Below are 55,502 nucleotides of genomic sequence, written 5' to 3'. Positions count from 1 at the left end.
GCTTTCCGGATGGCAGGCCTGAAGCGTCAGGGGCAGCGCCAGAACGGCATAATCATATGGCGTCAGCCCGTCCGCGTCGGTCACATTGATCTCGGCGCGCAGGCGATCATCGTTCAACAGAGGATCAAGCAAGAAAAGGAAACCGTCCGCCGCGGCCAGGTGCAGCGCGTTTCTCCCACGCTCGTTGGACAATACTGCATCTTGCCCCGCATTTTCCAGCGATGCGTTCAGGGCTTCGATCGCCCGTTGTTCGAGACTGTTCCATTCCTCGACACTGCCGCCCGTGCGTTCGGCCATTACGTACAAATCGTTCCGGAAACCCTTGATGATCTCAATGGGCAAAGCATCGGCCGATTGGGCATGGGCCGAGGGGGTGAAACATATGGAGATGACCGCCGTGGCCACGAGCCGTTTCAACCTGTTTGACGGCGATACCGTGCTCCCTGACATCATCCATTTCCCCATCGGTTTTCAATATAAGAGTGTGATCACCTGGGGTCGTTCTCATCAAGATGGGGCGGGCTTGAAACGGTCATTCGCTGTGCCGCGAATGAAAGTCCGCTGCAGGCGGAAAGGCATCTCTCAGGCTTGAAATCCGAACGGTCGCCTCACTCCCGGTCCGCCGCCTATTCCCGTCCCCTGAGCGTCGCCACTGGCCGCGCGTTCAGCGCCGCCCAGGCGAACCCGATCCCGGCTAGCAGCGTCGCCATCACGCCCCCCGCCACGATGCCAAGTGCCGAGGGCCAGATCACGCCGAACCCGGTTTCCATCACGAAATGCATCACCGCCCAGCCGCCCGCGATCCCCGCCGCCAGCGCCACCAATGCCGCCCCCGCGCCAAGGAATGCCGCGCGCAGGGCGAAGCTTGCCAGGATCTTGCCCCGCGTCGCCCCCAGCGTCTTCAGCACCGCCGCCTCGTAGCGCCGCGCCGGTGCCCCCGCCGCCGCCGCGCCGATCAGCACCAGGAACCCGGTCAGCAGCGTCGCCGCCGCGCCCCATGAGGTCGCCGCCGCGATCCCCGACAGCAGCCCCGACACCCGGTCGATGGCGTCGCGCACCCGGATCGCGGTGATGTTGGGATAGGCCGATGTCAGGTCGTTCAGGATCGCCGGTTCCGCTTCCTCCGAGGCATAGACCGTGGCGATGAACGAATGCGGCGCGCCTGCCAGCGCGGCCTCGTTCATCGCCAGGATGAACCCCATCCCGGCGGTGGAAAAATCCACCTCGCGGAAGCTCGCCAGCGTACCGGTGATGTCGCGGCCCAGGATGTTGATGGTGATCTCGTCACCCAGTTCCAGCCCCATCTCGGCGCCTTCTTCGGCGGCGAAACTGATCAGCGGCGGGCCGTCGTAATCCTCGGGCCACCATTCGCCCGCCGTGACCTTGGTGTTTTCCGGCTTGGCCCCGGCATAGGTCACGCCCCGGTCGCCGCGCAGCACCCAGTGATCGCCCGCCACGTCCCGGGCCGGTTGCCCGTTGATCTTGGTGATCACCCCGCGCAGCATCGGCGCGTGTTCGATCCGGCTGACCTGATCGTCACCGCGCAGGCGGGTCAGGAACCCGTCGATCTGGTCTTTCTGGATATCGACGAAGAAGAACGACGGCGCCTTGCCTGGCAGGTCCTGGGCGATGGCGCCGCGCAGGTTGCCGTCGATCTGGCCCACCGCGGCCAGAACGCTCAACCCCAGCCCCAGCGACAACACCACCGGCGTCGCCTCGTCCCGCGCCGATCCGATGGCCGACAGCGCCCACCGCCACGCCGCGCGTCCCCGCGCCAGCGGGGCCAGCGCGCGGGCCAGCCGCCGCAGACCCAAAGCCGCCAGCGCCAGCGCGAACAGCGCCAGCATCACGCCGCCCGCGGTCCAGACCGTCAGCCGCCAGGTGCCGGAAAACGCCACCGCCACGGCGATCAGCACCCCGGTCAGCCCGGCGGTGATCAGCACATACCGCCACGGCGGCAGCGCCCGCGCCCCCGCCATCGCATCGCGAAACAGCGTCGCCGCGCGCACCTCGCCGGTGCGCGCCAAGGGCCACAGGGTGAAGATCAGCGCGGTCAGGCCCCCGTACACCGCCGCCTCGGCCAGCGGCGCGGGATAGAGCGCGAAATCCGCCGGCACCGGCAATTGCGCCCCGATCACCGGGCCAAGCAGCACCGGAACCCCGCCGCCCAGCAGCAGGCCCAGCCCGATCCCCACCGCCGACAAGGCCCCGATCTGCAGGAAATAGGTCTGGAAAATCAGCCGTTGATCGGCGCCAAGGCTGCGCAATGTGGCGATCACCTGAGTCTTGCCCGCCAGGTAGGCCCGCACCGCCGAGGACACGCCGACGCCGCCCACCGCCAGCCCCGACAGGCCGACAAGGATCAAGAAAGCGCCCAGCCGTTCCACGAAGGTCACGATCCCCGGGGCGCCGTTGCGCGCGTCCCGCCAGCGCAGCCCGCTGTCTTCGAATTGCCGCTTGGCCTCGCCCGCCAGCATCGCCAGATCGGCGCCCTCGGGCAGGTCCAGCCGGTACTTGGTGGAATAAAGCGTCCCCGGCGCCAGCAGGCCGGACTTGGCCAGGTCCTCGGTCCGCACCAGCGATCGCGGCCCCAGCATGAACCCGTCCGCCGCCCCGTCCGGTTCGCCGGTCAGCGCCGCCGACAGCACGAAATCCTGCGTGCCCAGCCGGAACGTGTCGCCCACCCCGATCCCCAGCTGTGCGATCAGCAGCGGGTCCAGCACCGCGCCGGGAAGGCCCTGCCGACCGGCAAGGGCCTCCTGCAAAGGCATCGCCGGGTCGAGCACCACCGCGCCCACCAGCGGATAGGCCCCGTCGACCGCCTTCACCTGCGTCAGCGCGCGGGTGTCACCCGCCACCGCCATCGACCGGAAATCGGCCACCTCGGACACCGCCAGCGCCTGTTCGGCCATCCAGTCCCGTTCGGAATCGCTGGCAAAGCGATAGGTGAATTCCATCTCCGCATCGCCGCCCAGCAGCGCCGCGCCTTCGCGTGCCAGCCCGGCCTCGATGCCGGACCGGACGCTGCCGACCCCGGCGATCGCCGCCACGCCCAGCGACAGGCAGGCGAGGAAGATGCGAAACCCCTTCAGCCCGCCGCGCAATTCGCGCCGGGCCAGCCGCGCCGCGACGCCCAGGCTCATGCCATATCCCCGCCGTCGATCCGCCCGTCGCGCAGCCGCACCACCCGGTCGCAGCGCTGCGCCAGCTCCGGCGCGTGGGTGACCAGCACCAGCGTCGAACCGTGGCGGTCGCGCAACCCGAACAGCATCTCGATGATCGCGGCGCCATTGGCTTCGTCCAGGTTGCCGGTTGGTTCATCCGCCAGCAGGATCTTGGGGCGCGGGGCGCTGGCGCGCGCCAGCGCCACCCGCTGCTGTTCGCCGCCCGACATCTGCGACGGGTAATGATCGGCCCGCGCTTCCAGCCCCACCGTCTTCAATTCCTCCAGCGCGCGGTCGAACGCATCGCGGTGCCCCGCCAGTTCCAGCGGCGTTGCGACGTTTTCCAGCGCGGTCATGGTCGGGATCAGGTGGAAGGACTGGAACACGATTCCCATCGTGTCGCGGCGAAACCGCGCCAGCTGGTCCTCGTCCATCGCGGTCAGGTCCTGGCCAAGCGCCGTGACATGCCCCGACGTGGCTTGTTCCAGCCCGCCCATCAGCATCAGCAGCGAAGATTTGCCGGACCCGGACGGCCCCACCAACCCGACGCTTTCGCCGCTCTGGACATCCAGGGTGATGCCGTGAAGTATCTCGACGCGGCCGGCATTGCCGTCCAGCGCAAGGGTTGCATCTGTAAGGGAAAGTACGGGGTCAGACATGCGGTTCCGCAATTCGTTGAAATCTCTTTTGTCATATGGGGCCGGGTGCTTGCGGGGCAAGGTGCTTGCCGGCTTGATGCTGATTTCGGCGGGGCCCGCGATGGCCGCGCCCGCCACGCTGATCGCCTTCGGCGACAGCCTGACCCAGGGGTACGGGCTAATCGAGCAGGAAGGCTTCGTGCCGCAGCTGCGCGCCTGGCTGGCCGGGCAGGGGGCCGACGTGCGGGTGATCAACGCGGGCGTGTCGGGCGACACAACCGCCGGCGGGCTGGCGCGGCTCGACTGGTCGCTGACCTGGGACGTGCAGGGGATGATCCTGGCGCTCGGCGGCAATGACGCGCTGCGCGGCACCGATCCGGGCGTCACCCGCGCCAATGTCCGCGCCATGTTGCAGGTGGCGCAGGACAAGGGGGTCGAGGTGCTGCTGGTCGGGCTGCGGGCGCCGGGCAATTTCGGCCCCGAGTATCAGGCCGAGTTCAATGCGATCTGGCCCGAACTGTCGGAAGAATTCGGCACGCTTTACGCCGAAAGCTTCTTCGAGGGGTTGGGAGAAACCGACCCGGCCGAGCTGGGCGATCTGTTCCAGCCCGACGGCATCCACCCCAATGGCGAAGGCGTGCGGCTGATCGTCGAAGGTCTGGGCCCGAAGGTGCTGGAACTGATCGAGCGGCTGGACTGATCCCGTTTGGCTTCACCCGCCGGACCGCCCGGTCGCACCGGAGGTGCGCCGTTTATCGTCGGCTCGCCTCTGGCGAGACGGGCGCCACCCGGTCCCCCGAATGCCTCTGCCAATAAAAAAGCCGCCCCAGGGGGCGGCTTCGGTCTCCGCTGATAACGCCAGAGCGTTACAGCAGCGCGAGATCCACGGCGCTTTCGCGGCCGTCACGACCCGATTGCAGCTCGTAGCTGACTTTCTGGTCGTCGGCCAGGCCGGTCAGGCCGGAACGCTCGACCGCCGAGATGTGAACGAATACGTCTTTGCCACCCGCATCGGGGGCGATGAAGCCGTAGCCTTTGGTGGTGTTGAACCACTTTACGGTGCCAGTGGGCATGCCGCAGTCTCCTTTGTTTTGCTGCCCGCGGAAGTGCGGCAGCCCGGCTCGTCAGTACAAGATCGAATAACTGAGCCGGTAAAGGGCCGTGGTCGATAGAGAGTAACGTCGCAGTTGAAAATATGGGGCGACATCTGATTCATGGCAAGAGTGATGTTGAGATTTGCTCTTGTTTCGAGGTTGTTGCCTCTTATATGCGCAGGACAAGATGTGTTTGAGGGAGCCCGTCATGGCGTCGAAGAAAATCACCTGTCTGGACTGCGGCCAGGTCAACCGCGTCCCCGATGACAAGCTGTCCGCCGGTCCCAAATGCGGCACCTGCGGCGCCAAATTGATCCCGGGCAAGGCGGTCGAGGTCGACTTCGCCACCCTGCAAAAGGCCGCGCGCAACGACGATCTGCCGCTGGTGGTGGATTTCTGGGCGCCCTGGTGCGGCCCGTGCCGGATGATGGCGCCGGAATTTTCCAAGGCGGCGGGCACGCTGAACGGTCAGGCCCGCCTGGTCAAGCTGAATACCGAAGATAACCCCAAGGCCGGCGCGGTCTACAACATCCGCGGCATTCCCACCATGGCGGCCTTTGCAGGCGGGCGCGAACGGGCGCGGCAATCCGGCGCGATGCCGGCCCCGGCCATCGTCGATTGGGTCCGCAAGGCGGTCTGACACCTCTGGAATTGATCGGCCCGAACAGCGGCGCTCTGCGCTGCCGGGCCGCGCCCTCCCTCCCCCCTTGGGAGGGCGCTTAGGAGATGCCGCGACCGGCTCGGGTGTCTTCCGGGGCCTCACGATAAAGCACAGCCCTCAAGCCGACTGAGCGCCCCCCCGAGGGAGGGCGCGGCCCTCCGTTCATCGGACCGAAACCCTGCTCACCCGAAGCTGCGCGCCACGTCATACATCACCGGCTCGAAACTCTTGCACAGCTCTGAAATCTCGCGGTTGCGGCGGCGCATTTCGTCGCTGCGCAGCATCGCCTGGAAATCCTCGCGCCGCCGCCATTGCGAATAATTGGCGATCCGGGTCTGCGCGTCGTTCACATGCAGCCCGGCGGCGATGAACCCGGGCTGTTTCGAAATGAAGCTCTCGTAAGCGTCGGTCAGCGCCTCCAGCAGGTCCTGGCAGGTGCCGGGCGTCATTTCGAACGTGGTGATCACCGTCTGGAAGTCATTGTCCTGCGAAATCCTGGGCATGTCGGGTCCTCCCCCTTGGAACCTCCAGCCTAGCACCGGTTGCGGCCAATCCAAAATCCGTTCGACAGTCTGATCGATCCCGGCCGGCCGTTAACTCGGATTTTACGAAAATTTACACAATCTGAGGTCCGGGGGAGTCCCATGGTCCGTGTCCTTGCCTTTGTCTTCAGCTTGTTGCCCGCCGCCGCCCAGGCAGGTGCCTGGCTGCGCGAGCCCGGGCACGGCTTCTTCTCCGCCACGACCTACCTGCTCGAACCCGGCTCGGGCGGGCAGCATTACGCCGGGATTTACCTGGAATACGGGCTGAACAGGCGGCTGACCTTCGGGCTCGATCTGGGGCGCGGCGTGTCGGGGAACACCAAATCCATCGCCTTCCTGCGCTGGCCGCTGGTCGGGACCGGGCGGCACCGGGTCGCGCTCGATCTCGGTATCGGCGAAATCGCCGGCAACCCGACGCTACGGCCCGGCCTGTTTTATGGCACCGGTTTCGACGGGCCGCTTGGATCGGGCTGGCTGTCGCTGGAAACCGCGGCGGAACGCAACCTGCGGGCGGGCTGCATCGACTACAAGGCCGACCTGACCCTCGGCTTGAACCGCCCGCGCCACAAGCTGCTGCTGCAATTGCAATCGGGCAAGGCGGCGGGCGATCCGGCCTTCCTGCGCCTCGTGCCCTCGGTGACCCGCGACATCGGCAAGGGCTGGCAGGTCGAACTGGGGCTGACAAGGGAAGTGATCGGCGGCCACGCCAGCGGGCTGAAGTTGGGCCTGTGGCGGGAGTTTTGACCTCCCGCCCGCTTGCCCCTTTCCGCCTCCCGGCCTAGCTTGCCCCCATGCCCGACCTGATCCGCCCCACCGATGACGAAGCCCGCGCCGTGGCGCGCTCCCTGATCGACAGCGCCCGTTTCGGCGCGCTCGGCGTGGCCGAGGCCGAAACCGGCCTGCCGCTGGTGGCGCGCGTGGCGGTGGGCACCGCGCCCGACGGCCAGCCGCTCAGCCTGGTGTCGGACCTGGCCCATCACACCCGCGCGCTGCAGGCCAACCCGGCCTGTTCGCTGCTGCTGGGGGAACCGGGCCAGAAAGGCGACCCGCTGACCCATCCGCGCCTGACGCTGCAGGCCAGCGCCCGCTTCCTGCGCCACGGGCAGGCCGGACACAAGGAACTGGCCGCGCATTACTTGCGCGACCATCCCAAGGCCAAGCTCTATATCGGGTTCGCCGATTTTTCCTTCGTGCTGTTCGACGTCACCCGCGCCTATCTGAATGGCGGCTTCGGCAAGGCCTTCACGCTGACGCCGGACGACCTGGGCCTGAGCGCCCGATAAGGCGCGGCCGGGCCTGGCTCGGTCCCGTTCAGGCATTATCCATCCGCACCGTCACCGCGACATCGCCGGTCACCGCTTGCGACCAGTTCAGCGTGACATGGTCGCGGCCCGCGCCCTGTTCCACCGCCAGGTAAGGCTGATCGTAAACCGCCACGTTGTTGGCGTTCTTGATCTTCGACCGGCTCACCACCGCCTGCACGTTCTGCGCATAGCCGCCGAAGGGCAGGGGCCCGGCGCAATCCACGCTCCAGCTGCTGGCGGCGCTGTTCTGCGCGTGCTGCAGCACCACCGGGTTGGAAATGTCCTGGCTGATGGCGTTGAACATGTTGCCCTGCACGGTGATGTTGCGCATCCGGCTGTAATCCAGGTCGGCATAGCTGGTGTCGATGTAATCGACCCGGTCCAGCGTGCCCTGGATCGAGCGGAAGATATTGCCGGTGACGTTCAGCCCGCTGATAAAATGCCCCGCCCCGTGCGGCTTGACCACGATGAAGCGGGACCACGGCGCGGCGCCGATCGACTGGAAGATATTGTCGGTGATGCTCAGCGCGCTGAAGGAATATTCGTTGCTGAAACCGGGTTCGTGATCGTGTTCGTTGGCCCATTCGATCGAACAGTTGTCGATGTAATTGCCGTTGATCGTGGCGCGGTTATGCGTACTGGTCAGCACCAGCCCCGCGGTTCTCACGCCCTCGTCCTCATCATCTCCCTGGAACCAGTGATTGCCGGTGATGATCGAACTGGTGCCGCCCAGAACCGCGAAATGCCGGAACTGCGTCACCCGGTTGTTGCGCAGCTTGACGTCGTTGGCATTGGCGCTGATCGCCACCGATGTGCGGTCCTGCGCCCGCATCCCGGTCTCGTTCGACAGGAATTGGCAACGGTCGATCAGCATCCCCTGGCAGCCTTCCCCGATCGAGGACACGCCGCGATCCTTGGGCGAGGTGAAGAAACAGTCGCGCAGGTGGAAAATCAGCCCCGCCGGCGCCAGGACGATGCCGCTGGCGCGGCCGTTGCACTGAAACTCGATATCCGACATGGAAAACTTGGACAGCTTTGCGAAACCGCTGAAATCCAGGATGTATTTGAACCGGGTGAAGGTATAGTTCTGCGTCCCCACCGCGTCGAACAGCGGCGCCGACAGGGTGATGTCCTGCGTCGCCACGTTCTTGTCGCGGACATAGACCTCGCGCCCGACCCCGTTGCCGGTGACCAGCGATCCGATCGGGATATTGGCGACATTGGCGACATTGCTCAGCCGGTAGGGGGAAGACGCCGAATAGCTGGCCGAGGAGGTGAAGCTTTCGCTGTCCCAGTCGGTCGAGGCCTCACAATAGAACTGGCCGTTGCGGATATGGCGGCGTTGGGCGAATTCGCTGCGGTTGGGCACCGCCGCCTGCATGTCGATCGGCCCGGTCACGCTGATCCGCCGCCCGCCGAGGTCCAGCGATTCATGATCGGAATTGTTCAGCAGCGACTGGAACGCCTTGCGGAACGCCTGCATCTCGTCGCCGAAGGCGTCGATGTAGGTGGGCAGGTCGAAGCTCTTGGTCAGCGACAGGATGGCGCTGTCGGGCATCACCAGCGTGCCCTCGAACTGCACCGGGTTGGACAGCGTCACGCTGGAGCCGAGGTAATAGCTCCCCGCCGACACCAGCACCCGGCGGCCCTGCGCGGCATCGTCGGCGGCGGCGAAGGCGGCACTGTCGTCGGTCGCCCCGTCGCCCACCGCGCCGTAATCGCGCACATCGACCCAGTTCATCAGCTTGCGGTGGAACACATGGGTGATGTCCTCGATCACGATATCGTCGATCCGCACCACGCCGCCGTTGGCCCCGGTCAGGTCCAGCCCGAAATGGCCAAAGACCGGCACGTCGCCCCAGACCATGTCGACCCCACCGCGATTGCCCGATCCGACGATGGCGCTGACCTCCACCACCTGGCCGTAGCTGCTCAGCGCCACGCTGGGCCCGGTCTCGGTCAGCCCGGTCACATGGGCTTCGCTGCCATTGCCGGCCCACCCGGCGATCCGCACCGAGGGCAGGTTGCCGCTGATCGCCTTCACCTTGGCGCTGATCCGCAGGTAACAGCCGGGGAACAGCGGCGTCTGCCCCATGTAGCGCAGCTTCTGTGTCGTCGCGGTTTTCTGCAGCTCCAGGCAGCCGGCGAAGTCTGCATCGGCGGGGACATAGGCGGCATTGGCCGCGTTTTGATAGGTATCCGATCCCGGCGTGCCGTCGCCGCTCGACCACACATCCAGCCCGAATTCGAATGCGGTGGGCATGAACACCACGCCCTCGGTAATCGCCTTGTTCATCCTTGATCCTTTCCCCTGGCCCGTCACGCGGAAAGCGGCATAGCAGGGCAGGGGTTAATGGCGGCTGAGACGACCGTGCGGGCCCTCGCCCCGGCTTCCCCCTCTGTTTCCGAGGTCGCCAGTTGCAGCAGGCAGGGCCAGATCATAGTTAAGAAGAAACCCCGACAGGGACCGATCCCAATGACCTATCGCATCCTGCGCACCGACAAATCGCTGCAATCCGCCCTGCGCCGCATCGCGCTGGAACAGATCGACGCGGGGCTTGCGGAAATCGCCGATCCCGGCATGGACCGCAAGGCGCTGGTGCATAACCTGCGCAAGCGCTGCAAGAAGCTGCGCGGGCTGATCTGGCTGGTCCATGACGGCATGGCCGAGGCCAAGGCCGAAGACCACGCGATCCGCGACCTGGCCCGGCTGCTGGCCGGCCATCGCGACGCGGCGGTGCTGTCGGACACCCACGCAAGCCTCGGCGGCGGCGCGGCCCAGGCGTCGCAGGACGCCCTGCCCGAGGGCGTCGAAGACGGATTTCACGCCCTGCGCACCCGCGCGGCGCATTGGAAACTCAGGGGCAAGGACACGGCGATCCTCGCCGCCGGGCTGACCCATGTGGCGGGCCGGATGAACGCGGCCTGCAAACAGGCGCTGAAGGACCCGTCGCCGGCAAACCTGCACGAATGGCGCAAATGGGCCAAGTATCACTGGTATCACGCCCGTCTGATGCAGGCGGCCTGGCCCCACCCGATCCGCGCCCGCCGTGCCGAGGCACAGGCGCTGGCCGAGGCCCTGGGAGATCACCACGACCTGGCGGTCTATCGCGACAGGCTGCACGGGCAGTCGGCCACGGATCGCGACGCGCTCGACGCCCGCGCGGCCAGGCGGCAGAAGAAGCTGGAAAGGCGCGCCTTCGATCTCGGCCGCCGCTTCCTGGCCGACAGTCCCGAAGACCTGGCCAGACGCTGGGTCGCCTGGTGGAAGATCAGCCGCGAAGGCTAGGCCCGGCAGCGCCGTCTGTCCGAATGGAGTGCGCCTTTGGCGCACGCTTTATATCTCAGAAAAACGCTTTCAGCATTTTTCTTCGGGACGCCTCCGGCGGGAGTATTTGGGCCAAGAAGAAACATAAGGGTGCTCTGCCGTTTCATCTTGGTGAAAATACCTCGGGGGTTTGGGGGCTGGCCCCCAACCCGCTTCGCCCAGGGGCGAAGCAAAAACGGCGCGCCCTGAAAGGGCGCACCGCTTGTGTCCGGGACAGAAGATGTCGGTCGCCGGGCCTCAGCCCAACTCGCCCGCCAGCGCCTTGTCGATCAGCGCGATGGTCTCGGTCACGCCGTAAAGCGCGATGAAGCCGCCGAAGCGCGGGCCCTGAGAGGCGCCCAGCAGCACCTCGTAAAGCGCCTTGAACCAGTCGCGCATCGGGTCGAACCGTTCGCGGCCGACCGAGAACACCAGCCCCTGCAGTTCCTCGGCATCCAGCCCGCCGTCCCAGACGGCCAGCTTGTCGCGCAGCTCGCTCAGCGCCTCGCGTTCCAGCTCGCTCGGCGCGCGGAACACCTTTGTGGGTTTGACGAAGTCGTTGTAATAGCGCACCGCGAACCCGGCCGCCTGATCCATGTCGGCATTGGTTTCGGGGCTGGCCTCGGGCGCGTAGCGGCGGATGAAGCCCCACATGGTTTCGGTGTCCTCGGCGCCGGACACCGACGCCAGGTTCAGCAGCATCGAGAACGGCACCACCATGGTCGATGCCGGCGGGTTGCCGTTGTGGATGTGCCAGACCGGGTTGTTGACCTTCTGCGCCGCGTCCTGATCCTCGAAGGCGCGCAGCTGCTGGTGATATTCATCCACCGCCTTGGGGATCACGTCGAAATGCATCCGCTTGGCGGTCTTCGGCTTCTGGTACATGAAATAGGACAGCGACTCGGTCGAGGCATAGGTCAGCCATTCGTCGATGGTCAGCCCGTTGCCTTTCGACTTGGAAATCTTCTCGCCGTTTTCATCCAGGAACAGCTCGTAGGTGAAGTGTTCAGGCTTCTTGCCGCCCAGGATCTCGCAGATCCGGTCATAGATCGGCGTGTTGGTGCTGTGATCCTTACCGTACATTTCGAAATCCACGTCCAGCGCCGCCCAGCGGGCGCCGAAATCGGGCTTCCATTGCAGCTTCACATTGCCGCCGGTCACCGGCAGGGTCCATTCGCGGCCGTCTTCGTCGTCGAAGGTGATGGTGTAATCGGTCGCGTTCACCTCCTTCATCGGCACGTAAAGCACGCGGCCGGTTTCGGGGTGGATCGGCAGGAAGATCGAATAGGTCTGCTGACGCTCTTCGCGCAGGGATTTCAGCATCACCTTCATCACGTCGTCATAGCGTTCGACGGCGCGTTTCAGCACCTCGTCGAACTGGCCCGACTTGTAGAATTCGGTGGCCGAATAGAATTCATATTCGAACCCGAACGTGTCGAGAAACCGGCGCAGCATCGCGTTGTTGTGGTCACCGAAGCTGTCATATTCGCCGAACGGATCGGGCACGGCGGTCAGCGGTTTCTGGATGTTGGCGTGCAGCATGTCCTGATTGGGCACGTTTTCCGGCACCTTGCGCATCCCGTCCATGTCGTCGGAAAAGCAGATCAGCCGGGTCGGGATATCGCTGATCAATTCGAACGCGCGGCGGATCATCGTGGTGCGCGCGACCTCGCCGAAGGTGCCGATATGCGGCAGGCCCGACGGGCCATAGCCGGTCTCGAACAGAACGTGACCCTTCGCGGGCGCCTGTTTCTCGTAACGCTTCACCAGCTTCCGGGCTTCCTCGAAGGGCCAGGCTTTCGATTTCAGGGCGGCGTCACGAAATTCGGACATCGGTTTTCTCCAACAGGTCAGGGTCCGCCCGCGCCCCATGCGCGGCAGACGCCGCTTCCTATTGCGGCTGTGCTGCACAGTCAATATTCTGCCGCTGCAACATGATGTCCCTGGAAGGCGCAGACCATGAAAACCGAACCGATCGCCCATCCGCTCAGCCCGCAGGATTGCCTCGTCGCCTTGATGATCGCGATGTCGGCCTCGGATGAGCAGATGCGCACCGCCGAGCTGATGAAGATCCAGAACCAGGTCAACCACCTGCCGATCTTCGCCTCCTACGATATCGACCGGATGCAGCAGATGGCGCAGACCGTATTCGACCTGTTTTCCGAAGAAGACGGGCTCGATGCGCTGTTCGGCTTGATTCGCGACAACCTGCCCGAGCACCTCTATGAAACCGGCTATGCGCTGGCTTGCGACGTGGCCGCCGCCGATGGGCTGATCCCGGAACCGGAACTGCGCCTGCTGGAGGAAATTCGCTACGAGCTCGATATCGACCGGCTGCACGCCGCCGCGATCGAACGCGGCGCCCGTGCCCGGCACCTGAGCGCCTGATTTTCAGGTGCCAAAGGCCCGGCCCCGCCGGGCCGCGCCCGAGCGCGCGCTCGGGCCCACCGCTCAAATCTAAAAGCTACAGTTATTTATCGCACCCGGCCCGGAACAAGGCCGTCAGGGTGAAGATGGACCGTCGCGCCAGTGGCGCGGCGAAAGCCCGATGAACGGGCCAGCGTCCCCCCGCGGACTGGTGCTGCCCCGGCTCAGACCCCGTACATCGCGCCCCAGCGTTCCAGCAGCTTCTGCTGCAGCCGCTTGGATTTGCGGTTCCAGCTGCGCCCGCCCTCGGGCCGTTCGCGTTCGCTCTTGCTCAGCTTGTTGCGCCGCGGCTGGTCGGCGGTGAGGATGGCAAAGGCCAGCTCGGTCCCGTTCTTGTCGGTGACATACCCGGCCAGGCAGCTGGCGAAATTTAGCGTCCCGGTCTTGGCCACCACGTGCAGCGGATGCGCCTTGTTCGGCTTGCCGTCGTCATGGCGCAGGGTGATCTGTTTCAGCAGCGGTTTCAGCTGTTGCTTCGCCAGCGGCGTGTTCAGCGCCGCCACCATGTCGGCGGCGCTCATCCGCGAGGTGCCGCCAAGCCCGGAATGATCGACGAAATCGGAACTGGCCATGCCCAGCCGCGTCTTGGCCCAGCGGCTCATCGCACCGGCCGAGGCCTGCAGCGTCGCGGGCTTGCCGCCCGCCGCCCCGGTCGCCGCCATGCCGACCATTTCGGCGGTCAGGTTGGTGGAATATTTCAGCATCTCGCGCAGGATGTCGCGCAGCGCCGGGCTGTCATGGCTGACCAGCGTGTTCCCCGCCGGCAGCGTCGCCGCCACGGTTTCGCGCTTCAACACGATGCCATGGGCACGGGCCAGGGTGCGGAACACGTCGCCGGCATATTTTTCCGGCCGCCGCACCGGCAGCCAGCGCGCGCCGCCATTGCCCAGGGCGCCGCTCGCCACGGTCCACAGATCGGTGCCGCCGCGCTGTTCATAGGTATAGACCGGCAGCTGGCGGTTCTTCACCGCCATCTTCGCCACCGCCACTTCGGGGCGGTAGCGGGCGCTGCGCGCATCCATCGTCACGCCCCAGCCGCTGCCTGCCCGGCGCCATTCGAAATGCACCCGGTTGTAATTCAGCGCCACGCCGCAAATCGCCGGGTTGTACCCGGCATGATCGGGCTGATCGCTGTCGATCATCTTGGTATAGGGCAGGGCGCCCGCCCAGACCTTGAAGGTGCCGCTCACCTCGTGCACGCCCGCCGCCTTCAACTGCCGCGCCATGTCGGCCAATCCGTCGGTGTCCAAGCTCGGATCGCCGCCGCCCGCCAGCACCAGATCCCCCTTCAGTACGCCGTTTACCACCGGCCCGGTGGCGATCAGCCGGGTCTGGAACCGGTGCTCCGGCCCCAGCTTTTCCAGCGCATACATGGCGGTGATCGACTTGGTCACGCTTGCAGGCGGCAGGCCCAGGGTTTCGACATGGGTTTCCAGCACCTTGCCGGTTTTGGTGTCGGCCACCGCGAACCCGATCTGCCCGCTCAGCCCCGATCCGCGCAGCAGCGCCTCGACCCCCGGAACCGCCTGCTTGTGCAGCCCCCCGGGCCGCAGCTGCGGCCGCAGCGACACCGCGGGCGGCGCGGCCAATGCGGGCCCCGCCGAAAACGCGGCGAGAAGGGTGAAAAAACTGCGTCGTGAAACCGTCTGAACCATGCGGGAATCCTAACCCGCGACGCGCCTCAGCGGCAAGCGGAACCAACCGCGCGCCGTTGCCGCATCAGTCCCAATCGCCGCGCTCACGGATCATTGTTGAAGACAGCGCAACAAGCGGCACGTTGAGGAAGCACCAGCAGGGCGGCGGGCAATGGCCCAGCAGCTGGCTGTCCGACGCATCCAGCCGGTATTTGCGGAACACCCGCGCCGTTTTCGACGACCGCGCCGATATCCGCCGCCGGGGCCGCGCCAGCACGCCGACCGGCACCCGGGTCATGATTTCCTGCCAGTCCTGCCACTGGTCGAACTGCACCAGGTTGTCGGCCCCCATCAGCCAGACGAAATTCAGGTCGGGCCGCTGCTGCTGCAGCTTGGCGATCGTCTGCGCGGTGTAGCGGGTGCCGGTCTGCGCCTCGAAATCGCTGATCTTCACGCGCGGATGATCCATCACCTGACGTGCCTGTTCCATCCGCCGGGTCAGATCGGCAGGCCCCTTTGCTTTCAACGGGTTGCCGGGGCTGACCAGCCACCAGACCTGATCCAGCCCGAACCGTTTCAGCGCCTCGCGGGTGATATGGGCATGGCCTTCATGGGCCGGATCGAAGGACCCGCCCAGCAGCCCGATCACCTGTCCGGCACGTGCATATGGCAATTCGTAACGCATTGCGTTTCCTTGGCCTTTCGCGGCTTGCGCTGTCAATGGGCAAGGCACCGCTTGACGCCGCAAAAAGGTTGTCTTAGGTAAATCAAAAAGGTTTACAAAGGTAAACGATCATGCCGCAAGACCCCGTCGCCCGCATCCGCCGCTTCAACCGCGCCGTCACCCGTGAAACCGGTGCGCTGGACCAGTCCTTCCTCGGCCGGGGCCGCCCTCTGGGACCGGCGCGGGTGCTGCACGCCATCGGCCCGGACGGCACCGATCTGGAAAAGATCCGCGATTACCTCGACCTGGAAAAGGCGCTGCTCAGCCGCTTCCTGAAGACCCTGCAGGACGACGGGCTGATCGCGCTGGAAAAGGACCCCGCCGATGGCCGCCGCCGCATCGCGGTGCTGACCGAACAGGGCAGGGCGGAACAGGCCGCCTATAACGCGCTGTCCGACGACCGCGCCCGTGCCCTTTTGGACCGCCACCCGCGCCCCGAGGCTTTGCTGGCCGCGATGGACCTGGTCGCCTCGGCCCTTGGCCGCGACCGGGTGGACCTGACCGAGGCCGATCCGCGCAGCACCGACGCCGTTTACTGCCTCTCCGAATATTACGCCGAACTGGGCCGCCGTTTTGAGACCGGCTTCGACGTCAATCTCAGCCGCGATCCCGAAGTCACCGACATGATGCCCCCGCGCGGCACCTTCCTGATCGCCCGCTCCGACGGGTTGCCGCTGGGCTGCGTCGGGCTGAAGGGCACCGATAAGGGCTATGCCGAAATCAAGCGCCTCTGGGTCTCCCCCGCCGCCCGCGGCCTCGGCATGGCACGCCGGTTGATGGACGCCGCCGAAACCGCCGCCCGCGACCTCGGCATCGCGCTGCTGCGGCTCGACACCAACTCGGCCCTGCCCGAGGCGGTCGCGCTCTACCGCAATTCCGGCTGGACCGAGATCGACCGCTTCAACGACGACCCCTACCCGGATCATTTCTTCGAGAAATCAATTTAAAGGTGGAGATTGATTTTCCGGCCGCCTATCTCCAGATAGTAGAATTTATAGGTCGTTCAATCTGGAGCTCCTCTTTGACCCATAAATATCTTCTGCTCGCTGCTTTCACGGCTTTCAGCGCACCGACCGTAGTTCTATCTGATGCAACAGAAGACGCGACCCGGATTGCCGAGGTCACGGTCACGGATGAATTATTTCAGGCTGCTTTCCGGGTGCAGGGCCCCATAATTGCAAATGCTATGGAAAACCAACTGCGCAACATCGGAATTCAAATATCCGATCCTGAGGCTTTCACGAAAATCGTTATCGAGGAAATGTTAGCGGAAATTACGTTGGATATGCAAAAGGCGATGGTCGATTATTATCTTACAAACTTTTCTTCCGATGATCTCACAGGTATCCGCAGCTTCTATGAAAGCTCGCCCGGCAGAGCTCTTCTAAAGAAGACACCCGAACTTATGGAATTCAGTGCCAAGCAAGGCGCAATCGCGGGGCAGAAGGCAGCGAGGGCCGCTGGAGATCGGATCGCAGATCGGATCGAACGCGAAAGGATTCAAATCACCGAACCTTCGATGCTTCAGAAATTGCTGCGGGCACTGCGCAACTAAAGCTGCACCCGGTGCTTCTGGTTTGCGCCCACTCCCGGGACCGGGCGCAAATCTCTATAGAAAAAACACTCACTCAACTTGTTGCGTTACCGACGATGTGCAGAGGATCACGACCCGCTATCGGCGCAGCGCATGTAGCTGTTCACAACCCAGCTCCAAGTTTCCTCAGCGTCGAAATTGGCCACCAGTGGGTTCGGGCCCTTTCCGGTGATCGCCTTGATCCCGTGCTGGATCATGTAGCGTGGCGAATGCTGCGGCGCCTGCAGTTTCGCAAGGTCACGGCACAGCGCGCGATGCGCGGAAGAGCCGGTTTCGGTCATCGGAGTGAAGGCCGTATTCATCCGGCCTTGCCAATCCGGCCCTCCTTCATTGGTAAGGTTGATTACCAAAACCTCTATTGCCTGATGTGCCGTCTTGTCCGTAACGCGGGCTGCATCAAACCGCCCGCGCGCATATAGCAGGGCCAGCAACTTCGCAGCGCGCTTGTCTTGTCCTTTCCGATAGCATGCCATGATACTCAGCGATAAATCGGCGGGTGACAGATCAGCCGCTGCGCTCGTCATCGCGATGCACCCCGCATTTTGTGTTGGAGCGAGATTGCCCTCGGCTTCGATGTTTTTGATGTTGATGTCCGCCAATGCTGGGGCGGCCATAAGGGTTGCGATGACTGCGAAAATCCGGATCTGCATACATGTTTCCTGAAATCAATCGCTCGAACAATCTCAAGCTTTTTCTGTATATTCAAGTAAATCATAGGTGGTGGCTCTGCGGCGTATGCTAGTGGCACTCTCGGGGGCTACCTGTTCCTCTCACCTTCAACGATTGCCCCCACCCCTGCACTCCGCTATCACACCGTCCAACGTGAATTCCCTGCAACGGAGCGATCCTGATGGCCTCTTACCAGTATGTCTACCACATGTCCGGAGTGTCCAAGACCTATCCGGGCGGCAAGAAATGTTTCGATAACATCAACCTGAACTTCCTGCCCGGGGTGAAAATCGGCGTCGTCGGCGTCAACGGCGCCGGTAAATCGACCCTGATGCGCATCATGGCCGGGATGGACAAGGATTACACCGGCGAAGCCTGGGCCGCCGAGGGCGCCAAGGTGGGCTACCTGCCGCAGGAACCCGAACTCGACCCCAATCTCGACGTGCGCGGCAACGTCATGCTGGGCGTGGCCGAAAAGAAGGCCATCCTGGATCGCTACAACGACCTGGCGATGAACTATTCGGACGAGACCGCCGACGAAATGGCCAAGCTGCAGGATGAAATCGACGCGCAGAACCTGTGGGATCTCGACAGCCAGGTCGACATCTCGATGGAGGCGCTGCGCTGCCCGCCCGACGATGCCGACGTGACCTCGCTCTCGGGCGGTGAAAAGCGCCGGGTGGCGCTGTGCAAGCTGCTGCTGGAATCGCCCGACATGCTGCTGCTCGATGAACCGACCAACCACCTCGACGCGGAAACCATCGCCTGGCTGCAGCAGCACCTGATCGATTACAAGGGCACGATTCTGATCGTCACCCACGACCGCTATTTCCTCGACGACATCACCGGCTGGATTCTCGAACTCGACCGCGGCCGCGGCATCCCCTACGAGGGCAACTATTCCAACTGGCTGGAACAGAAGGCCAAGCGGCTGCAGCACGAGGCCAAGGAAGACAAGGCGCGGCAGAAGACGCTGGAACGCGAATTGGACTGGATTCGCCAGGGCGCCAAGGCGCGCCAGTCGAAATCCAAGGCCCGGATCGCGGCCTATAACGACCTGGCAAACCAGTCCGAGCGCGAAAAGATCACCCGCGCCCAGATCGTCATCCCCAACGGCCCGCGCCTCGGCTCGAAGGTGATCGAGGTCAACGGGCTGAAGAAACACATGGGCGACAAGCTCCTGATCGAGGGCCTGTCCTTCGACCTGCCCCCCGGCGGCATCGTCGGCGTCATCGGCCCCAACGGCGCCGGTAAGACCACGCTGTTCCGCATGCTGACCGGCCAGGAACAGCCCGACGAGGGTACGGTGGAATACGGCGACACGGTGAAGCTCAGCTACGTCGACCAATCCCGCGACGACCTGAACGACAACGACACCGTGTGGGAAGCGATCTCCGGCGGCGCGGAACTCATCGAACTGGGCGACGCCCAGGTCAATTCCCGCGCCTATTGCTCGTCGTTCAACTTCAAGGGCGGCGACCAGCAGAAGAAACTGTCGCTGCTGTCGGGCGGTGAACGCAACCGCGTCCACATGGCCCGGCTGCTGAAGGAAGGCGGCAACGTGCTGCTGCTCGACGAACCGACCAACGATTTGGACGTCGAAACCCTCCGCGCGCTGGAAGACGCTCTGGTCGATTTCGCCGGCTGCGCCGTGGTCATCTCGCACGACCGCTTCTTCCTCGACCGGATCTGTACCCACATCCTCGCCTTCGAGGGCGACGCCCATGTCGAATGGTTCGAAGGCAACTTCGAGGAATACGAGGAAGACAAGAAGCGCCGCCTCGGCCCGGACGCGCTGGAGCCGAAACGGCTCAAGTACAAGAAGTTCACGCGGTGAACAGAAGGCGGCCTCCGGGCCGCCTTTTTTTGGGGCCCATTGCCATCCGGCTAGGTAGCGACCGAACCGAGGAGGGGCGTAAAAGGCCCGCCGCTTTGTCCTTTGGTAAACCTCCGGTTTGACGGGGGCGGCTCAGACGCTGCCAAATCGAAGATTTGGCTGGATTTCCCATCCTTGCCGGATTTCCGCCCCACGCGAACCCCTCGCCGAAATCCGTAGGGTGGGGTTTCACCCCACCACCCCACCGCAGGCCGAGCCTCACCCCGGCTCCCCTCAATCCTTCGCGAAATACCCCTTGTCCCAGTTCTTGCTGGTGCATTTGGCGGTCATCGTCATCCGTTCCCGCGCCGGGGCCGATTGCGTGGTCAGGTTCACATCGGTGAAGCGCGGCGATATCTCGATCCGCAGCCGGTTGCGCTCGACCGTCCGCAACGTGGCCACGCCGCCGCGGAACGACGCGTAATGGCCGGTTTTCAGGTCCCGCACCACGAAGGCCCGGTCGGTCACGTTGCAATGGTTGCGCAGGGTGATGCGGGCCTGGATCGGATCGTGTTTGATCCCCAGGACCCCGCCGATGTCATCGCGCAGGCCATACCCGGCCAGGGTGATCACGCAAACCAGGGCAAGCCCGATAAGGGCGGCTTTCATGCTGTTTCGTTCCCTCTGCTCGACCGGCGTTGATACCGGCGCTTAACCCTGCAACGGTGAAAATCCGAAAAATGTGAGAAATGCGCCGCTCTCCGCCCCCCTGGACAGATCCCTGCACAACCGTCCACACTGCTCCCGAGCCACGAGGGAGGCCCCAATGACCCGGCACCGCTTCATCCTGACCGCCATCGCCCTGCTGCTGTCCGCCTGCGCGCCGCGCGCGGTGCCGCCGGGCGCCACGACCACCGTGATCGCCCTGCGCCACGCCGACCGGTTCGGCAACGACCTGTCGGACAAGGGGCAAAAACGCGCCGCGGCGCTGCCCGCCGCGCTTGCCGGATACGACATCGACGCGATCTATGCCCCCGATATCAAGCGCAACCTCGATACCGCCGCGCCGCTGGCCCGCGCCACCGGGCTGCGGGTCCGCACCATCGCCGTCGAAACCGCCGCCGGGCGGATGACCTCGGCCCATCCTGGCGGCACCGTCGTCTGGGTCGGCAACAAGGCGAACCTGAAAACCCTGTGGCAGGATCTCGATGCGCCGGGCGATCCGCCGCTGGAATACGGCGATCTCTTCGTGGTCACGCTGCAAGGCGACGGCAAGCGCGCCCTGCGCCGGCTGCATTTCGGCGACTGACGGCAGGGGCTTGACCGCGCCCCCGGCGCTGCCAAACTGCGCCCCGACCCAAATTTCCGGAGCCGCCCTTGCCCATCCTCAGATTTACCGTCAACTGCCCCAACCTGGACGCCGCCACCGATATCGCCGACGACCTGATCGTGCGCGGGTTGGTCGCCCGCGCCACCATCCACCAACCGGTCGAAACCCATTACCGGGCCGAGGACGGCGTCGATTACAGCGAAGAAATCCCGCTTTCCCTGATCACCCGGCCCGACCTGGAAACCCAGGTCGAAACCGCCATCCTGGCGCTGCATCCCTATGACATGCCGCCGATCCTGCGCCACCTGCTGCAGGCCAATGCCGATTACGAAGCCTGGGTCGCCGAGGAAACCGGCGGCTGAACCGCCCCCCGGCCAGTCCCGGCCGCGCTCAATGCCGGGTGAACAGATCCTTGAGCCAGTTGCCCCGGCTGTAGCAATAGGCGGCCATCGTCATCTTGGGTTCCGCCGGATAGGACGGCATCGACAATTCCGCCCCCGTCGCCGTATAGCGCGGCGCGAATTCGATCCTGACCCGGTTGCGCTCCATCGTGCGCAGCTTGGCCACGCCTTGCCGGAAAATCGCGTAATTGCCGGTGTCCAGGTCGCGCACGACGAAGCTGCGCTCCTGCAGTTTGCAATGATTGTCGAGCCGGATCTCGGCCTGGATCCGTTCCGGCGGAGGGGCCATCAGATCCCCGATTTCATGACGCAGAACAATAGCGGCGGTCAGGCAGGACAGGGCCGCGCCCCAACCGATCAAGGCTCGGTTCATGGTCATCGGAAACCTTTCTTCAAGAACAGGTATACACTTAAAAACACAGAAATTTTTCGCTGTTTCCGGGCGGTTACTGATAGAAACGGCGGGCAGGGGATTAATTTAAGGGATTTTTTGCAAAAGCTTTGCGCTGCGATCCTGACCTGTATCAAAGTCGGGCGAATCCCGCTGTGCCACAGTGGGCCCAGCAAAGGAGGAAACCTGATGTATGAAAATGTCCTGGTCCCGGTATCGTTCGATGAGGGCCGCGATTCGACCGGCGCGCTGCAGATCGCCGAGGCGATCCGCTCGGAAACCGGCAAGATTACCCTGCTGCACGTGATGGAAGAGGTGCCGGGCTATGCCCTGACCTATATCCCGAAGGATTTCCACGACAACGCGCAGAAATCCATCGCCGAGGAACTGGCGAAGATCGCGGGCGACATGAAGAACACCGAAATTCGCGTGGTCGACGGCCATTCGGGCCGGACCATCGTCGATTACGCCGAAGATAACGGCGTCGACTGCATCGTGATCGCCTCGCACCGGCCGGGCATGCAGAACCTGCTGCTGGGCAGCACCGCCACCCAGGTGGTGCGTCACGCCAAATGCGCGGTGCATGTGCTGCGCTGATCCCCGCGCGACTTGATATGCGAAGGGCCTGCCCATGTGGCGGGCCTTTTTTATGGGCAGCCCTTCGGGAACACTCCGGCCCGGCTTCGCATCAAGCCGCAAGGCTTCGCTTCGCCCTATCTCGGAAACGTCCCGTCCGGCTCGGAACAGTCATAGGGCGTCCCGTCGGGTAACCGGCACAATTGGGTGAAGTAATCCGGCGGCACCAGCTGATAGCGGGGCAGGGCCTTGCTGTCCTCCAGCTGCGCTAGGTAACCGCCGCAGATGCTCTGGTAATACTGTTCCACCCGCTCCGGCGACCGGTACCATTGATCGAAGGCGGCGCTCGCCGCCTTGTCGGGCGCGTCGCCTTGCGCCATTTCCCCGGCAAATCGCGCCGCGATGTCCCGCGACGAGGGCCAGTCCTCGATCGCCGCCCAGGGTCCGGGATCGCCATTCTGCCGCAGCCACCACGCCCCCAGCAGCATCACCGCCGAGGCATCGGCCTCCAGCCCCAGAACCGCCCGCGCGGTTTCCTGCATCGACAGATCGGGCGACGGGCAGACCGAAGTGGCAAGCTGATCGAGATGCCGCAATTCATGCAGCAGGATCGCCAGCAGGATATCGTCCTCCAGCCGGGCATTCAGCACGATCCGGCTGCCATCGGCCTCCATATAGCCGTGTTCTTCATGCAGGTGTTCCGACAGGCAGATGTCGGGGCGGCGATCGCTCAGTGCCGCTTGCAGCGATGGCAGAACCTCCAGCACCGGCGCCAGCCGCCCCAGCAGCTGCGCCACCCGGTCCTGCCTCTCGCTGCGCGGTGCAGCGCTTGGGGACAGGCAATCGCCGGGCAGGGCGATCCCCGGCTGCGCCGATACCCCGGCGCAGAGCGCGAAAAGCCAAAGAACAGCAAACCCGAACACACGTGTCATACGGCCAGAATGACGCCAGATCGGCCTTTCGGGCAAGGGTGTGAACGGGGGACCCATGCGGATTTTTCCCCCTCGGGCGTCGAAACCCGCCAAACCGGCCCAAATCCGCCCCTTCCGCCCGCACGGACCCCATTGACCAATTCGCATTTCCACAGCATATCCCGATCCATGACCGACCTTGATCATATCCGCAATTTCTCCATCGTGGCCCATATCGACCACGGCAAATCCACCTTGGCCGACCGGCTGATCCAGTCCACCAATACGGTGGCGGAACGGGACATGAAGGCCCAGATGCTTGACGCGATGGATATCGAACGCGAGCGCGGCATCACCATCAAGGCCAACTCGGTGCGGATCGAGTATGTCGCCAAGGATGGCGAAACCTATGTGCTGAACCTGATCGACACCCCCGGCCATGTGGACTTCGCCTATGAGGTCAGCCGGTCGATGCAGGCGGTCGAGGGATCGCTGCTGGTGGTGGACGCCTCGCAAGGGGTCGAGGCGCAGACGCTCGCCAATGTCTATCAGGCGATCGAGGCGGATCACGAGATCGTGCCGGTTCTGAACAAGATCGACCTGCCCGCCGCCGATCCCGAGCGGGTGAAGGAAAACATTGAGGACGTGATCGGCATCGACGCGCAGGACGCGATCCCGATCTCCGCCAAGAGCGGCCTGGGCATTCCCGACGTTCTGGAGGCCATCGTCCACCGTCTGCCCGCGCCGAAGGGCGAGCGCGACGCGCCGCTGAAGGCGATGCTGGTGGACAGCTGGTACGACCCTTATCTGGGCGTGGTGGTCCTGATCCGCGTCATCGACGGCGTGATCAGGAAGGGCGACCAGATCAAGATGATGCGCACCGGCGCCACCTACAAGATCGACAAGCTGGCCGTGCTGAAGCCGCAGATGGTCGATTTCCCCGAACTGGGGCCGGGCGAGATCGGCGTCTTCACCGCGCAGATCAAGCAGGTGCGCGACACCAAGGTCGGCGACACCATCACCCATGACAAGAAGCCCTGTGCGGCGCCGCTGCCGGGCTTCAAGCCGTCGATCCCAGTGGTGTTCTGCGGGCTGTTCCCGGTGGATGCGAACGATTTCGAGGATCTGCGCGACGCGATCGAAAAGCTGCAGTTGAACGACGCCTCCTTCTCGTCCGAGATGGAAACCTCGGCCGCGCTCGGCTTCGGCTTCCGCTGCGGCTTCCTCGGCCTGTTGCACCTCGAGGTGATCCGCGACCGGCTGGAGCGCGAATACAATCTGGACCTGATCACCACCGCGCCCTCGGTGGTCTATCACCTGCACATGAAGGACGGCTCCATGACGGAGCTGCACAACCCCGCCGACATGCCCGACCTGACCTATGTGGATCACGTCGAGGAACCGCGCATCAAGGCCACGATCATGGTGCCCGACGAATACTTGGGCGACGTGCTCAAGCTCTGCCAGGACCGCCGCGGCATCCAGATGGACCTGACCTATGCCGGCACCCGCGCCATGGTGGTCTATGACCTGCCGCTGAACGAGGTGGTGTTCGACTTCTACGACCGGCTGAAATCGGTGACCAAGGGCTATGCGTCGTTCGATTACCAGATGATCGGCTATCGCCAGGACAACCTGGTGAAGATGCAGATCCTGGTGAACGACGAACCGGTGGATGCGCTGTCGATGATGGTCCACCGTGACCGGGCCGAGCAGCGCGGCCGCGCCATGTGCGAGAAATTGAAGGACCTGATCCCGCGCCACATGTTCAAGATCCCGATCCAGGCCGCCATCGGCGGCAAGGTGATCGCCCGCGAAACCCTGTCGGCGCTGCGCAAGGACGTGACCGCGAAATGCTACGGCGGCGACGCCACGCGGAAGAAGAAGCTCTTGGAAAAGCAGAAGGCGGGCAAGAAGAAGATGCGTCAGTTCGGCAAGGTCGAGATCCCGCAGGAAGCGTTCATTTCCGCGTTGAAAATGGACGATTGAACAAAAGCCCGCCGGATGGCGGGCTTTTTGTTTGTGGGTTCAGGTCAATGCGGCCTAGAAATGCCGTAGGGTGCGTGCTTGCACGCACCACTTGCCCCCACCTCGCCGCGAAAACGGTGCGTGAAATCACGCACCCTACATCTATTTTATGGCGGGAATCCTGAAAAGGCTCAGTAGCGCAAATACCAATACTAATTCGAATATTTTTCTTGTGTAGGTATCCCAAATTACGTCAATGACATGGTTGGTCGATACGGTCTCGCCGGCATAAATTGTGAAGAGTAGGAAAAGTAAGGCGAATGTTGAAATGAGGTAAGTGGAAAATATAGTCCAGAAAAACTTTATTTTCCATATGAATAATAATACCAAAAACGGAAGGCAGGTGAAAAAAATGGCAAAATAGGTAGAATCTAAAAATATTCTGAACATCTCAACTTCAGTGGAGAAAACCCACTTGTAGAAAAATGATCCGATGAATATCGCGATCAGAATAATGAAGTGGGTGCTTACTTTTTCGGGAGACAGTCTAGCCAATGATTCTATTCGCATATTAATATTATCAGTCGAATTTGTAATGCATGCCATGTTCTGGATAGGCGTCTGCTTTTTTACTCTATGGTTGAATTGTATGGGGCGCAAGCAAGCCGTAGGGTGGGGTTTTACCCCACCAAACCCTGACACCGATGGTGCGGTGAAACCGCACCCTACATTGTCAAATCCATGTCGGGTGAAAACCGCCCATCCCGATGCACCGATGAAAACGGCCACTCCTCGGGCCGTGCCACGAACCCGTGTTTCACCGGGTTCATCCAGAAATCCGTAGGGTGCGTGCTTGCACGCACCAAATGCCCCACATCGCCGCAAAAATGGTGCGTGAAATCACGCACCCTACATCATCAAATGCATGTTGGGTGAAAAACGCGGATCGCGATGCGCCGAGGAAAATGGCCACTCCTCGGGTCGTGCGACCAATCCATGTTTCACCGGGTTCATCCAGCAATAGCGCAGATGGGCGTATAAATCGGCCTCATCCCGGATGTGGTGTTCCCAGAATCGCCTTTGCCAAATTCCTCGTTCATTTCGGGTTTGATGACTTCGCCGCGTCTGGGCCTTCGGTAAGGCACGTGAAAAACGGGCTTTAATCAATCGCCACCGAGTTCCGTAGTCGCGATCCCCGACAGGCATCTGCCAAATGCAATGGATATGATCCGGTAACACCACCCAGGCATCTATCCCGAAGGGCCGCTCGGCCCGGGTCACCCGCACCGCCTCGCGCAACGCCCCGATCTCGCGCAGCAGAAGATCGCTGCCGCGCTCCGCAAGTTTCACCGTGAAGAACACGGTCGCGCCGGTGATATTGGGACGAAGATAGGTGGACATGCCACCACCCTAAACCACCTGCAATTAACCACGGCCTAACGCGGTAGGGTGGGGTTTCACCCCACCAATCCCCACAGTGATGATGCACTGAAACCGCCCCCGGCATCGCCTGCACGTTGCGCATTGAAGGGACAAGAACTGCCGCCCTCGAAAAAATTACCCGAGCGGAACCAACAGCATTGCCGCCCAAACCGCCTGCAAAACATAAATCTTTGCCCCGGGATTTTTGGGCCCTCTGCTGCGATACCACCAGTACGAGCCGTATTCGTCCCGAATATCCTTATACTCCGGGCTGCTTTTGAAACGCAGGTAATCAAGCAGCCGCCATATCAGGATTGGCGCCAACAGGCAGATCAGGTTCACGAAAGGCGGAAGAATATAAAACATACGGGATCAGTTGGTGGTGTGGTTGCAGGGCTGCGATCGTACCTGAAGCCAGGTATCTGAAACACCCGATTGTGCCATGTTCAATCCTGACCTGTGCGAGTGAGGGTAAGCCGTGGCTTCCACCCCACCCCTCACTTCCCCACAACTTCCCGCCAGCCATCCTCGTCCACCTCTCGCAGCCGCTTGAGCGCCGCCTCGGCCCGCGCCCGGATCGCGTCGCGGCTGTCGGCCTTGACCGCCTCGACCTGTCCCACCAGCGCGTCGATCTCGCCCAGCTCCGTCCCCGTCGCCGCGCCTAGGGCCTGCAGCGCCTCCAGCACCTTGCCCAGCTGCGCGCCGTAGCTGGCGACCTCCCTGACCACACGCGCCTCGATCTCCGGCACGCCGGCGATCTGAATCTCGGGGTCGATATCCTGCGTCACGTCGCCGGACAGGGGAAAGCGGAAGGTCGGGGACCAGAAGGAAAACGGGCCAAGCATGGAATCAACTCCGGGTTGGGAATGTGTCAGGGAATGCCCCCATCCTCCCCCCGGCCGCCTGCGCCGGTCAAGCCCCGCCAGCCGGGGCGCGGCCGCGCCGCCCAATCTTTCACCACTCCTGTTGCCAATCCCAGGGCAGCGGTATCTCGGTCCCCGGTTCGCGCGCCTTCACCGCCTTCCACTGCGCATAGATCCGGTCCAGCCTCCGGCGTTCCTCGGCCAGGCTTCTGCCTTCCCATTTCTCCAGCATCTCGCATTGGAACATCGGCACCACGGCGCAGCTGGCGTGGCCGTGCTTGGTGATCCAGACCCGCCCGCCGCTTTGCAGCACCCAGTTGGTCAGCCGGGTGGCGTCGCGGCGGAATTCGGTGACGGGGATGATGCGGTAGGGCGACAGCTGGGCCATGGGCGATCCTTTCACGGGTCACTGTCGCGCGGCCCGGTTAACGGCGCCCTGCGGCACCGCGCGCTGACGGGCGGGGGATGCGTAGTGTTTGGCCGTACAAATTGCGCAAATGTGGATGAAAATTTGTCGCACCCCGGGGAAGCGGCATAATTGATGCACATCAAAGTCATCAATTGCCGGGATTGCTAGCTACACGCACACGGCACCGGTTCACGAGGGTCACATGTTACGGCTTGGTTTCATTCTGCATCTGTTCATCGGCTCGACCCTGTCGGGCTCGGCCATGATCGCCGCGCTGGTGATGGGGTTCGACACGTTGCAGCCGATCCTGATCTCGGCGGTTGCCGGATTTATCGCAGCGTTTCCAGTGTCTTACTACGTGACCAAGGCGCTGTACAACGATTGACGGAATACCCGTATTTAGCGGGTATAGGTCGGCGGCGGCCAAGCCGGGAGGGGTCTCTGGCAAGGTCGTCGCCGCCGCATTTTCAGCCCAGGAAGGCGTGCACCGCCGCTTCGAATTCGCGCGGTTTCTCCGCATGCAGCCAATGCCCCGCGCCGGGGATCTTGGCGAACTTGGCATTCGGGAAAAACCCTTTGATTACATCACGATGCTCGCGCTTGACGTAATCGGAAGCGCCCCCAGACAGGAACAGCGTGGCGCCGTCGAATTTCCCCTCAACCTCCGGAAAACTCAGGATTTTATCCATATCGCGTTCCAGCGCATCGAGGTTCAGCCGCCAGCGTTTTCCCGCCACGTCCAGCGATTGGGTGAAAAACGTCGGCAACACCGGGTCGTCCACGATCTCGCGCAGCTGCGCCTCGGCATCCGAACGTTTCTCGACCTTGCTCAGGTCCACCGCCCGCATCGCCTCGATGTATTGAATCTGCGTATGGCCGTAGGCCACTGGCGCGATGTCGGCCACGACCAAGCGATTGACAAGACTGGGATATTTTAGCGCCAGCACCATCGCCGCCTTGCCGCCCATCGAATGGCCCAGCACGTCCATCGGGGCGCCCTGCGCGCGGATCACCTCGGCCAGGTCGTCGGCCATATCCTCATAGCTGTGGCTGTCGCACCACGGGCTGAAGCCGTGATTGCGCTGATCGACCGCCACCACCTGGCGCCGGTCGGACAGCCGTTTCGCGATCACCCCCCAATTGCGCCCCGACCCGTAAAGGCCGTGCACGATCAGAAGCGAAGGCTGGTCGGTTTTTTCACCGTGGACAATCTGGTTCAGCATGGTGTCTCAATAGAACAGGGGCACGGATTAGGCCAGCGCCTTGAGACTGCAGGGAGAAACCGGTGATCGACCAGAGGCAACTCGACCGCAAACAGGCAGAGCTCGAACAGCTGCTGGAGGAGAAATTCGGCGCCTCCTCGGGCGATCTGCAGGCGCGGATGCGCAGGGTCGGGCGGCGGGTGCCGAAACGGGTGCGCGATGCCGCCGGGGTGATCGCCGGGGCGCAGTTGCAGGCGGGCCATCCGAAACTGCGGTTTTTCGTCGATGGAAAAGCGGTGAACCGGGCCCATGCCACCATCCGCAGCCACCTGAAAACCATCGACGTGGCCGACCGGCGCAAGGGCGCGGTTCTGAGCGTGCTGGGCGGGGTGTCTTTCAACCTGCTGCTGGTGCTGGCGCTGCTGCTGGGTGTGCTGATGTGGCGGGGGCTGTTGTAGGGGCTGCTGCCCCGTTTACGAACTCTGCGTATCTCTGCGCGTAGTGACCTTCAGGCGGGAAAGGGCGTTCTCCGCCTTCTCCAGTGAAAAGATTTCCAGGGCGGGGCGCGCCCCCGGGGCATATTCCCCCGCGGCAAGCTTGTTGATCGCGATGAGGGCGGGAATGGCCGGGATGAAAGGCCCATCGCCCGCTTCGGCGAGCAATGTCCAGCGGCGGGTCGCCGGAGACCCGTCAACTTCGCCCCGGATTTCGACCACCATTCCGCCCCGGTCGGTGCCGGCCGCTTCGAACCAGGTCGCGACGCGGTGGAACAGGGGGGTGAAGCGCGCGACCGAGGGCATCAGCCCCCGCGCGCGGAACCAGGACAGCAGCGCCAGGGAGGACTGCATCCAGCCCAGTTCCAGCCCGGCCCGGAATTCAACGGTTCGCGCGCCGAAATGGTCGGGAAACAGCAGCAGGTCCGGAGCGCCGATCAGCGCGGCGCGGCGCGACAGCCCCGGTGTCAGCTCATAGGTTTTCGACCCCGACCAACCGCGCGCCGTTTGCCAGGTCCCGTCACGCCACAATCGAATTGGCGCGCCAACCTGCCCCAGAATGGCCGTGCATCACGGACAGGCCGCGTGGTGCACGGTTCCCGGGAAGGATCGCGGCCTCGATATGATCGATCCCGTCCAGATCCCGCGCCAATGCCTCTACCGCCGCCGAGGACAGCGCGGGAACAGAGGACACGCCGGACAGGGCTGTCACGCCCTTGCTGCGGGAAAGTTCGTCCAATGCAGAGATGCCAGCGGTGAAGGCGCCATCGTCGGACAGGTCCAGGTACTGCAGACCGGCCTCGATCGCCTGCAGCGCAATGCGATACCGATCCTCGCCATAGTCCTGAAACGGACCGGCGGCATCGACGACGATCTGGTGGTCTTTGAAAAGAGGTGTCGGGTCTTGCGCGCGGTCCCATGCGACCGGGGTGCCGCCATGGGCGTCAGTGAATTTCTGCGCCTTGGAAAAAGAACGGCTGGTGACGGAAACGTCCCAGCCGTCCTGCAATAGCATTTGGGCCAGTTTCGACCCGAAAACGCCGGTGCCCCCAAGGATCAGGATCTTGGGGGCACGCGGCTGTTTCATCACCCCGGCCTTACAGCTCGGGATAGAGCGGGAACTTCGCGCAGAGCGCCTCGACCTCGGCCTTCACCTTGGCCTCGACCTCACCGTTGCCCTCTTCGCCATTGGCGGCCAGACCGTCGATCACTTCGACGATCCAGTCGGCGATCTGGCGGAACTCGGCCTCGCCGAAGCCGCGGGTGGTGCCGGCCGGGGTGCCCAGGCGGATGCCGCTGGTCACCATCGGCTTTTCCGGGTCGAACGGGATGCCGTTCTTGTTGCAGGTGATATGCGCGCGGCCCAGGGCCTTTTCGGTGGCGTTGCCCTTCACCCCTTTGGGACGCAGGTCGACCAGCATCACGTGGGTGTCGGTGCCGCCGGTGACCATGTCCAGACCGCCCTTCATCAGCTGATCGGCCAGCGCCACGGCGTTGGCGCGCACCTGCTTCTGATAGGTCTTGAATTCGGGGCGCAGCGCTTCGCCGAAGGCCACCGCCTTGGCAGCGATCACGTGCATCAAGGGGCCGCCCTGGATGCCAGGGAAGATGGCCGAATTGACCTTCTTGGCGATCGCTTCGTCATTGGTCAGGATCATGCCGCCGCGCGGGCCGCGCAGGGTCTTGTGGGTGGTGGTGGTGGCGATGTCCGCATAGGGGAAGGGCGAGGGATGTTCGCCCGCCGCGACCAGACCGGCAAAGTGCGCCATGTCGACCATCAGGTAGGCGCCAACGGAATCGGCAATCTCGCGGAACTTGGCGAAATCGATCTGGCGCGGGATGGCGGAGCCGCCGGCGATGATCAGTTTCGGCTGGTGTTCCTGGGCCAGCGCCGCGACCTCGTCATAATCGATCAGGCTGTCTTGCTTGCGCACGCCGTACTGGACCGCGTTGAACCACTTGCCCGACTGGTTCGGGGCCGCGCCGTGGGTCAGGTGGCCGCCCGAGGCCAGGTTCATGCCCAGGATGGTGTCTCCGGGCTGGATCAGCGCCATGAAGGCGCCCTGGTTGGCCTGGCTGCCGGAATTGGGCTGCACGTTGGCGAAACCGCAGCCGAACAGCTCTTTGGCGCGCTCGATGGCCAGGTTTTCGGCCACGTCGACATATTGGCAGCCGCCGTAATAGCGGCGGCCGGGATAGCCCTCGGCGTATTTGTTGGTCATGACGGAGCCCTGGGCCTCCATCACCGCCGCGGAAACGATGTTTTCGGATGCGATCAGCTCGATCTCGTTGCGCTGGCGGCCCAGCTCGTCGGTGATCGACTTGAACAGCTCGGGATCGCGGGAAGACAGTGCTTCGGTGAAGAAACCGGTATCGGACATCGGGGACTCCGTCATGGGAAGTTGGATTGGCCGCTAGGTAAAGGAAATACGACAAATGGGGAAGGGGCTATTGCGACGCAACGGCGAACAGGTGCGGCAGGGGTGGCGCCTCCCCGCAACTTGTGGTTCGATTGGCGCGAATTGACCCCAATCGGAAACAGGGCCGCCGCATGTCTCTCCGTATCGCCTTCGTCGCCAGCGACAGCCCGACGGCCCAAACCGCCCGCGCCACCCTGGTCGGGCGGTACGGCCAGGTGGCCGAGGAAGAGGCCGACGTGATCGTGGCCCTGGGCGGCGACGGTTTCATGCTGAGCACGCTGCACCGGACCCAGCGGTTGGATATCCCCGTCTACGGCATGAACCGCGGCACCGTCGGGTTCCTGATGAACGAATATTCCGAAACCGACCTGATGGAACGGCTGAAGGCGGCCCAGGAGGAAGTCATCAACCCGCTGTCGATGCGCGCCACCTGCGCCGACGGCACGGTGCACGAGGCGCTGGCGCTCAACGAGGTGTCGGTGCTGCGCAGCGGGCCGCAGGCGGCCAAGCTGAAGATCACCGTGGACGGGCGGCTCAGGATGGACGAACTGGTCTGCGATGGCGCGCTGCTGGCGACGCCTGCGGGGTCGACCGCCTATAACTATTCCGCCCACGGGCCGATCCTGCCGATCGGGTCGGATGTTCTGGCGCTGACCGCGATCGCGCCGTTCCGGCCGCGCCGCTGGCGTGGGGCGCTGTTGCCGAAAACGGCGCAGGTGCGTTTCGACGTGATCGAGGCTGACAAGCGCCCGGTGATGGCCGAGGCCGACAGCAATCTTGTCGCCGATGTGATCAGCGTCGAAATCCGTTCCGAACCGGGGATCGAACACCGCATCCTGTTCGACCCGGGTCACGGGTTGGAAGAACGGCTGATCCGCGAACAATTCGTCTGAGCGGGCTTTCGGCGCGGGCTGCTTGTCCGCCGAGCGGCGCTCGCCTAGCATGGCGGCAATTCGTTGATCCATTTCAAGGCGCTGCCATGATTTTCAAGCCCGTTCTGGTCTTCTTCGCCCTCTTTGGCCTGGCCCTGCATGTCGCGGCCCCCGCCCGGGCGTTCGAGGCCCTGACGGATTACGGCATCCCGGTCACCACTGGCGCTGCCGCCGGATATGTCCCCGACGCAACCTGCGCGGACTGCCACCAGGACAAGGCGGAAAGCTTCAGCGAAATGGGGATGGCGAAAAGCTTCTACCGGCCGTCGCCCGACAAGGTGATCGAGGATTTCGACAACGCTCATTTCTATCACGAACCGTCCAAGAGGCATTACGAGATGCAGCTGCGCGGCGGCGAGTATTGGTTCACCCGCTATCAATTGAACGCCGATGGCGACCGCATCCATGACTTCGAACAGAAGGTCGACTGGATTCTCGGCTCCGGCCATCACAGCCGGGTCTACCTGTACCAGACGCAGGACGGCGCGCTGTTTCAGCTGCCGCTGGCCTGGTACAGCCAGGAGGGCGGCAAATGGGAAATGGCGCCGGGTTTCGAATTCGCCGATCAGATGGGGGTGAACCGGGCAGTGCGCCAGCGCTGCATGGCCTGCCACAACGCCTTCCCCGAGGTGCCCGAGGGCAGCGACCGCCCCGGCATGCCCGAGGTGTTCCCGGCCGACCTGCCCGAAGGGATCGGCTGCCAGCGCTGCCACGGCCCGGGGGCGGATCACGTCGAAAAGGTGCTGTCGGGCGAGGGCGAGTTGGACGACATCCGCGCCGCCATCGTGCATCCCGGCAAGCTGCCCAAGGATAAGCTCTACGGCATCTGCTATGGCTGCCACATGCAGCCCAGCGTGGCGGTGACGCCGGAACTCCGGCTGGGCCGCTCGGTCTATTCCTTCCGCCCGGGGCAGGACCTGTCGGATTACAAGATTTTCCTCGATATCGACGATGCGCTGCGGATGCGCGAGGACCGGTTCGACATCAACCACCACCCGTTCCGCATGGAACAAAGCCGTTGCTTCACCGAAAGCGACGGGCAATTGGGCTGCCTGAGCTGCCACGACCCGCATGTGAAGGTGAAGCCGCAGGACCGCGCCGCGCATTACCGCACCGCCTGCCTGAGCTGCCACGACACCGACGGTCGCGGCCTGCCGGTGATGCAGGGCGGCGCGCCCCATCCCGACATCGCCGCCGATGCCGATTGCACCACCTGCCACATGCCCGCGCGGCGCACCCAGGACGTGATCCACGTGACCATGACCGACCACCGGATCGTGCGCGATCCCGGCCCCCTGCAGGCGCTGACCCGGCCGATCAGCAAGGTCCCGGCCGAGGTGGCCGAGGTCAGCCTGCTGTACCCCGACACCCCGCTCAGTGCTGCCGAAAAGCTGCTGGCCAAGGCACACGGGGTGCTGGCCAACCAGGGCTACAACGCCGATTACGCCGCCGAGGCGATGGCCGGGGTCATGGCCACGGGCGAGGTGGCGCATTATGAACCCTGGCTCGACCTGTCGCGCGCCTATTTCCAGCAGAAGGCGTATGGCAAAGCCGTGGAGGCGGCGGAACAGGGATTGGCGCTGGCCCCCGATATCGCCCAGCTCAGGCTGCAACGGGCGGCGGCGCTGTTCGCCCTGGGGCAGCACGACCGGGCGATTGCCGAAACCGAAACCCTGGTGGCGGATCATCCCGATTATACCCATGCGCGCTATGACCTGGCGCTGTTCTATTTCGGCACCAAGCGGATGGATCAGGCGCGGCAACAGGCGCAGCAGGTGGTCGCGCTGCAGCATACCCATTGGTACGCCTGGCGGTTGCTGGCCCGCATCGCTGCGCATGAGGGCGAGGGGGAAGAGGCGATCACGGCCTATCTGCGCGCGCTCGACATCGAACCGGGGGCGGCGGCGCTGCGCGACGAATTCCGCAGCCACCTGGAAGGCATGGGGCAGGGCGATATGGCGCGGCGTTACAAGCTGGCGGACTAGCGATGAAACGGCCCGGGGTGACCCGGGCCGGATCGTTTCAGGCTGTGCCTCAGGCGCCGGTGTCTTCGCCCTCGTCGGTTTCCTCGCGGACGACTTCGATCTTCACCTTGGTGGCAAAGGCCGCGATGGCGCCGATGATCGCCAGCACCGGCGCGGCCAGGACCACAACGCCGCCGGCAATCGCGCCCACCGTCAGCGGGATATCGACCGCGATATCGCCGTCGGGTTCGAGAATCCGCACCCGGCGTACCTGCGCCTCGGCGGCCAGTTCCTTGATCTTGGCGATCAGGGCGTCGCTGGAAATCTCGATCTCTTCTTTCCAGGTCTTTTTGTCTTGGGATTGTTCGGTGGTGTCTTCGGTCGTTTCTTCGGTCATCTCCGTACCCTCTGTCTGACAGAAACAAGCCCAGACTACCCTAACGGGCGGGGCCTGGGCTTGATTCAAATCAGGTCGGGCGCGGGGAAGCGCTCATGCCGTGGCGTAACCGATGGTCTGCAGCGCGTCCTTGATTTCATCCAGGATCGCCGGGTCGTCGATGGTCGCGGGCATCTTGAAGTCCTTGCCGTCGGCGATCGACACCATGGTGCCGCGCAGGATCTTGCCCGAGCGGGTTTTCGGTAAGCGATCCACCACCACGGCCAGCTTGAACGCCGCCACCGGGCCGATCTTTTCGCGCACCAGTTTCACCACTTCCTTGACCACCTCTTCGTGCGGTCGGTTCGTCCCGGCGTTGAGGCACAGGAACCCAACCGGCAATTGCCCCTTCAGGTCGTCGCTGACCCCGATCACCGCGCATTCGGCGACGTCGGGGTGACCGGCCAGAACTTCCTCCATGCCGCCGGTGGACAGGCGGTGACCGGCGACGTTGATCACGTCATCGGTGCGCGCCATGATGTAGAGGTAGCCGTCTTCGTCCTTCATCCCCGCATCGCCGGTTTCATAATAACCCGGGAAGGTGTTCAGGTAGGATTTACGGAACCGGTCCTCGGCGTTCCACAGGGTCGGCAGGGTGCCCGGCGGCAGCGGCAGCTTGATCGCGATGGCGCCCAGTTCGCCGTCCTTCACCGGATGACCACCCTCGTCGAGGATCTGCACGTCATAGCCCGGCATCGGCACCGACGGCGACCCCAGCTTGATCGGCAATTCCTCGATCCCCACCGGGTTGGCGGCGATGGCCCAGCCGGTTTCGGTCTGCCACCAGTGGTCGATCACCGGCACGCCCAGCTGATCCTGCGCCCAGAGGATGGTGTCGGGATCGGCGCGTTCGCCGGCCAGGTAGACCTGTTTCAGGCAGGACAGGTCGTATTTCCCGACGAATTCGCCCTTCGGGTCCTCGCGCTTCACCGCGCGGAAGGCGGTGGGGGCGGTGAAGAAGCTTTTCACCTTATGTTCGGAAATCACCCGCCAGAAGGTGCCCGCATCGGGGGTGCCGACCGGTTTGCCCTCGAACACGATGGTGGTGTTGCCGTGCACCAGCGGGGCGTAACAGATGTAGCTGTGCCCGACGACCCAGCCGACGTCGGAGGCCGCCCAGAACACATCGCCCGGATCGACGTTATAGAGGTTCTTCATCGTCCAGTTCAGCGCCACCAGGTGACCCGCGGTCGGGCGGACGACGCCCTTAGGCTGGCCGGTGGTGCCGGAGGTGTAGAGGATATAGGCGGGGTGATCGCCCTCTACGGGGACGCATTCCGCCGGTTCGACGCCGAACTGGAAGCCGTGCCAGTTGTAATCGCGGCCCTCTTCCAGATGCGCGACCTCGTTTTCACGCTGGAAGATGACAGTGAAATCGGGCTTGTGATCGGCCAGGTCGATCGCCCCGTCCAGCAGCGGCTTGTAATGCACCACCCGGCCCGGTTCGATCCCGCAGGAGGCGGCGATGATGCATTTGGGTTTCGCGTCGTCGATCCGCACCGCCAGTTCGTTGCTGGCGAAACCGCCGAACACCACCGAATGGATCGCGCCCAGTCGGGAACAGGCCAGCATCGCTTCCAGCGCCTCGGGGATCATCGGCATGTAGATGATGACGCGGTCGCCCTTTTCCACACCCTTGGCGCGCAGCGCACCGGCCAGCATGGCGACGCGGTTGCGCAGCTCGACATAGGTGATCCATTTCTTGGAACCCGTCACCGGGCTGTCATGGATGATGGCGACCTGATCGCCGCGCCCGTTTTCCACATGGCGGTCGACGGCGTTCCAGCAGGTGTTGACCTTGGCGTCCTTGAACCATTCGTAAAGCGGCGCGTCGTCGTCCGACAGCGCCTTTTTCGGCGCCTCGACCCAGTCGATTGCCGTCGCCGCTTCCAGCCAGAAACCTTCGGGATCGTTCTGCCAGCCCTGGTAAATATCTTGATAGGCCATCGCCTGCCTCCTCCTGCATAGCTTGCAACAGGTGTATCGGGTCGGCGAGTTTTCCCGCAAGCGCGTTACCGGTCACAGCGACGGAATCGCGCGGAAATTTGCAGAATTCGCGAAATACGGCGGGGAATGTTTTGCAAATCCGCCGGAAATTATCCGGAAATGTTGGAAAATTCGCGGGCTTTGCAAATTCGGCGCGGCCGGACGGGTCAGTCGGCGGTTTTCGGGTGGCGCGGCAGATCATCCTGGATGGACAGCCAGCTCAGCCGCTCGGAATGAAATTCGTGGAATTCCGGCGCGACCTGTTCGGGGTCTTCCAGCGTGGCGATGTGAAGGTGGATGTTGTCGGCGTCCCCGGTGTGGCGATAGGCCATAGGCGTGCCGCAATCGCCGCAGAACAGCCGCTCGACACCTTCCGACGAATGGTAGATGCGCGGCGGCTGGCCAAGCCAGCGGACAGACCCGTGCGACACGCCGAAAAACGCCGTGACGGGCGATCCGCAAATCCGGCGGCAGTCGGAGCAATGGCAATAAGAGCTCCAGGCGACCGGCCCGTCGCTGACCCAGCGGACCGCGCCGCAATGACAATGACCCTTCAGCATTCGAGCCTCCCTGTTCCGCCCTGCGAGGGGGCGGGCAGGATCAACCGTAATGCGCCACCGGCGTGCCGGCAATCGCCGCCATATTCAACAATCCCCGCGCGGTGATCGAGGGCAGGACGATATGGGCGCGGTTGCCCATGCCCATCAGGATCGGCCCGACCTCCAGCCCGTCGGCCCGCATCTTCAGGATGTTGCGCACGCCCGAAGCCGCATCGGCATGGGCGAAGACCAGCACATTCGCCGCCTCGCGCAGCCGCGAGTTGGGGAAGATGCGGTGGCACAGTTCCGGGTCCAGCGCGGTCTCGATGTTCATTTCGCCCTCATAGGTGAAATCGCACGGCTTGCTGTCGAGGATCGCCAGCGCCTCGCGCAGCCGCTTGCCCGATCCTTCGCGGTGATTGCCGAATTGCGATTGCGAACACAAAGCGATCCGCGGTTCCAGCCCGAAGCGGCGCACGTGGCGCGCGGCGCCTTCGGTGATCCGGGCGATGTTTTCCGGGCTGGGCAGTTCATGCACCCCGGTATCGGCGATGAACAGCGGCCCGTCTTCGAGGATCATCAGCGACAGCGCGCCATGCGGCGACAGCGTGTCGCTGCCCAGGATCTGGGTGATGTAATTCAGGTGCCAGCGGTATTCGCCGAAGGTGCCGCAGATCAGGCTGTCGGCATCGCCGCGATGCACCGCCACCGCGCCGATGGCGGTGGTGTTGGTACGCATGATCGCCTTGGCGATGTCCGGGGTGACGCCGCGGCGCTGCATGATTTCGTGATAGGACTGCCAGTAATCGCGGTAGCGGGAATCGCTTTCGGGATTGATCACCTCGAAATCGCGGTCGGGGCGCACGGTCAGCCCGGCGCGTTCGCAGCGGGCCGCGATCACGTCCGGGCGGCCGATCAGGATCGGGGTTTCGGTGGTTTCCTCCAGCACCGCCTGCGCGGTGCGCAACACGCGTTCGTCCTCGCCCTCGGCAAAGATGATGCGGCGCGACGCGGCGCGGGCGGCCTCGAACACCGGTTTCATCAGCAGGGCGGATTTGAACACCGACTGGTGCAGCTTGTGCTTATAGGCGTCCAGGTCCTCGATCGGCCGTGTCGCGACGCCGCTGTCCATCGCCGCCTTGGCGACCGATGCTGACACCACGCCCACAAGCCGCGGGTCGAAGGGTTTCGGGATCAGGTAATCGGCGCCGAAGGTCAGCTGTTCGCCCTTGTAGGCCGCCGCCGCCTCGGCGCTGGTGGTGGTGCGGGCCAGTTCCGCGATGCCCGCGACGCAGGCCAGCGACATGTCGTCGTTGATCTCGGTTGCGCCGACATCCAGCGCGCCGCGGAAGATGAAGGGGAAGCACAGCACGTTGTTGACCTGGTTGGGGAAATCCGACCGTCCCGTTGCGATGATCGCGTCGGGGGCGACCGCGCGCGCCGCGTCGGGCATGATTTCCGGCGTCGGGTTGGCCAGAGCGAAGATGATCGGTCGCTTGGTCATCTTTGCCACCATTTCGGGCTTCAGCACGCCGGGGCCGGACAGGCCAAGGAACATGTCGGCGCCGTCGATCACCTCGTCGAGGTTCCGCTTGTCGGTCTTTTGCGCAAATTTCGCCTTCTGCGGGTTCATGTCTTCGGCCCGGCCTTCATAGACCAGCCCGTGAATGTCGCAGAGCCAGACGTTTTCGCGTTTCACCCCCAGTTTCAGCAGCATGTTGAGGCAGGCGATGCCGGCAGCCCCGCCGCCCGTCGACACGATCTTGATGTCCTCGAATTTCTTGCCTGCCACCCGCATCGCGTTGGTGGCCGCAGCGCCGACCACGATGGCGGTGCCGTGCTGGTCGTCATGGAAGACGGGGATGTTCATCCGCTCGCGGCAGATCTTTTCGACGATGAAGCAATCGGGCGCCTTGATGTCTTCGAGGTTGATCGCCCCGAAGGTCGGGCCCAAAGCGCAGACGATATCGGCCAGCTTTTCCGGGTCTTTTTCATCCACCTCGATATCGAAGCAGTCGATATTGGCGAATTTCTTGAACAGGACGGCCTTGCCTTCCATCACCGGTTTCGACGCCAGCGCGCCGATATTGCCCAGCCCCAGCACGGCGGTGCCGTTCGATACCACCCCCACCAGGTTGCCGCGCGCGGTGTAGCGGCTGGCATTGGCTTCGTCCGCCTTGATCTCAAGACAGGCCTCGGCGACGCCGGGGCTGTAGGCGCGGCTCAGGTCGCGGCCATTGGCCAGCGGCTTGGTGGCGCGGACCTCAAGCTTACCGGGCTTGGGATGCTCGTGATAAAACAGCGCCGCCTGGCGCAGGGTTTCATTCTGAGATTCAGTCTGGTCGTCGCTCATCTGGTCCTCCGCTCCGGTTAGTTTAGCGTTAAACTACATTTTCAGGAGATGAAAGTCGCTGTTTTACCGTTGACGTCAGGGCCAAGCTTGCAAATGCGGGCGGGTCAGGCCACTGTTTTCCAAAAGGTCAAAAGCGGCGGCGGGCGCGATACGGGTCCGCGATCCGGTCAGGAGGTATCGATATGTCAATGCTGGATGCAGCGCGCGATGTGCGTGAAAGGGCCTATGCGCCTTATTCGAAATTCAAGGTCGGCGCCGCCATCCGCGGCAAATCGGGCGCGATCTATCAGGGCTGCAACGTTGAGAACGCCGCCTATCCCGAAGGCACCTGCGCCGAAGCCGGCGCCATCGCGGCGATGGTGGCGGCGGGCGAAACCGAACTGGTCGAGGTCTGCGTGATCGCCGACTCGCCGGTCCCGGTCACCCCTTGCGGCGGCTGCCGTCAGAAGCTGGTCGAATTCGGTCGCGACGACGTGCAGGTCCGCATGGCGACCACCGACGGCGAGGAAATGACCATGACCCTGGCCGAACTGCTGCCCGGGGCGTTCCAGAAATCCCAGATGGACCGGAGCTGATCCGCGATGGATGCCCGTGCCATCATCGCCAAGGTCCGCGACAGGCAACCGGTCAGCCGCGACGAACTGAACTGGTTCGCGCAGGGCCTGGCCGATCGCGCCGTCAGCGACGCGCAGGCGGGGGCCTTTGCCATGGCCGCGCTGCTCAATGGGCTGGACGAAGAAGGCCGGGTCGGGCTGACGCTCGCGATGCGCGATTCCGGCGACGTTCTGAAATGGGACATGGATCGCCCGGTGCTGGACAAGCATTCCACCGGCGGCGTCGGCGATTGCGTCAGCCTGGTGCTGGCCCCGGCCTTGGCGGTCTGCGGCGCTTACGTTCCGATGATTTCGGGCCGCGGCCTTGGCCATACCGGCGGTACGCTCGACAAGCTCGAAGCGATCCCCGGCTATCGCACCGATCTGAGCGAGGCGCAGTTTCGCGACGTGGTGGGCAAGGTCGGCTGCTCCATCGTGTCGGCGAGCGGCGATATCGCCCCCGCCGACAAGCGGCTTTACGCGATCCGCGACGTCAGCGCGACGGTGGAAAGCCTCGACCTGATCACCGCCTCGATCCTGTCCAAGAAACTGGCGGCCGGGTTGGAAGGGCTGGTGCTGGACGTGAAGGTCGGCACCGGGGCCTTCATGAAAAGTGCCGAAGACGCCCGCGCGCTGGCGCAGGCGCTGGTCACCACCGCCAATGCCGCCGGATGCCAGACCTCGGCACTGATCACCGACATGAACCAGCCGCTGGCGCCGGAACTGGGCAACGCGCTGGAAGTGGCAAGTTCCATGCGGGTGCTGACCGGGTTGGCGCAGGGGCCGCTACTGGAACTGACCAATGAACTGGGCGGCGTGGCCTTGGCCAATGCCGGGCTTGCCAAGGATGCCGAGGAGGGCGCGGAGAAGATCGCCGCCGCGATCGCCGACGGCCGCGCGGCGGAATGTTTCGGCCGCATGGTGGCGGCGCAGGGCGGGCCGGTGCAATTCGTCGACAACTGGCAGCGGTTCCTGCCCGAAGCACCGGTGATCCGCGAAGTACTGGCGCCCAAGGCGGGTTATGTCTCGGCGATGGACGGGCAGGCATTGGGCCTTGCCGTGGTGGAACTGGGCGGCGGCCGCCAGGTGGAAAGCGACGTGGTCGACCCGGCGGTGGGCATTTCCGACGTCCTGCCGCGCGGCACCAAGGTGGCGAAGGGCCAGCCGCTGGCGCGCATCCACGCCGCGCGCGAAGGGGCGGCGGACGTTGCCTGCGCCTCGGTCCTGTCGGCGGTGACGATTGCCTCCAAGGCGCCGGATCTGCCGCCGCTGGTGCATGAAAGGATCGGCTGATGGCGCGCGCCTTCCTGATCGTGATCGACAGCGTCGGCATCGGCGGTGCGCCGGATGCCGACAGGTTCTTCAACGGCGACCGTCCCGATACCGGCGCCAACACGGTGGGCCATATCGCCCGTGCCTGCGCCGAAGGCCGGGCCGAAGAGGGCCGCAGCGGGCCGCTGCATCTGCCGACGCTCGACGCGCTTGGGCTGGGCCGCGCGGTCGAACTGGCCTCGGGCGAGGCCGCCCCGGGTCTGGGGGCGGATGAGCCCACCGGGTTCTGGGGCGCGGCGTCGGAGGTCAGCCCGGGCAAGGATACGCCGTCGGGCCATTGGGAACTGGCGGGCGTGCCGGTGCCCTGGGACTGGCATTACTTCCCCGATACCAAGCCCAGCTTCCCGCCCGATCTGTCGGCCAAGGTGGCCGAGCTGGCGGGCACCGACGGCATCCTGGGCGATTGCCATGCTTCGGGGACCAGGATCATCGCCGATCTTGGCGCCGAACATATCCGAAGCGGCTGGCCGATCTGCTATACCTCTGCCGACAGCGTGTTCCAGATCGCCGCGCATGAGGAGCATTTCGGGCTCGACCGCCTGCTGAAGCTTTGCCAGGACGTTGCCCCCATCGTGCACGAGATGAAGGTGGGCCGCGTCATCGCGCGTCCCTTTATCGGCACAGTCGAAGACGGTTTCACCCGCACCACCAACCGCCACGATTACGCCATCGCGCCCCCCGAGCCGACGCTGTGCGACTGGGTGCAGGGGCAGGGGCGCCGCGTCTATGCCATCGGTAAGATCGGCGACATCTTTTCGATGCACGGCATCGACGAGGTGCGCAAAGGGACCGACGCGCAGCTGATGGGACATCTGAACGACCTCGTGGACGCGGCCGAGGACGGTTCCCTGACCTTCGCCAATTTCGTCGAATTCGACAGCCTTTACGGCCACCGGCGCGACATTTCGGGCTATGCCCGCGCGCTGGAATGGTTCGACGCGGAACTGGCCAAGGTGCTGCCGAAATTGCGCCCCGACGACATGTTGCTGATCACCGCCGATCACGGTAATGACCCCAGCTGGAGCGGCACCGACCACACCCGCGAACGGGTGCCGGTGCTGATTGCGGGCCGGGGCGCGGGCAGCTGCGGGTTGGTCCAATATGTCGATGTCGCGGCCAGCGTGGCCGATCATTTGAATGTGCCCGCGCGAGGGCCGGGACGGAGCTTTTTATGAGTTGGAAGGATTTTCCCAAGGTCGAGCTGCACATGCACCTCGAAGGCGCGGCGCCGCCCGCCTTCGTGCGCGGGCTGGCGCAGGAAAAGAATATCGACCTGACGGGCGTGTTCGACGAGCGCGGCAATTACACCTTCCGCGATTTCGTCCATTTCCTGCAGGTTTACGAGGCCGCCACCCAGGTGCTGAAAACGCCTGAGGATTACGGCCGCCTGACCTTGGCGGTGCTGGAACAATGCGCCGAAAACGGCGTCATCTATGCCGAAAGCTTCCTCAGCCCCGATTTCTGCGGCGGCCGCGACGTGACTGCCTGGAAGGAATACCTGCACGCGATGCAGGAAGCCGCCGATCAGGCCGAGGCGCAGATGGGCATCACCCTGCGCGGCATCGTCACCTGCATCCGCCATTTCGGCCCCGAAAAGGCGCGCGAAACCGCCCTGTGTGCGGCTGAGACCGCCGGCGATTGGATCACCGGGTTCGGCATGGGCGGCGATGAGGGCATGGGCAGGCAGGGCGATTTCGCCTGGGCCTTCGACTGCGCCCGCGAGGCGGGGCTGCGGCTGACTACCCATGCGGGGGAATTCGGCGGGCCGGAGTCGGTGCGCCAGGCGATCGAGGACCTGAAGGTGGAACGGATCGGCCACGGCGTGCGCGCGATCGAAGATCCCGCGCTGGTCGATATCCTGGCCGAACGCGAAATCGTGCTGGAGGTCTGCCCGGGATCGAACGTGGTGCTGGGGCTCTACCCCCGCTTTGCCGCCCATCCCATCGCCAAGCTGCGCGAGGCGGGCGTGAAGGTGACCGTTTCGACCGACGATCCGCCCTTCTTCAACACCACCATGACCCGCGAATACGAAGAACTGGAACGCGCTTTCGGCTGGGGCGCCGAGGATTTCGCCGAGCTGAATCGAATTGCCATCGAGGCCGCCTTCTGCGACGAAGGGACCCGCAAGCGCATCAAGCAAAGACTGGAACAAGCATGACCGAGCACCTGACCATCGTTGAGCACCCGCTGGTACAGCACAAGCTGACCCTGATGCGCGAAAAGAACACCTCGACCGGGGAATTCCGTCACCTGCTGCGCGAAATCAGCCTGCTGCTGGCTTATGAGGTCACCCGCGAGCTGGAACTGACCACCCGCGGCATCGAAACCCCGATGATGGAAATGGAAGCCCCGGTGCTGAAGGGCAAGAAACTGGCGCTGATTTCGATCCTGCGCGCGGGCAACGGGCTGCTGGACGGGGTGATGGAACTGATCCCCTCGGCCCGGGTCGGCTTCGTCGGGCTCTACCGCGACGAGGAAACGCTGAAACCGGTGCAGTATTACTTCAAGGTGCCCGAAGGGCTCGAAGATCGGCTGGTCATCGTGGTCGACCCGATGCTGGCGACCGGCAATTCCTCCGTCGCCGCCATCGACCTGCTGAAGCAGGCGGGCGCCACCAATCTCCGTTTCATGTGCCTGCTGGCGGCCCCCGAAGGGGTGGAGCGGATGAAGCAAGCGCACCCCGATGTGCCGATCATCACCGCCGCCCTGGACGAAAAGCTCAATGACAAGGGCTATATTGTTCCGGGACTAGGGGATGCGGGCGACCGCATGTTCGGCACAAAATAGGCTGTCATTAGCTTTACTCGTGGAAACAATTCGTGCACAGTGCCTCTACATTTCGTGTGGGGGCACAAATGAAGTTTGCCAGAGTTTTCGCCAGCGCTGCGATCCTTTCTCTTGCTGCTGCGGGGGCCGGTCAGGCCGCCACCTTGCGCAATGCCGATGAGCCGGCGGAATTCCCGCCGGCGAGCTACAAGGGCATGCAATATGTCGATAGCCGTGGCTGCGTCTATATCCGCGCCGGGATCGACGGAAACGTCACCTGGGTGCCGCGGGTCACGCGCGGGCGCAAGCAGGTGTGCGGTGCGCAGCCGACCTTCGCCAAATCCGCCGCGCATGACCTGCCGGTGATCGCCGATGCGCCCGCGGCCGCCGCCCCGGCGAAACCCGCCGCCGCGCCGAAGCCGGTGAAAACGGCGACCGCCGCGCCCAAGCCGGTGACAGCCGCGCCCAAGCCGGTGACAGCCGCGCCCAAGCCGGTGACGGTGGTGCGGAAACCCGCCCCCGCGCCCAAGCCCGCCACCAACCGCGCGCCGATGAAAACCATCGCTTCGCTCTTCACGCCGCCCAAGATGGTCAAACCGGTGCGGCCCGCCCCGCAGGCCCGCCCGGCAGCGAAACCGGCCCCGGTCCAGGCCGCAGCTGGGCCCAGCTGTGACGGCATTTCCATGATCGGCCGCAAGCATATGACCGGCACCGGGCTGCGCTGCGGCCCGCAGGCGGAATCGCCGGTCGGCGCCGCCATCCGCGGCAATGGTCAGCGCCGTGTCGCCGCGATGGCTCCGACCTCTGTTCCGGTTCCGGCGGCCGCACCGGCCCCCCGTCGGGTCCAAGCCGCCGCTGCGCCCGCCAAGCCCCAGCCCCTGTTCGGGCGCGCCTTTGACAATCCGCCGGTGGCCCGGACCGTCGCCCCGATCCCCGAGGGCTATCGCCCGATCTGGCAGGACGACCGGCTGAACCCCTATCGCGGCAACCGCACCGCGGATGGCCGGGCGCAGATGGATCTGGTCTGGACCCAGACGGTGCCGCGCCAGCTGATCGAACGGGCCAGTGGCCGCGACGTGACCCGGCTGCACCCGAACCTGCGCTATCCGTTCACCGACCTGACCACCCAGGTGCAGACCGACGCTCAGGCCGCCATGGCCGCCGCCTCGGCGCAATCCTCCGGGGTGGTGTCGACCAAATCGAAGGCCCCGGCCAAGTCCGCCCCGGCACAGCAGGCCAGCGGCCAGACCTATGTGCAGGTGGGCACCTTCGGGGTGCCCGACAATGCCCACAACACCGCGCAGCGTCTGCAGCAGGCGGGGCTGCCGGTGCGGGTGCTGAACACCACGCGCAAGGGCAAGGCCTATCAGATCGTGCTCGCCGGTCCCTTCGCCGGTCCCGGGGCGCAGACGGCGCTTGGCACCGTGCGCAAGGCCGGGTTCCGCGACGCCTTCCTGCGCCGCTGAGCCTGCGAAATCCGAAGCACGGGGAAAGGGCGGCTCATCCCGCCCTTCTTCTTTTCACAAATATCCCGGGGTGAATTGACCCTTGGGCCAAGAGGGGCAGCGCCCCTTTTTCCGCGCAGCCATCCGCCTTTCCCCACCCCGGAATTCTTCCGCCCGCTTCACCCGGCATGATAAAGCGCCGACTGTTCCGGTCTGAGCTCCGCAACCAGCGCATCGAGCTCGGAGACAAGCGCCAGTGCGCGGGCAATCCCGCCCGCATCCGGTGTGCCGCCCGCGCGCTCCAACCCGCGCAACAGCGTTTCCAGCTCCTGCGCGACGGCGCCGACCTCGTGAAAGCCGATGCTGCCGCTGCTTCCCTTGATCTTGTGCACCAGTCCGGCGCCTTCGGAAATCGCCCCGCCCGCTTCGCCCGCCGGGGGGCGCAGCCGCGCCAGCACCTCGCGCAAATCCTGGACCTCTTCGCGCAGCGAGGCGCAATGGAGGGCGATCAGACCGCGCAGTTTGTCCTGAAATGCCGTCATCGGTTTTGCCTCGCTCCTGATCGCTTCCCCCGGAGGATCGAATCACAGACCGGGTTAATGCGGCGTTAGCGGAGGAAGGGGGGGACAACCTAACCGAGTGTGAGTTCACAAAAATTCGGCTTTTATGGGTTTTTAACGCCCTTGACTCATTGTGCTTCGGACCGGGGAAATTTCGCCCCGAACGGCCCTTATTGGAGAGCGTTACATGCCCGACACGACGCCAGCAGAGGACGGCACTGAAGCCGCACAAAGCGGTGATGCCAAACGCATTCTGGTGGCGGAGGACAGTTCGGCGATCCAGGACCTGCTGCAGCTGATCCTGACGCAGCGCGGTCTCAGCGTCGACATCGTCGAAGACGGCAAACAGGCGCTCGACGCGATCCGGACGCAGGGCTACGACATCGCGCTGCTCGATTTCAACATGCCGGAAATGACCGGGCTCGAAGTGGTGGCCAAGTATCTCGAAGACCCGGCCAAGGGGCCGTGCCCGCATTTCGTCGCGATCACCGGCGACGTGCAGGGACTGTTGGAAAGTCAGGACAATTGCGAACATTTCGACCGGGTCATGGCCAAGCCGCTGGACATCAACGAGGTTTTGTCGGTGATCGGCGAGCTGGGCCGCGCCCGGCCCGAAGCGCCGGGGATCAGGCCCGTTCGTCCCGCCGCGGGCGGGGCGCCCAGCCGTTCACCGATCGAGGATGTCGGCTATCGTTTCCTGCGCTGGCCGTACGATGCCGACCGCCGCAGGCTCACAGCCGGGGCGGAGGGCTATGATGCGGTTCTGGTCTATGAGGCCGACACGCCCGATGATCTGGCGCCGCTCTGGCAGGGGCGGGGGCTGAACCTGCTGCCGGTGATCGACCTGACCGGGCGGCTTGGCGCCGGTGCCGATTTCGATGCCAGCGGGGTGGGCGGCGACGTGGCGGAACACGTCACCCGGCTAATCGACGGGTTCGGGGACCGCCGCGCGGCCTTGCACCGCGATGTCGCCCGGTCGGAGGATATCGGGGATAAGCTGCTGGCGCGCATCCATGTGTCGGGCGCCGATCTGATCCCGCGGCTCGACGGCAACCGCAAGGGGCTGGTCGGCTACAACCTGACACTGGCCCCCGAAACCGTCCGCGCGGCGGCGGGGAAACTGGTCGGGCGGGGCCTGCTGGCGGCCGATTTCTTCGAGCGGCTGCATGTCTGCGGCAATTGCCGCTCGGCCCGGATGATCGTGCGCGAAGAATGCCCCAGCTGTCGCTCCGCCCAGATCGAGGAAACCTCTTACCTGCATCATTTCCGCTGCGCCTATCAGGGGCCGGAGGCGGATTTCCGCACCGGCGACGACCTGATTTGCCCCAAATGCCGGGTCGAGCTGCGCCATTTCGGGCGCGATTACGACCGGCCCGGAACGATGCTGGTCTGCCAGTCCTGCGGCCATGCCGCCGCCGAACCGGCGGTCGGCTTCGTCTGTGCAGATTGCGGCACCCGCAGCGAGGGCGAGGCGGTGGCGACCCGCGACGTGCACCTCTACCGGCTTACCCGGGACGGTATCGGCTATCTCGAGGCGGGGGCGGCGTTTCTCGGCATGGCGCAGCAGGTGCTGCGCTTCACCGATCTGCCGCTCGATCTGGTGGTCGCGCTGAACGGCGAGGCGCGGCGCTATAACGAAACCGGCGCGGCCTTCACGCTGCTCAGCATCGCCTATCGCAACGAAAGGCCGATCGCGCAGGATCACGGCGCCCGGCAATTCGCCGCGACCCGGCGGCTTTTCACCGAACTTCTCGGCCAGCGGCTGGACGGCGGGGCCAAGGTCATCTCCGGCGGTGCCTTCGATTACGCGCTGCTGCCCGGCACCGGGCCGGAAGCGGTCAGCGGGCGGATCGGCGATCTGGGCAAGCGTATCGCGGCGGAGCTGCGTTTTGACCCGGGGGCGGAGATTTCCGTTTTCGGACCCGAGGATCTGGGATGATGGGAACGCTGCTGCCCGACGCTCTCGATTTCCTCAAGGCGCAGAGCTTCGCGTCGCTGCTGGCGCTGTATTGGTATATCGCCCTGTTTGAAATTCCGCGCTACGGGGTGTCCTTCCTCGTTGCAGCCCTGTTCCGACCCGCGCCGCCGGGGGCGGGGGCGGCCGATGGGGTGGGGCGGCTGAGCGCCATCATCGCCGGCCATAACGAGGAAGAGGCGATCGAACGCTGCGTTCTGGCGCTGCACGAACAAAGCCGGCCGCCGGACGAAATCATCGTTGTGAGCGATGGATCGACCGACCGGATGTCGGCGGTGATCGCGCGGCTGTTGCGCCAGGGGCTGATCCAGCAGGCCCATGCCACCGATCTGCGCGGCGGCACCTCGTCGGGGGTGAACCTGGCGGCGCGTTGGGCCACCGGCGATATCCTGATGAAGGTCGATTGCGACTGTTCCTTCGACCGCCACGCGTTGCGAAATATCCTGACCCCGTTCCAGAACCCGGCGGTGGGGGCGGTGTCGGGCAATATCCTGGTGCGCAATCCCGGTGAAAGCCTGGTCGCGGCCTTCCAGGCGATCGAATACATGATCAGTATTTCGCTGGGCAAACAGGCGGCCGATGCGCTTGGCCAGGTCGCCTGCGTCTCGGGCGCGTTCGGCGCCTTCCGCCACGAAGCTTTCGAGGCGGTCGGCGGCATGGATGCGGGCGGCGGCGAGGACTTGGATTTCACCCTGCGGCTGCGACGCGAGGGCTGGGAGGTACGCTTCGCCGCCGACGCGATCTGCTACACCGATGTGCCCGCGACGCTGATCGCGCTGATCCGGCAGAGGTTTCGCTGGGAACGCGACGCGGTGCGGCTGCGCTACCGCAAGCATGGCGAGATGATGAACCCGTTTTCGCACCGGTTCCGGCCGCGCGAATTGCTGCATGAGGTCGAATTCCTGGGCTTCAACGTGATCGCCGCCGCGGCGCTGCCCTTCTACCTGCTGGGACTGTTTGCCTCTTATGGCGGCTTCGCCCTGATCGTGCTGGCGGCGGCGCAGGCGGGGCTTTTACTGCTCGACCTGGCGAGCTTCCTTCTGGCCGCCCATGCCACGCCGCGCGCGCGGGCGATGGGGCTGCTGTGGTTCCTGCCCGGATACACCGTGTTCAACGGTTTTTTCATGCGGTTCATCCGGCTTGCTGCCTATGCCCAGGAATGGGCGTTCGACCGGTCCTATTCCGACCCCTACGTCCCCAACAAAGTCCATCGGGAGCGCCTTTGATCATGGTACGCAGACTTCGCAATCGACCCCGCCCGGACACCCATGCCAACCAGCTGCGCAAGGCCGGGGGCAACTGGGCCAGGCGGGTTTACCTCGTGCTGCTTCTGGCGCTGGCCATGGGGCTGGGCAATTACGTCTGGGGCGATCTGCTGCTGTTTCGCGCCGACGGCATCATCCTGTGCCGGCGGGTGGATATTGCTGCCACATCGGTGGTTCGTGTCGAGGAGGTCTTCGTCACCCGGGGGCAGTCGGTCGAGGCCGGCGATCTGCTATTGCGGGTCAGTTCCGCCGAAATCCTCGACGCCATCGCCGAACAGACCCTGCGCATCGCCGAACTGGCCCGCGAGGAAGCGGCGCTGCGCAGCCGGGTCCGCCGCGCCGATGCACTGTTGCCGCTGGCCCGGCGCCGGGCGCTGCGGATGTCCGAGGCGGCAGCGCGGCTGGCCGATCCGACGGCGAAATCGCTGGTCACCGCCGACCGGCTGGCCCGGGCGCTGGACGACGAATACGACGCCGAGGCGGAACAGGCGCAGCTGAGCGCCGAAAGCACCGCTCTGGAAGCCGAGATCGCAACGCTGACCTCGGCCCGGGCGGCGGCGGCCGAGGCGCTGAAGGGATTGGAGCATCATTATGCGGCCGGGGAAATCCGCGCCGGCGTGTCCGGCACGATCAGCGCCCAGGTGCCCGCGGTGGGCGAGGTGTTTGCCGCCGCGACCCCGCTTCTGTCGATCCATTCGGGGCAGGAATACGTGCTGGCCTATCTGCCCAGCAGATACCTGTTGCCGATCAATGAGGGCATGCGGGTGCGGATGTCGGACGGACGGCTGACCGCCAGTGGCGAGATCGTGGAAATCCTGACCATATCGGACACCCTGCCCGATGCGTTCCGCACCGCGTTCAAACCCGGCGACCGCCGCCAGCTTGCCCGCATCCGGCTGAGCAGGCCGCATTCCTTCCCGCTGTTTTCCGACATCCGCGTGACCCAGGACTTCCGGCTGCAGCGCGTTGCCGACGCGGGCTTGGCCTGGCTGCGGGGGCATCGCCCGTTGCCGGGCGATGACGCCCTTGCCGCCGCCGGGCAGTGAAGGGGGGATGTCAGGTGAAGATCGGCATTGCCAACAGGGTCGCCATCGCCACGACCTCGCTGCTCGTGACCGCGATATTCATCATCTCGGGGTTTCAGTACCAGTCCAACATCCGTCACCTGGCCCTGCGCGAAAGCGACCGGCTAATGGCCAGCGTCAAGCGGCTGCGCGACCAGGTCAGCAGCAATATCGCAGAGCTCGACCGCGACGCGGCCCTGCTGGCCGATTTCCCCGCCGTCTATGGCGTGATGCGCGCACAGCTCAATAACGGGACCGACCCGCTGGACCAGTCGACCGAGGCGCAGTGGCGCGCCCGGCTCAACCGGTCCTTTCACGGGGTGCTGCGCGCCAACCCCAAATATGTCCGGGTCGAATTCATCACGCTCGGCCCCGCGCCCGAGCATATCGTCGATATTTCCCTGCGGCCCCGGGGGGCGGAAGATCCCGGCCCGGCGGGCAGGCCGGTGCCGTGGCTCGATCTTGGCGCGGCGGCGGGCGGGGCGGTGCGCGGCGATCTGCATTCTGGCCTGCTGCTGCGGGAGCAAGACACCGGCGCCAGCGCCGAGCAGCTTTCGCTGATCCAGGCGGCGCGGATCGTGCAGAGCCCGACCGGCGCCCCTTTCGCGGTCATCCTTCTGTCGCTGGATTTTTCCTGGGCCTTCGCGCAATTCGCCGGCACCATGCCGGACCAGCAGGACAGTTTCCTGGTCGATCTCGACCGTGGGGCGGGCATTCGGTCGGGCGATGGCGTCACCATTGTCGGCGATCTCTCGACCGTCGCCGGGGACCCCGAACTGCAAACCCTGTTCGGCGCGGGCGCACGCTTTCACGGCATCGTCGGGCAACCCGGGCAGGCCAGCATCGCCTATCTGACCGAACTGGACCCCGGCGCCGCCGCTGCCGGGCGGGGGATGATGATCGGGTCGCTGGTCCCGGCCGAGAAGGTGTTGGCCGACCTGCCGGGCCTCCGCAAGGACCTGATCGCGCTGGCGGCCTTCCTGGCGCTGGCGGGCGGGGCGGTCATCTTCGCCATGAGCAACATCATCCTGGGCCGGTTGCGGTCGCTGAGCCGGGCGACCCGGGTTCTGTCCTCGGGGGGGAACGCCGCAACGCTGCGCCTGCCTGCCGCCAGCGGCGACGAAATCGGCAGGCTGAGCGCACATTTCCGCGACATGGTGGCGGCGATCGGCCAGCGCGAGGAAACCCTGCGCGACAGCGAGGCGCGGATGCGGTCCATCGTCGAGGCCGCGGGCAGCGCGATCCTGTCCACCGACGCGGCGGGGCGGATCGAATCCGCCAACCCGGCGGCTGGAATCCTGTTCGGCGCGGGCGAGGATGGGCTTGTCGGCCGGACGCTTGCCGATCTGCTGGATCTGCCGCGGGTGGGCGACAGCGGTGTTTCGGTTCTCGAAGCCATTGGCGCCGGGCACTCCGCGGCCGACATCCTGCCCGAGGGTGGCATCAGCGCCCGGCGGCTGGATGGCGGCGCATTCCCGGCGCATCTGTCGCTGGGCCGGGTGTCGCTGCGCGACCGGATGGTGTTCACCGCGATCATCACCGACCTGACCGAAACCAAGCGGATGGAGCGGATGAAGAGCGAATTCGTGTCCACCGTCAGCCACGAATTGCGTACGCCGCTGACCTCGATCAAGGGGTCGCTGGGGGTGTTGCTGGCCGATGCTCTGGCGGGCGAGGTTTCCGACAAGGCAAGATCGCTGATCCGGATCGCCAGCCGGAACAGCGACCGGCTGATCCGTTTGATCAACGACATTCTGGACATCGAAAAGATCGAAGCTGGCAAGCTGGTGTTCGATTTCGAACCGGTCAATGTCGCAGCGAAGATCGACCAGGTGCTGAAGGAGATTTCCGGCTTTGCCGTCGACAGCGGCGTGACGGTTGCCGCCGACGATATCGCGGATGACATCTGGGTCGAGGCGGATCGCGATCGGCTGTCGCAGGTGCTGACCAACCTGGTGGCCAACGCGGTGAAGTTTTCGCCCGAGGGCGGGACCGTCACGCTTGCCGCCGCGCCGGCGGCGGGCGGCCGGGTGCGGATCAGCGTCTTGGATAACGGTCCGGGGATCGACGCCGCGTTCCAGGGCCGGATTTTCGACAAGTTTTCCCAGGCCGACAGTTCGGATGCGCGCCAAAAAGGCGGCACCGGGCTGGGGCTGGCGATCGCGAAATCCATCGTCGACGCGCACGGCGGCTGCATCGGGTTCGACACCGAACCCGGCGCCGGAACCTGCTTCTGGTTCGAACTTCCCCGGCGGCGGTCGGCCGCGCCGCAGTCCCCCGGCGCAGCTCCGAAGGTTTTGATCCGCCGGGACGGGACCGGGCTGCGGCAGGTATTGGGCGAACTGGGATTCGAAACACTGCTTTGCCCGTCCGAAGCCGAGATCAGGGCGCGGCTGCGGTGGGCGGACCAGGCGGAGCTGTTTTTGAATCTCGATATGCCCGGGCTTGACCTGACCGCTCTGATCGCGGAATTGCGGGATCGGGCCGGTGCCCCGGATGCGGCGGCAGCGGGCGCGGCGATCACTGCCGCGCAATGGCTGCAAACACAATCCGGGGCGCAGGGGCTTCGCGATACGCTGTTGCGGGCCGTGTCGGACAGGGAACCCGGCGCGCTGCGGCTTCTCTATGTGGCGGGCGAGGGCACCGATGGCGCCGCCGCGGCCGAAGCGGTCGGCGGCGAGATGGCGGTCGACATGGCCCTCGGCTGCGCGGCTGCTCGCACGATGCTGGCCAATAACGCCTACGACCTTGCCGCGCTGGACCTGACCCTGCGCGACCATGCGGCCGCTAGCGCGTCGGCGGCGGCGGAGGCTCGGCAGCCGCTGCCGCCCATCTTGATCTATTCGATCCTCGACCGGGGCAGCTATCCCGCGCGGCATCTGTCCGGCGCGCTAGTCCGGCTGGCGGGGGATGGCGCAGGGGCGGATAACGGGGAAAGGACCCATCATGGCACGTGAGCTGAAGCGCATCGCCTATGTCGAGGACGAACCCGATATCCGCGCGGTGGTGGAACTGGTGCTGACCACGCTTGGCGGGGTCGAACTTGACGTCAGCACCGACGGGGCCGAGGCGCTGCGGCGCATCCCCGCCTTTGGCCCCGATCTGATCCTTCTCGATGTGATGATGCCGGGGATGCACGGGCCCGAGGTGTTCCGCCGCCTGCGCGAGATGCCCGGTTGCGCGGTGATCCCGGTGGTTTTCATGACCGCAAAGGCGCAGAGGCAGGAATGCGACAGCTATCTCGACCTCGGCGCGGCGGCAGTGATCCCGAAACCGTTCGACCCGATGACCCTTTACGATCAGCTGTGCCGGATCTGGGACGGGGCGGGGGCGTGACGGGATTATCCCGCATCATAGCCGTTGGGATTGCCCGATTGCCAGTTCCAGCTGCTTTGACACATCTGCCGCAGATCGTGCCGGGCCCGCCAGTCGAGCAGAGCTTGCGCCTTTGACGTATCGGCGACCGAACGCGCGATGTCGCCGGGCCGCCGCGGGCTGATTTCATAGGGGATGTCATGACCCGACGCGCGGGCAAAGGCATCGATCACCTCCAGCACCGAATAGCACCGGCCGGTGCCGATATTGAAGACCTCGAACCCGCTGTGCCTTGCGGCGAAATTCAGGGCGGCGCTGTGGGCGCGGGCCAGGTCTTCGACATGGATGTAGTCGCGCATCCCGGTGCCGTCGGGCGTGTCGTAATCGGCCCCGAACACCCGAACCTTGTCGCGCCGTCCGACCGCGACCTGCGCCACGAAAGGGACCAGGTTGTTGGGCTGGCCGCGCGGGTCCTCGCCGATCCGGGCCGAGCCATGCGCGCCCACCGGGTTGAAATAGCGCAGCACCACGACCGAGGCGCCCGGCGTGGCGCGTTGCCAGTCCTTCAGGATCTGTTCGGCCATGTATTTGCTGTGCCCGTAGACGTTCACCGGCGCGCAGGCATGGGTTTCGTCGAAGGGCAGATAGGCCGGTTCGCCATACACCGTCGCCGAGGAGGAAAACACGATCCGCCCGCACCCCGCGCGTTGCATCGCGGCCAGAAGCGTGCCGGTGCCGGACACGTTGACCGAATAGTAATCCAGCGGGATTTGCGCGGATTCTCCCACCGCCTTCAGCCCGGCGAAATGAATCACCGCGTCGGGGCGGAACCCGGCCATCACCCGGTCGAGCCCCGGCCCGTCGCGGATATCCACCGCGTGGTGTTGCAGCGGCGCGCCGATCTGTTCCGACACGCGGTTGAGGACTTCGGGCGATGAATTGTCGAACGTGTCGAGGGCGCAGATGTCGTGGCCCTGGCCGTGCAGGTCGATCAGGGTATGCGATCCGATATAGCC

The 55,502-nt window shown here is 64.7% G+C and carries 55 protein-coding genes (2 of these 55 cut by a window edge); 28 read left to right on the top strand and 27 right to left on the bottom strand.

What is annotated here, in order from left to right; translation table 11 throughout:
* From GR167_RS19385 to GR167_RS19375, 3 genes are all read right to left on the bottom strand, one after another.
* Positions 1–465, bottom strand: the 5' portion of a protein-coding gene (locus GR167_RS19385) for an ankyrin repeat domain-containing protein (protein ID WP_160975391.1). Its footprint begins 387 nt before the window's first position; only the first 465 of its 852 coding nucleotides appear in the window; its start codon is at positions 463–465; the stop codon falls past the left edge of the window.
* A gap of 161 nt (positions 466–626) precedes the next feature.
* Positions 627–3,143, bottom strand: coding sequence for an ABC transporter permease (locus GR167_RS19380; protein ID WP_160975390.1), 2,517 nt, complete (start codon positions 3,141–3,143; stop codon positions 627–629).
* A complete protein-coding gene (locus tag GR167_RS19375) occupies positions 3,140–3,823 on the bottom strand; it encodes an ABC transporter ATP-binding protein (protein ID WP_160975389.1) in 684 nt (227 codons plus the stop codon). The genes GR167_RS19380 and GR167_RS19375 overlap by 4 nt, the downstream gene beginning before the upstream one ends.
* Before the next feature lie 76 nt (positions 3,824–3,899).
* Here GR167_RS19375 and GR167_RS19370 point away from each other — a divergent pair, with 76 nt between their 5' ends.
* A complete protein-coding gene (locus GR167_RS19370) occupies positions 3,900–4,502 on the top strand; it encodes an arylesterase (RefSeq protein ID WP_235916071.1) in 603 nt (200 codons plus the stop codon).
* 166 nt (positions 4,503–4,668) lie between these two features.
* On the opposite strand, the gene GR167_RS19365 is transcribed toward GR167_RS19370, so the two are convergent.
* Positions 4,669–4,875: a cold-shock protein gene (locus GR167_RS19365; RefSeq protein ID WP_160975387.1), complete on the bottom strand. Its 207-nt coding sequence runs from the start codon at positions 4,873–4,875 to the stop codon at positions 4,669–4,671.
* Between the two features lie 229 nt (positions 4,876–5,104).
* Here GR167_RS19365 and trxC point away from each other — a divergent pair, with 229 nt between their 5' ends.
* Entirely contained in the window at positions 5,105–5,536 is a 432-nt protein-coding gene (gene trxC / locus GR167_RS19360; RefSeq protein WP_160975386.1) for a thioredoxin TrxC, read from the top strand.
* A 203-nt stretch (positions 5,537–5,739) separates the two neighbouring features.
* On the opposite strand, the gene GR167_RS19355 is transcribed toward trxC, so the two are convergent.
* Positions 5,740–6,060 (bottom strand): antibiotic biosynthesis monooxygenase family protein, encoded by a 321-nt coding sequence (locus tag GR167_RS19355; RefSeq protein WP_160975385.1) that lies wholly within the window; start codon positions 6,058–6,060, stop codon positions 5,740–5,742.
* A 141-nt stretch (positions 6,061–6,201) separates the two neighbouring features.
* Here GR167_RS19355 and GR167_RS19350 point away from each other — a divergent pair, with 141 nt between their 5' ends.
* Together GR167_RS19350 and GR167_RS19345 are read left to right on the top strand one after the other, a co-directional pair.
* A complete protein-coding gene (locus GR167_RS19350) occupies positions 6,202–6,843 on the top strand; it encodes a hypothetical protein (RefSeq protein ID WP_160975384.1) in 642 nt (213 codons plus the stop codon).
* Between the two features lie 47 nt (positions 6,844–6,890).
* Positions 6,891–7,382 (top strand): HugZ family pyridoxamine 5'-phosphate oxidase, encoded by a 492-nt coding sequence (locus GR167_RS19345; protein WP_160975383.1) that lies wholly within the window; start codon positions 6,891–6,893, stop codon positions 7,380–7,382.
* 28 nt (positions 7,383–7,410) lie between these two features.
* Here GR167_RS19345 and GR167_RS19340 read toward each other — a convergent pair whose 3' ends face one another.
* On the bottom strand, positions 7,411–9,699 hold the full coding sequence (locus tag GR167_RS19340) for a glycosyl hydrolase family 28-related protein (RefSeq protein ID WP_160975382.1): 2,289 nt from the start codon (positions 9,697–9,699) through the stop codon (positions 7,411–7,413).
* Positions 9,700–9,879: 180 nt separating this feature from the next.
* On the opposite strand from GR167_RS19340, the gene GR167_RS19335 reads away from it, so the two are divergent.
* Entirely contained in the window at positions 9,880–10,692 is an 813-nt protein-coding gene (locus tag GR167_RS19335) for a CHAD domain-containing protein (protein ID WP_160975381.1), read from the top strand.
* Positions 10,693–10,968: 276 nt separating this feature from the next.
* Here GR167_RS19335 and GR167_RS19330 read toward each other — a convergent pair whose 3' ends face one another.
* Complete coding sequence (locus GR167_RS19330) at positions 10,969–12,543, bottom strand: lysine--tRNA ligase (protein WP_160975380.1); 1,575 nt, start codon at positions 12,541–12,543, stop codon at positions 10,969–10,971.
* A gap of 126 nt (positions 12,544–12,669) precedes the next feature.
* Here GR167_RS19330 and GR167_RS19325 point away from each other — a divergent pair, with 126 nt between their 5' ends.
* Positions 12,670–13,098, top strand: a complete 429-nt coding sequence (locus GR167_RS19325) for a tellurite resistance TerB family protein (RefSeq protein ID WP_160975379.1) — start codon at positions 12,670–12,672, stop codon at positions 13,096–13,098.
* A gap of 203 nt (positions 13,099–13,301) precedes the next feature.
* Here GR167_RS19325 and dacB read toward each other — a convergent pair whose 3' ends face one another.
* Both dacB and GR167_RS19315 read right to left on the bottom strand, forming a co-directional pair.
* Entirely contained in the window at positions 13,302–14,792 is a 1,491-nt protein-coding gene (dacB, locus tag GR167_RS19320) for a D-alanyl-D-alanine carboxypeptidase/D-alanyl-D-alanine endopeptidase (RefSeq protein ID WP_160975378.1), read from the bottom strand.
* 64 nt (positions 14,793–14,856) lie between these two features.
* Complete coding sequence (locus GR167_RS19315) at positions 14,857–15,456, bottom strand: nicotinate-nucleotide adenylyltransferase (RefSeq protein ID WP_160975377.1); 600 nt, start codon at positions 15,454–15,456, stop codon at positions 14,857–14,859.
* A 110-nt stretch (positions 15,457–15,566) separates the two neighbouring features.
* Here GR167_RS19315 and GR167_RS19310 point away from each other — a divergent pair, with 110 nt between their 5' ends.
* Both GR167_RS19310 and GR167_RS19305 read left to right on the top strand, forming a co-directional pair.
* On the top strand, positions 15,567–16,442 hold the full coding sequence (locus GR167_RS19310; protein ID WP_160975376.1) for a bifunctional helix-turn-helix transcriptional regulator/GNAT family N-acetyltransferase: 876 nt from the start codon (positions 15,567–15,569) through the stop codon (positions 16,440–16,442).
* A gap of 74 nt (positions 16,443–16,516) precedes the next feature.
* Positions 16,517–17,050, top strand: a complete 534-nt coding sequence (locus GR167_RS19305; protein WP_160975375.1) for a DUF2059 domain-containing protein — start codon at positions 16,517–16,519, stop codon at positions 17,048–17,050.
* Between the two features lie 107 nt (positions 17,051–17,157).
* Here the strand turns inward: GR167_RS19305 and GR167_RS19300 are convergent, their stop codons facing one another.
* Positions 17,158–17,739, bottom strand: a complete 582-nt coding sequence (locus tag GR167_RS19300) for a hypothetical protein (RefSeq protein WP_160975374.1) — start codon at positions 17,737–17,739, stop codon at positions 17,158–17,160.
* Positions 17,740–17,939: 200 nt separating this feature from the next.
* On the opposite strand from GR167_RS19300, the gene ettA reads away from it, so the two are divergent.
* Positions 17,940–19,595 (top strand): energy-dependent translational throttle protein EttA, encoded by a 1,656-nt coding sequence (gene ettA / locus GR167_RS19295; protein ID WP_160975373.1) that lies wholly within the window; start codon positions 17,940–17,942, stop codon positions 19,593–19,595.
* 273 nt (positions 19,596–19,868) lie between these two features.
* Here the strand turns inward: ettA and GR167_RS19290 are convergent, their stop codons facing one another.
* Positions 19,869–20,243, bottom strand: coding sequence for a hypothetical protein (locus tag GR167_RS19290; protein ID WP_160975372.1), 375 nt, complete (start codon positions 20,241–20,243; stop codon positions 19,869–19,871).
* A gap of 157 nt (positions 20,244–20,400) precedes the next feature.
* On the opposite strand from GR167_RS19290, the gene GR167_RS19285 reads away from it, so the two are divergent.
* Together GR167_RS19285 and cutA are read left to right on the top strand one after the other, a co-directional pair.
* Complete coding sequence (locus GR167_RS19285) at positions 20,401–20,883, top strand: histidine phosphatase family protein (protein WP_160975371.1); 483 nt, start codon at positions 20,401–20,403, stop codon at positions 20,881–20,883.
* 68 nt (positions 20,884–20,951) lie between these two features.
* Positions 20,952–21,266: a divalent-cation tolerance protein CutA gene (gene cutA, locus GR167_RS19280; protein ID WP_160975370.1), complete on the top strand. Its 315-nt coding sequence runs from the start codon at positions 20,952–20,954 to the stop codon at positions 21,264–21,266.
* 28 nt (positions 21,267–21,294) lie between these two features.
* On the opposite strand, the gene GR167_RS19275 is transcribed toward cutA, so the two are convergent.
* The gene (locus GR167_RS19275) at positions 21,295–21,684 is read right to left on the bottom strand and encodes a hypothetical protein (protein WP_160975369.1); all 390 of its coding nucleotides are present in this window, start codon (positions 21,682–21,684) and stop codon (positions 21,295–21,297) included.
* Between the two features lie 201 nt (positions 21,685–21,885).
* Between GR167_RS19275 and GR167_RS19270 the strand changes: the two genes are divergently transcribed.
* On the top strand, positions 21,886–22,293 hold the full coding sequence (locus GR167_RS19270) for a universal stress protein (RefSeq protein ID WP_160975368.1): 408 nt from the start codon (positions 21,886–21,888) through the stop codon (positions 22,291–22,293).
* A 116-nt stretch (positions 22,294–22,409) separates the two neighbouring features.
* Here GR167_RS19270 and GR167_RS19265 read toward each other — a convergent pair whose 3' ends face one another.
* Complete coding sequence (locus tag GR167_RS19265) at positions 22,410–23,204, bottom strand: DUF6782 family putative metallopeptidase (RefSeq protein ID WP_160975367.1); 795 nt, start codon at positions 23,202–23,204, stop codon at positions 22,410–22,412.
* A gap of 168 nt (positions 23,205–23,372) precedes the next feature.
* Here GR167_RS19265 and lepA point away from each other — a divergent pair, with 168 nt between their 5' ends.
* Positions 23,373–25,172 carry a translation elongation factor 4 gene (lepA, locus tag GR167_RS19260; protein ID WP_160975366.1) on the top strand — a complete coding sequence of 600 codons (1,800 nt, stop codon included), beginning with the start codon at positions 23,373–23,375 and terminating at the stop codon, positions 25,170–25,172.
* A gap of 888 nt (positions 25,173–26,060) precedes the next feature.
* On the opposite strand, the gene GR167_RS19255 is transcribed toward lepA, so the two are convergent.
* The 4 genes from GR167_RS19255 to GR167_RS19240 all read right to left on the bottom strand — a co-directional run bounded on the left by GR167_RS19255 (position 26,061) and on the right by GR167_RS19240 (position 27,824).
* Positions 26,061–26,552, bottom strand: a complete 492-nt coding sequence (locus tag GR167_RS19255) for an REP-associated tyrosine transposase (protein ID WP_160975365.1) — start codon at positions 26,550–26,552, stop codon at positions 26,061–26,063.
* A gap of 156 nt (positions 26,553–26,708) precedes the next feature.
* Positions 26,709–26,939, bottom strand: coding sequence for a hypothetical protein (locus tag GR167_RS19250; protein WP_160975364.1), 231 nt, complete (start codon positions 26,937–26,939; stop codon positions 26,709–26,711).
* A gap of 131 nt (positions 26,940–27,070) precedes the next feature.
* On the bottom strand, positions 27,071–27,418 hold the full coding sequence (locus GR167_RS19245) for a hypothetical protein (RefSeq protein WP_160975363.1): 348 nt from the start codon (positions 27,416–27,418) through the stop codon (positions 27,071–27,073).
* A gap of 109 nt (positions 27,419–27,527) precedes the next feature.
* Positions 27,528–27,824 (bottom strand): type II toxin-antitoxin system Phd/YefM family antitoxin, encoded by a 297-nt coding sequence (locus tag GR167_RS19240; protein WP_160975362.1) that lies wholly within the window; start codon positions 27,822–27,824, stop codon positions 27,528–27,530.
* Between the two features lie 223 nt (positions 27,825–28,047).
* On the opposite strand from GR167_RS19240, the gene GR167_RS19235 reads away from it, so the two are divergent.
* The gene (locus tag GR167_RS19235) at positions 28,048–28,230 is read left to right on the top strand and encodes a CTP synthetase (protein ID WP_160975361.1); all 183 of its coding nucleotides are present in this window, start codon (positions 28,048–28,050) and stop codon (positions 28,228–28,230) included.
* An 82-nt stretch (positions 28,231–28,312) separates the two neighbouring features.
* Here the strand turns inward: GR167_RS19235 and GR167_RS19230 are convergent, their stop codons facing one another.
* Positions 28,313–29,068, bottom strand: coding sequence for an alpha/beta fold hydrolase (locus GR167_RS19230; RefSeq protein ID WP_160975360.1), 756 nt, complete (start codon positions 29,066–29,068; stop codon positions 28,313–28,315).
* A gap of 62 nt (positions 29,069–29,130) precedes the next feature.
* On the opposite strand from GR167_RS19230, the gene GR167_RS19225 reads away from it, so the two are divergent.
* On the top strand, positions 29,131–29,505 hold the full coding sequence (locus tag GR167_RS19225) for a hypothetical protein (RefSeq protein ID WP_160975359.1): 375 nt from the start codon (positions 29,131–29,133) through the stop codon (positions 29,503–29,505).
* 15 nt (positions 29,506–29,520) lie between these two features.
* Here GR167_RS19225 and GR167_RS19220 read toward each other — a convergent pair whose 3' ends face one another.
* From GR167_RS19220 to glyA, 3 genes are read right to left on the bottom strand one after another with little or no spacing between them, the layout of a single operon-like run.
* Entirely contained in the window at positions 29,521–30,072 is a 552-nt protein-coding gene (locus tag GR167_RS19220; RefSeq protein ID WP_160975358.1) for a saccharopine dehydrogenase family protein, read from the bottom strand.
* The gene (locus tag GR167_RS19215; protein WP_160975357.1) at positions 30,062–30,628 is read right to left on the bottom strand and encodes a saccharopine dehydrogenase NADP-binding domain-containing protein; all 567 of its coding nucleotides are present in this window, start codon (positions 30,626–30,628) and stop codon (positions 30,062–30,064) included. The genes GR167_RS19220 and GR167_RS19215 overlap by 11 nt, the downstream gene beginning before the upstream one ends.
* A 10-nt stretch (positions 30,629–30,638) precedes the next feature.
* Positions 30,639–31,922 carry a serine hydroxymethyltransferase gene (glyA, locus tag GR167_RS19210; RefSeq protein ID WP_235916069.1) on the bottom strand — a complete coding sequence of 428 codons (1,284 nt, stop codon included), beginning with the start codon at positions 31,920–31,922 and terminating at the stop codon, positions 30,639–30,641.
* A gap of 170 nt (positions 31,923–32,092) precedes the next feature.
* Between glyA and GR167_RS19205 the strand changes: the two genes are divergently transcribed.
* Positions 32,093–32,854 carry an NAD kinase gene (locus GR167_RS19205; RefSeq protein ID WP_160975355.1) on the top strand — a complete coding sequence of 254 codons (762 nt, stop codon included), beginning with the start codon at positions 32,093–32,095 and terminating at the stop codon, positions 32,852–32,854.
* An 86-nt stretch (positions 32,855–32,940) separates the two neighbouring features.
* The gene (locus GR167_RS19200) at positions 32,941–34,878 is read left to right on the top strand and encodes a tetratricopeptide repeat protein (protein WP_160975354.1); all 1,938 of its coding nucleotides are present in this window, start codon (positions 32,941–32,943) and stop codon (positions 34,876–34,878) included.
* Positions 34,879–34,927: 49 nt separating this feature from the next.
* On the opposite strand, the gene GR167_RS19195 is transcribed toward GR167_RS19200, so the two are convergent.
* From GR167_RS19195 to GR167_RS19180, 4 genes are all read right to left on the bottom strand, one after another.
* On the bottom strand, positions 34,928–35,254 hold the full coding sequence (locus tag GR167_RS19195) for a DUF4342 domain-containing protein (RefSeq protein ID WP_160975353.1): 327 nt from the start codon (positions 35,252–35,254) through the stop codon (positions 34,928–34,930).
* A gap of 93 nt (positions 35,255–35,347) precedes the next feature.
* Complete coding sequence (gene prpE / locus GR167_RS19190; protein ID WP_160975352.1) at positions 35,348–37,240, bottom strand: propionate-CoA ligase PrpE; 1,893 nt, start codon at positions 37,238–37,240, stop codon at positions 35,348–35,350.
* Between the two features lie 206 nt (positions 37,241–37,446).
* Complete coding sequence (locus GR167_RS19185; RefSeq protein ID WP_235916067.1) at positions 37,447–37,839, bottom strand: GFA family protein; 393 nt, start codon at positions 37,837–37,839, stop codon at positions 37,447–37,449.
* Positions 37,840–37,879: 40 nt separating this feature from the next.
* On the bottom strand, positions 37,880–40,171 hold the full coding sequence (locus tag GR167_RS19180) for an NADP-dependent malic enzyme (RefSeq protein ID WP_160975351.1): 2,292 nt from the start codon (positions 40,169–40,171) through the stop codon (positions 37,880–37,882).
* A gap of 182 nt (positions 40,172–40,353) precedes the next feature.
* Here GR167_RS19180 and GR167_RS19175 point away from each other — a divergent pair, with 182 nt between their 5' ends.
* From GR167_RS19175 to GR167_RS19150, 6 genes are all read left to right on the top strand, one after another.
* Positions 40,354–40,746 carry a cytidine deaminase gene (locus GR167_RS19175; RefSeq protein ID WP_160975350.1) on the top strand — a complete coding sequence of 131 codons (393 nt, stop codon included), beginning with the start codon at positions 40,354–40,356 and terminating at the stop codon, positions 40,744–40,746.
* Positions 40,747–40,752: 6 nt separating this feature from the next.
* Entirely contained in the window at positions 40,753–42,057 is a 1,305-nt protein-coding gene (locus GR167_RS19170; RefSeq protein WP_160975349.1) for a thymidine phosphorylase, read from the top strand.
* Positions 42,057–43,271 (top strand): phosphopentomutase, encoded by a 1,215-nt coding sequence (locus GR167_RS19165; protein ID WP_160975348.1) that lies wholly within the window; start codon positions 42,057–42,059, stop codon positions 43,269–43,271. Before GR167_RS19170 ends, GR167_RS19165 begins: the two co-directional genes overlap by 1 nt.
* On the top strand, positions 43,268–44,254 hold the full coding sequence (locus GR167_RS19160; protein WP_160975347.1) for an adenosine deaminase: 987 nt from the start codon (positions 43,268–43,270) through the stop codon (positions 44,252–44,254). The genes GR167_RS19165 and GR167_RS19160 overlap by 4 nt, the downstream gene beginning before the upstream one ends.
* Positions 44,251–44,883 (top strand): uracil phosphoribosyltransferase, encoded by a 633-nt coding sequence (gene upp / locus GR167_RS19155; RefSeq protein ID WP_160975346.1) that lies wholly within the window; start codon positions 44,251–44,253, stop codon positions 44,881–44,883. Before GR167_RS19160 ends, upp begins: the two co-directional genes overlap by 4 nt.
* 68 nt (positions 44,884–44,951) lie before the next feature.
* Positions 44,952–46,328 carry an SPOR domain-containing protein gene (locus tag GR167_RS19150; protein WP_160975345.1) on the top strand — a complete coding sequence of 459 codons (1,377 nt, stop codon included), beginning with the start codon at positions 44,952–44,954 and terminating at the stop codon, positions 46,326–46,328.
* A gap of 158 nt (positions 46,329–46,486) precedes the next feature.
* Here the strand turns inward: GR167_RS19150 and GR167_RS19145 are convergent, their stop codons facing one another.
* Positions 46,487–46,849, bottom strand: coding sequence for an Hpt domain-containing protein (locus GR167_RS19145; protein WP_160975344.1), 363 nt, complete (start codon positions 46,847–46,849; stop codon positions 46,487–46,489).
* A gap of 205 nt (positions 46,850–47,054) precedes the next feature.
* On the opposite strand from GR167_RS19145, the gene GR167_RS19140 reads away from it, so the two are divergent.
* Genes GR167_RS19140 through GR167_RS19120 form a run of 5 tightly spaced genes read left to right on the top strand, consistent with a single transcriptional unit; the run spans position 47,055 to position 54,507 of the window.
* On the top strand, positions 47,055–48,806 hold the full coding sequence (locus GR167_RS19140; protein ID WP_160975343.1) for a TackOD1 domain-containing metal-binding protein: 1,752 nt from the start codon (positions 47,055–47,057) through the stop codon (positions 48,804–48,806).
* Complete coding sequence (locus GR167_RS19135; protein WP_212770042.1) at positions 48,803–50,068, top strand: glycosyltransferase family 2 protein; 1,266 nt, start codon at positions 48,803–48,805, stop codon at positions 50,066–50,068. Before GR167_RS19140 ends, GR167_RS19135 begins: the two co-directional genes overlap by 4 nt.
* 2 nt (positions 50,069–50,070) lie before the next feature.
* Positions 50,071–51,153 carry an HlyD family secretion protein gene (locus GR167_RS19130; RefSeq protein ID WP_160975342.1) on the top strand — a complete coding sequence of 361 codons (1,083 nt, stop codon included), beginning with the start codon at positions 50,071–50,073 and terminating at the stop codon, positions 51,151–51,153.
* 14 nt (positions 51,154–51,167) lie between these two features.
* Positions 51,168–54,128 (top strand): HAMP domain-containing sensor histidine kinase, encoded by a 2,961-nt coding sequence (locus GR167_RS19125; RefSeq protein ID WP_160975341.1) that lies wholly within the window; start codon positions 51,168–51,170, stop codon positions 54,126–54,128.
* Positions 54,118–54,507 carry a response regulator gene (locus GR167_RS19120; protein WP_160975340.1) on the top strand — a complete coding sequence of 130 codons (390 nt, stop codon included), beginning with the start codon at positions 54,118–54,120 and terminating at the stop codon, positions 54,505–54,507. Before GR167_RS19125 ends, GR167_RS19120 begins: the two co-directional genes overlap by 11 nt.
* 5 nt (positions 54,508–54,512) lie before the next feature.
* On the opposite strand, the gene galE is transcribed toward GR167_RS19120, so the two are convergent.
* On the bottom strand, positions 54,513–55,502 hold the 3' portion of the coding sequence (galE, locus tag GR167_RS19115; protein ID WP_160975339.1) for a UDP-glucose 4-epimerase GalE. Its footprint extends 27 nt past the window's final position; 990 of the gene's 1,017 nt are visible here — the last part of the coding sequence; the start codon falls outside the window, past its right edge; it ends in the stop codon at positions 54,513–54,515.

It is taken from the genome of Thalassovita mangrovi, from assembly GCF_009857745.1.
Taxonomy (GTDB): domain Bacteria; phylum Pseudomonadota; class Alphaproteobacteria; order Rhodobacterales; family Rhodobacteraceae; genus Thalassobius; species Thalassobius mangrovi.
Note: the sequence above shows the minus strand (reverse complement) of the source record. Positions and strands in the feature narration are given on the sequence as shown.

Excerpts from the sequence above, each read along its gene's own strand:
- GR167_RS19380 (WP_160975390.1), bottom strand. The coding sequence starts at position 3,143 with ATGAGCCTGGGCGTCGCGGCGCGGCTGGCCCGGCGCGAATTGCGCGGC.
- GR167_RS19375 (WP_160975389.1), bottom strand. The coding sequence starts at position 3,823 with ATGTCTGACCCCGTACTTTCCCTTACAGATGCAACCCTTGCGCTGGAC.
- GR167_RS19370 (WP_235916071.1), top strand. The coding sequence starts at position 3,900 with ATGCTGATTTCGGCGGGGCCCGCGATGGCCGCGCCCGCCACGCTGATC.
- GR167_RS19365 (WP_160975387.1), bottom strand. The coding sequence starts at position 4,875 with ATGCCCACTGGCACCGTAAAGTGGTTCAACACCACCAAAGGCTACGGC.
- trxC (WP_160975386.1), top strand. The coding sequence starts at position 5,105 with ATGGCGTCGAAGAAAATCACCTGTCTGGACTGCGGCCAGGTCAACCGC.
- GR167_RS19355 (WP_160975385.1), bottom strand. The coding sequence starts at position 6,060 with ATGCCCAGGATTTCGCAGGACAATGACTTCCAGACGGTGATCACCACG.
- GR167_RS19350 (WP_160975384.1), top strand. The coding sequence starts at position 6,202 with ATGGTCCGTGTCCTTGCCTTTGTCTTCAGCTTGTTGCCCGCCGCCGCC.
- GR167_RS19345 (WP_160975383.1), top strand. The coding sequence starts at position 6,891 with ATGCCCGACCTGATCCGCCCCACCGATGACGAAGCCCGCGCCGTGGCG.
- GR167_RS19340 (WP_160975382.1), bottom strand. The coding sequence starts at position 9,699 with ATGAACAAGGCGATTACCGAGGGCGTGGTGTTCATGCCCACCGCATTC.
- GR167_RS19335 (WP_160975381.1), top strand. The coding sequence starts at position 9,880 with ATGACCTATCGCATCCTGCGCACCGACAAATCGCTGCAATCCGCCCTG.
- GR167_RS19330 (WP_160975380.1), bottom strand. The coding sequence starts at position 12,543 with ATGTCCGAATTTCGTGACGCCGCCCTGAAATCGAAAGCCTGGCCCTTC.
- GR167_RS19325 (WP_160975379.1), top strand. The coding sequence starts at position 12,670 with ATGAAAACCGAACCGATCGCCCATCCGCTCAGCCCGCAGGATTGCCTC.
- dacB (WP_160975378.1), bottom strand. The coding sequence starts at position 14,792 with ATGGTTCAGACGGTTTCACGACGCAGTTTTTTCACCCTTCTCGCCGCG.
- GR167_RS19315 (WP_160975377.1), bottom strand. The coding sequence starts at position 15,456 with ATGCGTTACGAATTGCCATATGCACGTGCCGGACAGGTGATCGGGCTG.
- GR167_RS19310 (WP_160975376.1), top strand. The coding sequence starts at position 15,567 with ATGCCGCAAGACCCCGTCGCCCGCATCCGCCGCTTCAACCGCGCCGTC.
- GR167_RS19300 (WP_160975374.1), bottom strand. The coding sequence starts at position 17,739 with ATGCAGATCCGGATTTTCGCAGTCATCGCAACCCTTATGGCCGCCCCA.
- ettA (WP_160975373.1), top strand. The coding sequence starts at position 17,940 with ATGGCCTCTTACCAGTATGTCTACCACATGTCCGGAGTGTCCAAGACC.
- GR167_RS19290 (WP_160975372.1), bottom strand. The coding sequence starts at position 20,243 with ATGAAAGCCGCCCTTATCGGGCTTGCCCTGGTTTGCGTGATCACCCTG.
- GR167_RS19285 (WP_160975371.1), top strand. The coding sequence starts at position 20,401 with ATGACCCGGCACCGCTTCATCCTGACCGCCATCGCCCTGCTGCTGTCC.
- GR167_RS19275 (WP_160975369.1), bottom strand. The coding sequence starts at position 21,684 with ATGACCATGAACCGAGCCTTGATCGGTTGGGGCGCGGCCCTGTCCTGC.
- GR167_RS19270 (WP_160975368.1), top strand. The coding sequence starts at position 21,886 with ATGTATGAAAATGTCCTGGTCCCGGTATCGTTCGATGAGGGCCGCGAT.
- GR167_RS19265 (WP_160975367.1), bottom strand. The coding sequence starts at position 23,204 with ATGACACGTGTGTTCGGGTTTGCTGTTCTTTGGCTTTTCGCGCTCTGC.
- lepA (WP_160975366.1), top strand. The coding sequence starts at position 23,373 with ATGACCGACCTTGATCATATCCGCAATTTCTCCATCGTGGCCCATATC.
- GR167_RS19255 (WP_160975365.1), bottom strand. The coding sequence starts at position 26,552 with ATGTCCACCTATCTTCGTCCCAATATCACCGGCGCGACCGTGTTCTTC.
- GR167_RS19250 (WP_160975364.1), bottom strand. The coding sequence starts at position 26,939 with ATGTTTTATATTCTTCCGCCTTTCGTGAACCTGATCTGCCTGTTGGCG.
- GR167_RS19245 (WP_160975363.1), bottom strand. The coding sequence starts at position 27,418 with ATGCTTGGCCCGTTTTCCTTCTGGTCCCCGACCTTCCGCTTTCCCCTG.
- GR167_RS19240 (WP_160975362.1), bottom strand. The coding sequence starts at position 27,824 with ATGGCCCAGCTGTCGCCCTACCGCATCATCCCCGTCACCGAATTCCGC.
- GR167_RS19235 (WP_160975361.1), top strand. The coding sequence starts at position 28,048 with ATGTTACGGCTTGGTTTCATTCTGCATCTGTTCATCGGCTCGACCCTG.
- GR167_RS19230 (WP_160975360.1), bottom strand. The coding sequence starts at position 29,068 with ATGCTGAACCAGATTGTCCACGGTGAAAAAACCGACCAGCCTTCGCTT.
- GR167_RS19215 (WP_160975357.1), bottom strand. The coding sequence starts at position 30,628 with ATGAAACAGCCGCGTGCCCCCAAGATCCTGATCCTTGGGGGCACCGGC.
- glyA (WP_235916069.1), bottom strand. The coding sequence starts at position 31,922 with ATGTCCGATACCGGTTTCTTCACCGAAGCACTGTCTTCCCGCGATCCC.
- GR167_RS19205 (WP_160975355.1), top strand. The coding sequence starts at position 32,093 with ATGTCTCTCCGTATCGCCTTCGTCGCCAGCGACAGCCCGACGGCCCAA.
- GR167_RS19200 (WP_160975354.1), top strand. The coding sequence starts at position 32,941 with ATGATTTTCAAGCCCGTTCTGGTCTTCTTCGCCCTCTTTGGCCTGGCC.
- GR167_RS19195 (WP_160975353.1), bottom strand. The coding sequence starts at position 35,254 with ATGACCGAAGAAACGACCGAAGACACCACCGAACAATCCCAAGACAAA.
- prpE (WP_160975352.1), bottom strand. The coding sequence starts at position 37,240 with ATGGCCTATCAAGATATTTACCAGGGCTGGCAGAACGATCCCGAAGGT.
- GR167_RS19185 (WP_235916067.1), bottom strand. The coding sequence starts at position 37,839 with ATGCTGAAGGGTCATTGTCATTGCGGCGCGGTCCGCTGGGTCAGCGAC.
- GR167_RS19180 (WP_160975351.1), bottom strand. The coding sequence starts at position 40,171 with ATGAGCGACGACCAGACTGAATCTCAGAATGAAACCCTGCGCCAGGCG.
- GR167_RS19175 (WP_160975350.1), top strand. The coding sequence starts at position 40,354 with ATGTCAATGCTGGATGCAGCGCGCGATGTGCGTGAAAGGGCCTATGCG.
- GR167_RS19170 (WP_160975349.1), top strand. The coding sequence starts at position 40,753 with ATGGATGCCCGTGCCATCATCGCCAAGGTCCGCGACAGGCAACCGGTC.
- GR167_RS19165 (WP_160975348.1), top strand. The coding sequence starts at position 42,057 with ATGGCGCGCGCCTTCCTGATCGTGATCGACAGCGTCGGCATCGGCGGT.
- GR167_RS19160 (WP_160975347.1), top strand. The coding sequence starts at position 43,268 with ATGAGTTGGAAGGATTTTCCCAAGGTCGAGCTGCACATGCACCTCGAA.
- upp (WP_160975346.1), top strand. The coding sequence starts at position 44,251 with ATGACCGAGCACCTGACCATCGTTGAGCACCCGCTGGTACAGCACAAG.
- GR167_RS19150 (WP_160975345.1), top strand. The coding sequence starts at position 44,952 with ATGAAGTTTGCCAGAGTTTTCGCCAGCGCTGCGATCCTTTCTCTTGCT.
- GR167_RS19145 (WP_160975344.1), bottom strand. The coding sequence starts at position 46,849 with ATGACGGCATTTCAGGACAAACTGCGCGGTCTGATCGCCCTCCATTGC.
- GR167_RS19140 (WP_160975343.1), top strand. The coding sequence starts at position 47,055 with ATGCCCGACACGACGCCAGCAGAGGACGGCACTGAAGCCGCACAAAGC.
- GR167_RS19135 (WP_212770042.1), top strand. The coding sequence starts at position 48,803 with ATGATGGGAACGCTGCTGCCCGACGCTCTCGATTTCCTCAAGGCGCAG.
- GR167_RS19130 (WP_160975342.1), top strand. The coding sequence starts at position 50,071 with ATGGTACGCAGACTTCGCAATCGACCCCGCCCGGACACCCATGCCAAC.
- GR167_RS19120 (WP_160975340.1), top strand. The coding sequence starts at position 54,118 with ATGGCACGTGAGCTGAAGCGCATCGCCTATGTCGAGGACGAACCCGAT.